The sequence below is a fragment of the Brucella intermedia LMG 3301 genome, from assembly GCF_000182645.1.
GTDB lineage: Bacteria > Pseudomonadota > Alphaproteobacteria > Rhizobiales > Rhizobiaceae > Brucella > Brucella intermedia.
Genome location: NZ_ACQA01000002.1, coordinates 1,462,036 through 1,519,706, shown reverse-complemented (window position 1 = coordinate 1,519,706; position 57,671 = coordinate 1,462,036). Strand labels below are relative to the sequence as shown.

Genomic DNA, 57,671 nt, shown 5'->3' with positions numbered 1-57,671 from the left:
TTTGAATTCGACATGGACGTTATCGCCCACCCTGTGCTGCCGATCTCCTTCTGTCTGCCGCGCTGGATTGTCGATGATCAAAATCAGGCCGCGAGATGAGGTCACGGGACGCCGTCGCGGAAGCTGCCAAGCCCCGAACCCATGTGTTCGGCCTGTTTTTACTGGCGTCGGTGCTACTGCTGGGGCTGATTATCGCCGAACTCCTTGTCGGCAGTGGTAACGTCACGCTGTCCGACGTTTTGCAAGCGCCGTCGCGGCCCCAGTCGCTGGCGCAGATCATCATTGAAACCATCCGCCTGCCCCGGGCTCTTGCCGCTGTTCTTGTCGGGGCCGCCCTTGCAGCCACGGGCGTGATCATGCAGACGGTGCTGCGCAACCCCTTGGCCGCACCCGACATACTGGCTGTCACCAGCGGTGCCCAGCTGGCCCTCATTATTGCCAGTCTATTGCTTCCATTCGCATTTCCGGGCTTTCTCGCAACGATCCTCGGCGGAGCTATCGGCGGAGGTCTCTGTCTTCTGGTGGGAGGCGGATTGCGCGCGCAGCCGGTTCGGCTTGCGCTTGCAGGGGTGGCAATCTCCCTCGCCTTCTCGGCTCTTTCATCAGCGATTGTGCTTATGGCCGACGATCGGGCATCGGGCATTCTTTTGTGGTCTTCCGGTCTTCTGGAGCAATCCGGCTGGACCAGGGTTGCTTCGCTGGCGCCAGCAATACTAGCCGGAATATTGCTGCTTGCACTCCTGGGGCGACAATTCGATGTTATGGCGCTCGGTAACGACATGGCCTCGGGTCTCGGCCTTGGGAAAGCGCCGGCCATCATCGGTTTGCTGGCTACGGTCGTCCTTTCCGGCGCGGCGGTTTCCATCGCGGGACCGATTGGCTTCATTGGCCTCGCCGTCCCGAATTTCCTGCGGGCTGTTGGTTTTCACAAACACGGTCTTCTTCTGCCGGCAGCCGCGCTTTTGGGGGCTGTCGCACTTCTGGCTGCCGATGTTGCGGCACAGCTGTTGAGCAGCCATGGCACGATCATCCCCGCTGGAGTTTTCGTCGCCTGTTTCGCTGCCCCCGTCCTGATTCTGGTTCTTCGCAGGATCAAAGGGGAGACGCGTACGCGCGCAAACGTCGTTTCGCATAAGGTTTTGTTTCAGCGGAAAACAGTGCTCTATCCCGTTCTCGCCGGATTGATGGTGGCGGCTTTCCTGCTCGGCCTGCTCTTCGGTGACGGAGTGGCCGGTTGGCAAACCGATTGGAATACCGTCTACGCCCTGCGCATGCCGCGCGTGTTGATCGCCATGGGGGCGGGAGCATTGCTTGCATGCGCTGGCCTGCTGCTTCAACTCGTCACCCGCAATCCGCTTTCGGGTCCGGAAACCTTGGGCCTGTCGCAAGGGACTGCGCTTGCCGGTCTTGCCGGACTTTTGATCGGGGTCGTGCCCGGCAGCCCGTTATTCGCGCTTCTCGCCTTGCTCGGTGCAGGCCTGGTCGTCCTGTGCATTTCGCTTCTTTCGATCCGGATGTCGCCCGAGCGCACCGCGCTGACCGGCATTGCGGTCGCCGCCAGTCTCGCGGCGGTCAGCACAATCATCGTCATTGAAGCCAAATTGCAGGTCGCCGAGGCGCTTTCCTGGCTGGCGGGGTCCACGCACGGCCGCAACTGGCAGGATGTCACGGCACTTGCTCCCTGGCTCGTCCTCATCCCCTTGATGATGATACTCGCACGGTGGTTCGATATTCTGGCAATGGGGCGGGACGAAGCGGAATCCATTGGTCTCAACACAATGTCCGCCCGAATATGGACGATGCTTTTGGCCTCGCTCGCGGTGGCGGGTGCTGTGGCGACGGTTGGCGCAATAGGCTTCGTGGGATTGATCGCTCCGCATGCCGCGCGGTTGTGCAGCGGCGCCCGCTATCGCCAGCTCGTGCCTGTTACGGCGCTTATCGGAGCAATCCTCACCGCCTTCGCGGATATGTTTGGAAGAACCCTGATAGCGCCGCAGGAAATTCCCGCAGGGATTGTCACCGCCTTCATCGGAGCGCCGTTATTCATTCTGCTGATGCGCCGTGAATCGCGATAACCTCTGCTTGTATCCGGCCCGGAATGCCGGACCATCGCCCGCAAGAATGGTTTTGCGTAAGATAATGCTCATCGCGTTTGGGTCAGGCGGGGAGCGCGCTTTCCACGCGATCCAGCAGACGCAACATCGACCGTGTGGACCCGAAAGGCCAGATATCAGGACCTATTGCGTGCACCTGATTGCTCGCCACCATTGGCAGGACCGGCCAAAGGGCGCTTTCCGTCAGTTCCCGCGAAGGCTCATCGCCAAGAAGACAGAGATGCGTGTCAGCATCGAGCACGGCGAGATCTTCCAGCCCCAGCGTGGTGAAACCGAAGGACTGGCTGCCAAGATCGACAGCCGTGGAAAATCCGGCTTTTGACAGCGTCGTCATCGCGGCGGAATTGGATGTAAAGATGCGCAGACGGGCGACGCCCGGCAGTGGCTGCGCAATGACAATCCTGGTTTCCTGCGGCAAGCGCTTCGACCGCGCTGAGGAAAGACGCTCTTCAAAAGAGACCCATTCCTCACGTGCTTCCGGCTCTCGCCCCACCGCTTTGCCCGAAGCCACAAGCCCGGCTTTGATGTTGTCGTAGAAGTCGGACTTTTCGGAACCTTCGTCGAGCAGCAAGGTTGGCGAAATTTCGTTCAGGCGATCTGCAATGGCGCCATGGCGCAATGCGGATGTGACAATGAGATCGGGCTTGAGACGCATCAAGGCCTCAAGGCTTGGCTGCTGACGCCCGCCGACATCGACCGCACTGGAAAGCTTATCGTTCCCAATGTTCACCCACTGGCGATACCCAGCCAGATCGGCAGCCCCGACAGGAACAATGCCGAGCGAAAGGAGAGTTTCAGTTGCAGCCCATTCCAGCGTTACAACTTTCGAGGACTCTGCGCGGGCGACAGATGTAAGGGCAGCCAAGGCCGCCCCTACAAGAATATCACGCCGAGAAAAAACTGTTACCATCGAACGCTCGTCGTCGCGACGATGGAACGACCCTGACCATAATAGCACTGGCTGGTGGAATTGCAGCCGGCAACATATTTCTTGTCGCCGAGATTGAAAGCATTGACCTGCAAACGATAATTGCCGATGTCGTAACGCAGAAACGCGTCCACCAGTGTATAGGACGGCACATAGAAGGTGTTGAGCGTGTCGCCCGCCGTCTTTCCGATGCGACGCACACCGCCACCGACGACAAGGTTGCCTTCGATATTGCCCGGCAACGGCATGTCGTAGCTCAGGAACAAGGATTGCTGGTTCTTCGGCACGGTATAAGGCAATTTGCCGATCTGGTCAGGATTCTGGCTTTCGCTGACTTCGGGGTCCTGGAAGCTCAATGCAGCGGTGAGGTTCAGCCTGTCCCAGAGACGTGCAGTTCCTTCAAGCTCGATCCCGCGAACCCGCACTTCGTCCGTCTGGTAATAAACCCCGGAGATGCGGTTCACGACATTCTGCTGCTCAGCCTCGAAAGCCGAAAGTGTGACGGTGTAATCCTCTCCCTCCGGTGCATATTTCACGCCCACTTCCTTCAAGGTGCCGGTAGTAGGTTTGAGCGGCGTGTCGGCGAGTGTCAATGTCGGGAGGAACGAAGTCGAGTACAAGGCATATGGAACGAGGCCTGAATCGAACAGGTAAGCCACCCCCACGCGGCCTGTGAACTTGTCCGGATCCTGTTCGTAATCCGTGGTCTTCCCTGATGCGAGTGCGGTCTGTTCGGAACGGATGCTGACGAAATCCTTGCGGCCGCCCAGCGTGACACGCAATTTGCCGACTTCGATCTGGTCCTGAACATAAATGCCGGTCTGGTACTGCTTCTGCAAAAGCCGCGTTGTCGGCGACAGCTCCGCGAGAGGCTGGCCATAGGTCGGATTGAAAAGATCCTGCGTGGGGCCGCTTGCCGAGGCAGTATAATTGTCGAGACGTTGCCATTGCTGATCGAAGCCCACAAGAAGCGTATGAGCCACCAGTCCCGTATCGAAACGCGACTCCAGTTGCGTATCGAAGGCAATCGCATCCAGTTCGGGCTGGGCCAGATAGTTGGTGCGGGGAATCGTATGCCCGTCCCAGCCCTTTGTCGGGATGACGCCTGTGAACAGATTGCGATAATCCGTCTTCATATGCGAGTAGCGAAAATTCTGGCGCAGAGTGAACGTGTCGTTGAAACGGTGCTCGAAATCGTAGCCCGCATAACCGATCTCTTTCTTGTAGATCGCATTGCGCGGATCTCCATCGGAAAAGTCGCGTGAGATCGTCTGTCGGGTCGGGTTTGGCAACACGCTGCCATAGGCCGGGATTATGACGCCGGCCTGTCCCATATCATCCTTCAGATAGCCGCCGGAAACCACGAGACTGGTATCAGCATCCGGCCGCCAGGCGAAACTGGGGTTGATTGCAATACGATCATTCTTGCCCAGATCATAGGATGTGTTGCTATCGCGGAAAATTCCGTTCAGACGATAGGTGAAGCGCGGATCGTTGTTGATAGGCCCTGTAATATCGGCACCGAATTCCTTACGTTCAAAGCTTCCACCGCGCAGATAAATCTCGCGCGAAGCTTCGGCCTGCGGCTGCTTGCTGACCATATTGACGATGCCGCCCACATTGCTCTGACCGAACAGGGCGGAACTCGGGCCGCGCAGGATTTCCACGCTTTCCAAAGAATAAGGTTCGACGACGAAGCCGGAATAGCCGCCAGATTGGCTGGCAATCTGGGGAATGCGCAGGCCATCCAGATAAAGATCGGCCGGAAAGCCGCGCACCGTAAAATAGTCCGAACGAACATCGGCACCATAACGCTGTGCGTTCACATTGGCGCTATAGAGCATAGCTTCGCTGACCGACTGCACCGCGCGGTCGTTCATGTTGTCACGGGTCACAACCGAAATAGACTGGGGGACTTCCCGGATCGGCACGTCACTTTTGGTTGCGGCACGGCTATGCTCGGCAACATAACCTTCTACAGGAGCACGCGGACCTTTCCCATCCGACGTCTGTATCTCGATCGTGTCGAGCTTGAGGATTCCGGTCTCCTGCGCTGCGGATGGCGATGCGATTGCGATGGAAGCCGCACCACCCAAAATTACGGTTTCCAGCAGAGACTTGACGCTCGTCCGGCGTGGGTTCGTTGTGCCCTGTTTGCGCGCAGCACCACTCGTATTCAATTCGGCTCTCCTTGCCGCCCGGCCAGCCGACGGCACTTTCTCCCGCTAGCTGATCGTGGCTGCGGGTTATGCGATGATTTTGGCGTTGCGCAAACTCGAATTTCAGAATAATTCTAATTTGTGCTTATCAATGAACGCGTTACGCAGCTGAATATATTTCAGCAACCTTGATGGAGTCAGGCCAAACTCCGTTGCAATTGGGTCAAAATTCTGCAATTTCCGCTAAATATGACAATTTCAGTCAAATTGGGCCAAACGGAAATCTGCATGCGACCGAAACACGCCATCGACTATCAGAATTTACCGCGGCCTCTGGCGGTCATGCGGCGTGAATATAAAACCGGCATGAATTTTGGCTGGCACAGTCATCGGCGCGGTCAATTGCTCTACGGGAATACCGGTTACATGACGGCGCTGACCGAAGAGGGCGCGTTCATGCTTCCAAGCGGTTACGCGGTGTTATTGAGACCAGATCTGCCGCATGCGGTGGAAACGTTCGGCGAAACGGAAATGTATTCGGTCTATGTTGAAGAGAACATTTCACGCGACTTATGGGAGGAGACGCGGGTCCTCAAAGTTTCCGCCTTGCTCGACGCCAGCATACAGGCGCTTGCCAAGGAGCCCCTGCTCTATGACGAAAACGGACGTGGCAGGCATCTTTCCGCTCTCATCTTGGACGAAATCCGCTGCGCGGGCAGGCAGCCTTTGACGGTACCGCTTCCGACAGAAAAGCAGCTCCGAAAGCTGTGCAGGAATCTTCTTGGAAATCCGGGTCTGGACCTTACCATCGATGACTGGGCTGAAGAGGTGGGCATGAGCCGCCGGACGATGACGCGCAAGTTTCGCCAGGAAACTGGGATGAGCTTTATTGAATGGCGTCAGCGCCTGCGTGCTTCCCATGTCATGCGTCGTCAGGCTGAAGGTGTCCCATTGGCCATGGCGAGCGTGGAAGCGGGCTATCAAAGCGTTTCAACCCTGCGCAAAGTGATGAAAAGCCTCAATCTGGTATAATGAGTTTTAATGGCTTCTCGTAAAATCGCAGCGAAACGCTTCAGCTTGGCATTTTTCAGCGGGCAAGATCACACAATGTGGCAGTCACTGTGTCGTTCGCCTTCCCTGTTGGTCCTGATAGATCGAATTATGGCGCTCGATTGCGAGTACCATACTTCTTTACAGTCAAGACCATGTGCGACGCTCGTTACAATCTCAACACGAACCTCAATAAATCGACGCATCAAAGCCCAACTCAGACACAGTTGCAAAATTTCAGCATAATCAGACGACAAATCGAATTGCACGCTGAATATCGAAAAAGTCATTAGCTCTGAAAAGCAGTGTGCGGGGGGCCGGATGTTCGATCCCCGGATACCAACTGCCTCGATAGGCTTCGATTGGGTTTGTGTATTCCACAATGAGCTCGAACGTGTTTGCGAGTTTTGGAAGGCATTTGGACAGGTCGCGCGATAACGACCGCTCAACGCCGTCGCGAATTGCTTTAACGGCAGCCTGCGGTGACAAAGAGGAGGTTGCGGGGCCATGTCCTTCGCTGGTGGCGACCGTGCGAATACCAGACACGAATTCATGCGCTTCGCTACACATTCCCGAATCCCCCGAAAGAAACGTCGAAGGTACGCCATAGCGTGCCGCACAGAGGGCGTTCAGCGTGAATTCAGAAGCAACTTCGCCGTTGATCAGCATTCGCGAAACAGTGCCAGTCAACGTGTGAGCTAGCGGATTGGTATCGGTGCCAGCCTTGTTGTGATAACCGGTGTACAGCGCCGCACTGAAACTGCGGTCAATACCAAACATCATGGCGTCGGGGTGCCCGCTCCAGCCCCGGACGATGCGAACATAGTCGGGAAGTTTCGAGAGGATCAGATTACGCGCGGTAGAGTGTGCATCTTTTACCACGATCTCCTTCGCACCTGCTGCCCGTGCACCCTCGCAGGCGGCGACCAGTTCGTCTGTCATATATTCGCGAAACTCTTCGTAGTCAGCATGCCCTTTTCGCGCCTCGTCCCAGTTGGTGATACCAGCCGTACCTTCGATATCCGCGCTTATGAATATTTTCATGACTTCGCTCCTTATCCGCATACGTGCGCCCGAAGGTGCGTTAATATTCTGAGACTAACTTGGCTGGCCGCGAGCCCTCTTTCAGGCGGCCTTTCCGGCTTCCCGACGTTCCAGAAACATCGGTCCGACCCGTATACCGGTTCGCCCGGCCTCGTCAGTTGCGCCCAGCTCCAGTATTTCTTCTTCATAAAGCAACCCGCGCATGCGGTACCGGTTGCCATCGACAGGTTCGCAAGTATGCGTGCAGAAATACTCGATCAGGCATTTGAGTTGGCCGTGGCTATAAGTCAGGTATGTGATGTTAAAGTCTGGCCCGTATCTGCCCAGATGAGAGGCTATTTCCGTTGGAACTTGCTCTGTAGGAAGGCTATCGGCTTTCAGCCACTCCTGACCTTTCCAATCGAGTTTGCCGGGTTCGGGAAACGAGACATCCATATGAGGATAGTCTGCTCCACGACCGTAGATGCGACCGTCAATGACAAAATGGTTCTTGGACTTCGGACGAATTTGCAGAGGCACACCCTCTCCCATGAGATAGAGTTTGCCTGCCTTTTCCTTTACCTCGATAACTTCACCACTTTCAACCTGACGGTAAAGGCCTGGAAGGGTGGCAAACTGCTCGTCAGTTATAGCGGGCGGCACCTGGACGCCGTGCGGGCGCTTGCCCATACCATTTTCCGACAATGCAATACGCAAACCATCGCCAGCCAGGCGCGAGGCAATCTGATTGGCAAAATCCAGTGTGGCAAAGATAAGAACGCCAAATCCAGCACGGGGGAGCAAGGTCATCTGGGATGCATAACCATAAACCGCTCCGCCATGTCCAACTGAAGTCCAGCCATCCATGTCGCCAACACCAAAACACAGTCCATAGCCGTTCTGGGTTCGGTCGTGGCCGGTTGGTCGCCTTCCAATCGGCGTCCACATCTCCCGCAATGAAGCAGGGCTGATAACGGAATGACCATTGGGCGTAAAACCACCGCGCAGAAGACATCTCGCGTAGCTTGCCATGTCACGGTTAGTTGAGAAAATGTTTCCAGCAGGAGAACCACCGAGGCTGAAGACCGGCGCGGGACTATCCCCGTCTATAGTCCACATCTCAGCAGGCGCGAGACGTTCGCGAATACCCTCTGCCATACCCGAGGAGGTGTCATACATACCGAGAGGCTTGAGGATATTGTCAGTTATATAGTCTGCATAGCTCTTGCGTGTTACCTTCTCGATAACCAGTCCAACTACCGCAATTCCGGCGTTGGAATAATGCATGGTTCCGGCGCTGGGGTCCTGTTTGAGTGTTGAAGTTGCAAGCTCGGCCACTGTATCTGCAAGCGGAGGGCGATGGGCGTCAAGATAATGGCCGCTTTTGGGTTCCCGGACGATACCGGCGGTATGACTCATCAACTTGCGAAGGCTGATATGGGAGCCGAAAGGCCCACTTTCACGACCGACGAACGGATTGATAGGCTGAAAACCTGGAAGATATTCAGAAACATCCACGTCGAGGTCTAAAAGGCCCTTCTCGACCAATGCATAATCGCGACCGAAGTGAAGGTTTTGGTAATCGAACCGATACGGAAACATGTTCGAGCATTCATCTCGAAATGTCGTTCGGGATGCTGAATATGCCCTTCCGCCAGCAATCCGTCCCGATCAACAAGTGCATAGGAAATTGAAGGTATGGTCTTGTCTTCCACCTCATGGCGGATAAGGCTTTCGAAGAGTTCAATTGATTGATTTGAAAGCTTGGACACAACAATACTCCCGAGGTTCAGCTTGAGTGGCGAGGATCAAGAACATCTCGCAGCGCGTCGCCGACAAGGTTCCATGACAAAACAAAGAGAAAGATTGCAGCGCCGGGAAAGACCAGCGTGTACCAGTATTGGAAAGGGTTTCCCGGCTGACCCACGATCCAGTTTCGCGAATACGCGATGAATTGCCCCCAGTCTGCATAGCCTTCCTCAGTGCCGACACCAAGGAAACTGAGCGCTGAAGCCGAAAGTACCATTGAGCCCGTCGCCATGGTGGCCAGAACAAGGACGGGAAAAAAGGCGTTGGGCAGAATGTGCAACGCAATAAGACGAAGATCTCCGGCTCCATAGCTTCGGGCGGCATGGACATAATCCATCTCACGAATACGCAGGATTTCGCTGCGGATGACGCGGGCGTATCCCATCCAGCCAAAAGTTGTCAGCGCGATCGTAATCGGACCGATGCCCTTTCCAAGAAGGGCGGTCAGGACCATGGCTGCAATCAGGAATGGAACAGCCATGAATACGTCGACAATGCGCATCAGAATCTCATCGACTGCACCGCCGTAATAGGCGGCGACAGAACCGATCAATGTTCCGATCAACACGGAAATGGCGACCACACCGAGGCCGATCTTGAAGGCCGTACGGGTGCCCCATATGACTGCATAATAGATGTCATACTGACCTTCCGTGGTCCCGAAGATCGCTTCGGCGGAGGGCGGTTGCGGTGTCGCCAGAAAGCCGGCTCGCGGCGTGTCATAGACCGACATCTGGAATTCCTGCGGCGGCGCCAGTACCGGCGCGAATATTGCCACCAGCACAAAGGCCAGCAAAATCAGGACTCCAATGAGCGAGACAGGATTACGCAGCAGATATCGCAGCAATTTCATCGTGTCTTCACCCTTGGATCGAGTAACGGATAAATCAGGTCAACGATCAGGTTCATTAGTACAAGCACGATCGCGAAATAGAGGCTGAAGCCGAGAATTGCCGGAAAATCCAGATTGGCGGCAGACTTGGCGGCGAACTGACCAAGCCCGGCATAATCGAAGATGGTTTCCGTGATAACGACGCCGCCCATCATCGTCGCCAGCTCCATGCCAGCAATTGTGGTAACGGGTAGAAGCGCATTGCGGCGGGCATGGCGCAGTTCCACAACGCGTTTAGGCATACCCTTGGCTCGTGCAGTACGCACATAATCCTGACGGAGGGTCTCCAGCATCGAGGTTCGCATCACACGGGTCATGCTGGCGAGATTGACATAGGTCAACGTAATGACAGGGGCTGCAAGGTGACGAAGGGAATCCCAGAATATCTGAAGATTGCCATTGAGGATCGCATCAATGGTATTGGCGCCGGTATATCTGGTGAAATCCGGGGACATGACAGTCGCTTGCGCCCATTGGCTGAGCCTTCCCGGCGGAAACCAGTCAAGCGCGGAATAAAAAATCAGCAGCATCAACAGTCCAAAGACGTAGACAGGAAACGACCACCCCAGAATGGTGAATATACGGATAAGGTGATCCGGCCATTTGTTGAGATAAATGCCCGCACGCGAGCCCAGATAGATCGCAAGCAGAAAACTTGGAATGAAGGCCAGTAGAACCAGCTCCAGTGTTGCAGGCAAAAGAGACGTCAGCGCATGGGATACAGGTTGACGTGCAGTCTCGGACCAACCGAGATTGCCGGTCATGATATTACCGATCCATCTGCCGTATTGAACGTGGAAGGGATCGTTAAGCCCGTATTGTTCGATCATGCGCCGGATGCTCTCCTGTCCCCCTTTGAGAAAGTCAGGCGAAGGAGCGTAAGCCGCCAGCCGTTGTGTTGGCGATAGCGACATCTGCAGCGCGAAGAGCATCAATGACAAGGCAAAAAGGACGACGGGAAGCGTCAGCAACCGCCTCAAAGCGTAATTCAGCACACCAGAATCCGTTTCGCTTGGAGTTGGGGAAAAGAGCCGGGCGATCGTATCGCCCGGCACGTTTCAGCAAGGGCTCAGTCAGCCTTGGTCACCGGGTAAAAATCCCAGGCACCGTAGAGGATCATGTTATGTACGTAACCGTCGATATTACTCCGGGTAACGATGTAGCCGAAATCTTCCCAGAGGAACTGGGTGGTTGCGTAGTCGTGAGACATCGTCTGCAGTTTTGCATAGATTGGTTCGCGAACGGCAGGGTCAGAGGAAGCCCAAGCCTCGTCCAGCAAGGGTTTGAATTTTTCGGCCATCAGCCCCCGATAACCATCGCCGAGCATGCCGCCAACGAGACCTGTTGGTGAAAGATAGTAAGTTGCTGCACCGAGCGGACCACCTGGATCGGAATAGTCTGGGCCCCAGCCCATATAGGTCAGCGGAGACGCCGGCTTTTCGCGATTATTGAGCTTGTCCGAAATCGATGCCCAAGGCAGCGACTGGATCTTCATCTTGAACTTGGGATTGATGCGCTGCAAACCCTGCTGCAGTGCAGACAATGCGGCTGTACCCTGCGGCGTGCCTTCCTGTACATAGGCCGTGAAGGTAAAGCCTGTTTCCCAGAGCTTGCCGCCGAAAGCCTTCTTGAAATGTTCTGCGGCCTTCTTCGGATCGTAGCTATAGATAGGAGAATCGTCACGATAGCCCATGATGCCGCGCACGGTCGGGCCACGCGACTGGACGGTCTTGTTCAGAAGAACCTGTTTGATAAGCGCATCATAGTTCTGTGCGTAGTTGAAACCTTTGCGCACATCAATGTCGGCGAAGAAATCCGGCGGAATACCGTTTCCGTCAAGCTTGCCGCTGCCGAGTGCGGGATTGTCCGCGTCATCCAAAGGCCACGCAAAATAAAGTCCGCGACTGAAAACCTTAGGCAGTCCGTCAACAACCTTGACACCCTCGGTCTTGCCGAGTTCATCAAGAAATTCAACGGGAGCCGTGACGAAATCGGCGTCCCCCGAAAGGAGTTGCAGGCGTCGTGTCGTCCATTCCGGCACCGTGCGCATGACCACGCGCTCGAGCTTTGCTGGTCCCATGAAGTAATTATCGAACCGCTTGAGCGTGATGCGGCGATCAGTACGATCCCATTCTTCGAGCATGAAAGGCCCGGTACCGTTTTCCTGGGCAAACAACGGGTCGTCGCCAAGCTCGGGACGATAATATTTTATCCACGTATCACCATTGCCATCCCACCCGCCGACCGAAGCAACCCATTCCTTGTCAACAATGGAAGCACCGAAAGGGAGAGCCAGAACACCGAGCGTAGCCGGGAAGGATTTCGGAAGTTTCAGGACGACATTGTCCCCTTCGACGGTAATTTGTGATGCAAGCTGGTCATAAACATTGCGGAGGGCTTGAGGATCGGCGTCTTTGATATCCTTGACATTTGCCTCGGTCTCGACCCACTTCGTGACATCCGGATATTTCCCGGCTGTTACCACCTCGGTGATGGCGTTCGACATCCATGATTGACCCATGAGAATAGCCCGCAACAGCGAGTATCGCACGTCTTCAGGTGTGATCTGGCCATATCCAGGTTCTATCTTCGCCTTCTGGTCACCCGCCAAACCGTCGTAGTTTTGCCAGGTTATCTTACCGTCGCTACCCTTAATCCCTACTTTGTGAGCGTGGACGTCCTTGCGGATGGGAAACGTATAGCTGATCGATCCGTCACTGCCCTGTTTTATAAGTCCGTTTTCCAGCGTCGGCACCTCGCTGGAAAGGGCGGGCACAAATTCCGAAATCTGTGAACCGTTATAATTGAGAAGGCGACTATAGACGTTCAGCACGCCGTAGGAACTGGGCGTATTTGCAATATAGGCCGGATCGAAGGACTGAATATCGTCAGTCCAAAGAAAGACAAATGTTCCTGGATTCTTGGTCTGCGCGACAGCAGGCGCCACCGCCAGGCCAAGGCCACAGGAAAGGGCCAGAGCCAAAGCACGTTTCATGGATATGTTCCCCTATTTGGTCTTGCAGTCTTCTTTTGAATTTAAGCTAGGAGCACACTTGCATCGGTGTCCAATGCGTAGTTAGAATGAATTATGCAAATAACGCATGAGGTCGTTATGGAGCTAGCTTGGCTCGAGGACTTCCTGGAAATTGTTGCGACGCGGAATTTCTCCACGGCTGCTGCATCGCGAAATATTTCGCAGCCAGCGTTCAGTCGGCGCATCAGGTCGCTGGAGTCATGGGTCGGCGCAGATCTTCTTGATCGAAGTACCTATCCGGTGCATTTGACAAGTGCTGGTAACATGTTCGTACCGCGCTGTCAGGAACTCGTTAGAGACATGTACCGTCTTCGCACCGATTGCCACAATGTTGCGGGCGCCAATTCGCAGCTTCTTACATTCGCCGCCCTGCACACACTGGCGATCTACTTCTTCCCGAACTGGATCAGCGGTTCCGGATTTCCGAGTTCCCCTGTTCGCTGCAGTATGCACACGGGTGATTTTCTCGAATGTATTGAACACCTGTCTTCTGGAAAATGTAACTTCGCGATTACTTATGACCACCCTGATGGGCCACCCGTTCTCGAAGCGGGGCCGTTCGAATCTTTGCAGATTGGAAAAGATCGTCTCATCCTCGTCTCGGGAACTGATGCAGCAGGCAAACCTCTTTACGATCTGGACACGGTTGAGGGCGAAAGAATTCCTTACCTTTCCTATTCATGGAATGACGGCTATCTGGGAAAGCTCATTTCTCTCATCCAGTCACGCTGGCGACGTCCGCTCAACCTCAGCACCGTGTATCAATCCTCGCTTGCGGAGGGCCTCAAACAAATGGCTATCGCCGGTCAAGGGATCGCGTGGTTGCCCCAGATATGTGTGCAGAAATCGATCAGCCAGAACGAATTGACTCAAATCGGCGGCCAGCAAATGTCCTTGGAGATAGAAATTCGAATCTTCCGGCGCGCTGGCGCGAAAGACCGGGATGCAGAGGCATTCTGGAAATATCTCGCAGAAAACCAGAGCCGCGCGCGCAGCCTAATCGATCCCGCACTTAAGCTGCGCTGAGAGTGTCCATGCGAAAACAGAGAGGGTAATGCAAAGTTTGCATAACCTTTTTCAGAAGCACTCTCGGCCGGATTTTTTGATTGAATAGGCATGGTTGGTCTCTTCCCGCCAGCTGTTTGTCCCCGCGGCAAGCCATTTGTTACGAAGACGGTATGTTGACACGAGCTTTGGACAAAGCATTAGATGTTCCCAAAAAGCGGGCCAATCGCAAGGGGAACCAGTTTGACCAGGATATCGACAAGTAGTTTAGCCCTTCCCGACAACATCATCCTGTCCGTTGAAAATCTCGAAGTGTGTTTCGCCCCGAACGCTGCAAAGCCCGTGCGCGCCGTGCGCAAAGTATCGTTTCAGATCGGGCATGGAGAAACCCTCGCGCTGGTGGGAGAATCCGGCTCGGGGAAATCCGTGACGGCGATGACGGTAATGCGCCTGACTGAATTTGATGGTGCGAGGATTACTGATGGCCAAATCCTGATGCGGCTGAAGGACGGTTCGATTGCAGATCTGGTAAAACTTTCCGAAAGGCGTGTCGAGGGGCTGCGCGGCTTTGAACTCTCAATCGTCTTTCAGGATCCTATGTCTAGCCTGAACCCCGTCTTCACCGTCGGGGATCAGATTGCGGAAGCCGTTATCAGGCACCAGAAAAAAACGCCAAATGATGCAAGGCAGATAGCGCTAAATGTTCTAAAACTTGTCCGTGTGCCCGATGCCGAGCGGCGGCTGGACCAATATCCGCATCAACTTTCTGGCGGTATGCGCCAACGGGTGATGATCGCGATGGCTCTGGCATGTCGGCCGTCGTTGATGATCCTCGACGAGCCCACGACGGCGCTGGACGTTACTATCCAGGCTCAAATACTGGATCTGGTGCGAGCGCTGCAACGGGAAATCGGTATGGCAGTTCTGTTCATCACCCACGACATGGGCGTTGTTGCAGAAATCGCGGATCGCGTGTGTGTGATGCTCAAGGGGGAGATAGTTGAGACCGGACCTGTCGACGAGATATTCAACAATCCGCGGCATCGGTATACACAAGCATTGATCTCGGCTGTCCCGCGGCTTGGCAGCATGGCAGATAAGGACGGACCTGAAAAATTTCCTCTCCTTGTTTACGAGCCAGATCTGGTTCTGACGGAGGTGGCGCAATGAATGATGCTGCCATGCAAAATATTGCTAAAGCTCCTCTTGTTGAAGTTCGTAACCTCATTACACGCTTTGAGCTCAAGGGCGGCCTTTTGGGACGTACTACCGGCCGTGTCCATGCGGTCGAGAGTGTTTCCTTTGATATCTTCCCCGGCGAAACCTTGGCGCTGGTGGGCGAATCCGGTTGCGGCAAGTCCACGGTGGCACGGAGCATCATGCAACTGGACAAACCGCAGTCCGGTTCGATCCGGTATGATGGAACCGAACTCATCGGCGCATCCAAAGCGGCGCTCACACGATTTCGTCGCGAAGCACAGATGGTATTTCAGGATCCGTTCTCATCGCTCAACCCGCGCATGACTATAGAACAGGCCTTGATTGATCCCATGCGTGTCCATCGGGCAGGACGAACAAAACAACTGCGGGAACGGGCTGTTGATCTGCTCGCCAGGGTCAACCTCCCGGCTGACCACCTTGACCGCTACCCGCACGCCTTTTCCGGTGGTCAGCGCCAGCGTATCTGTATTGCTCGCGCACTGGCGCTCAATCCGCGCCTGATCATCGCGGACGAAGCTGTTGCTTCACTTGACGTGACAATTCAGGCGCAAGTCATCAATCTGCTGATGGACCTTCAACGGGATATCGGTATCGCAATCTTGTTTATCAGCCATGATATGGCTGTCGTCGAACGCATCGCACATCGGGTTGCAGTCATGTATCTGGGCGAGATCGTGGAAATCGGAGATCGCCGCTCGGTCTTTAACAATCCTCAGCACCCGTATACCAAGAAGCTGCTTTCGACCGTTCCTGTTGCCGACCCCGCACGGCGTCCAATCGGCCGCGAACCTATGTCGGATGAAATTCCGAGTGCCGTAAGGGCGCCGGATTTTGTGCCAATTCATCTACCAATGAACCAGATCAGTCCAACGCATTACGTGCGCCAATCTTAAGTGCAAGCTTGGCGGCGCTGCTACCCTCAGCCTGCCAAGCGGGCTGTACTCCGCCGGCTGTTTCATAAGGTTGCCAATCAACGCAATGTAAGACTTGCAGCGCCAGCCGATATCAGGCGCGACTTCCACAGTGGGAACGCCGATCGTCATGCTTCATATTGAACCCTTATTGAGCGCGAAGAGTTTTTCCTCAGGGATTGAACTCCCTCATTCCTGCTCGAACGGCTCGCGGATACTCTGTAATTTAACGGGGTCCGCTGAGCCTGAGAACAGAATGCTTAAGGCTAACCATCCACTGCTGTTTCTAACATATCTTTCTTGGAGATAGGCCGTCTCTTAGTTAGTAGATTCATATCAGGTTTGAATAACACCATACCCATTTGGGATTTTACATTTGTACCCACCTACCGCATGCTTTTCACTAAAAATGGGGAAATGAGAGTTGCGACCAGTGATTAGCGATACCTGGCTACGTAAACCGGAGCACAGGGCAGCTGTATTCAACGCCATGTGCTCTCAAGGAGATGCAAGGGTTGCTTCAATTTGTGGCCATCGATCTATCTTCGGTCGGCGACGTCGCGCCTTCAATTGCAAATGAAGTAAATTCGACGCAGGAGAATTAAATAAACTCAAATATTATTGGATATTATGATTATTTTTTCCAATATATTTAAGTCTACATTGGAAATGAACCACAAAGCCTGAAAAACAAAACACAACCGAATATTCGGGTTGAATGTATAAAAGGGGATAGAATGCTTACAAGAGCTAGATTGCTAGTGGCCACCGGATTGGTCAATTTGACTTTGATGTCACCAGCACTCGCTGATCAGATACTACGTTTGGCGAATTCTGACGATCCTCGGACCATAGACGTCCAGATGACGACGAATGACTATACAATTCCGCTGAATGTATATGACCGGCTGGTGGAAGCAGAAACGGTAGCTCCCGGGCAGTCGGAAATCGTTCCATCGCTTGCTGAAAGCTGGGAAGTCTCTGAAGACGGGAAAACCTACACTTTGCATTTGCGCAAAGGCGTTATGTTCCATAATGGCGAGGAACTGACAGCCGACGATGTCGTGTTCACCTATGACCGCATGCTGAATCCTGCAACCAAAGCGTTGAACACCGATATCCTGGACTTCGTCGAAGGGGCGAAAGAACGGCTTGATGGCTCAGCGCAGTCCGTCTCAGGTTTGCAGGCTGTTGATAAATATACAGTCAAGATTGTTCTGGTCCAACCTTATTCGGCTTTCATTGCACTGCTCGCCAGTCCACAGGCATCAATCTATAATCGCAAATTTACCGAGCCACTCGGTGACAAATATGGTCTGTCGCCTGAGACTGTTAACGGTACCGGCCCGTTCATTTTGAAAGAGTATAATCTGAACGACAGCCAGATGATGGAAGCCAATGAGAATTATTTCAAAGGCCGTTCCAAGTTGGATGGCGTTCTCATCCGTGTTGTTCCCGACGCGGAAACCATGCGTATGTTGTTCGAATCTGGCGAGATAGACGTTTTCGATACGGACTCAGCTATCACGCAAGTTCCATATTTTATGAAGAACGAAAAATGGAAGGACCAGATTCGAAAGGGTCCGATTGCCGGCTTGGATTATTACCACATCAACCAGAAGATTAAGCCCTTTGACGATGTGCGGGTGAGAAAAGCTTTCCAGATGGGTATTAACCGTCAGGAAATACTAGACAAGATGTTCTATGGTGAAGGACAGCTCGAGAATGGTGTTCTTCCAAGCGGTCTCACCTGTTACAAGCCGGCCACGCCGATTGAATATAACCCCAAAAAGGCCAAGGAACTGCTGGCCGAAGCAGGTTATCCAGACGGGGTGGACATTGCCTTTTCTCAAGTGAGCAGCTGGTCGTCAAAGTGGGTTGACCTGAATCAGCTCGTTCAGGCGCAGTTGAAAGAAGCCGGTTTTAACACTGAAATCAAAGTCGTTGATGAATCGGCATATTTCGCCATGCGCAAAGGCGGCACCATCAACAATTATTCCCAGGTCTGGTCTGCCGATTTCAATGATCCGGATAACTTCTTCTACACCTTCTTTAGCAAGACCGGCACTTCGGTGCGTGGTTTCAATAACGAAGATCAAGAAGTTTTCGACGGCATCGAAAAAGCCCGGAGCATGACCAACCCCGACGAGCGCTGCGAACTGTATGCAAAGCTCGCCGAGCGTATTGTCCAGACGGATGCTGCGTGGGTTCCAATGTATAGTCTCAACCATCTGTTTGTCGTACAGCCGCGGGTGAAGAATTTTGTGGTCCCATGGAACGGATGGACAAGCATGAGCTACTATAAGATGGAAGTTGAAGACTAATCATACTGGCCGAGGAGTCATGCCTACTCCTCGGTCATACTTCCATTCTTACAGCTCCATCCCAGCATGAATTGATGAGCCAGCTCCAGCTCGTCAATTCATGTCAGCCGAAGATAATGCTCGTGCGGCGTTATCTTAGCCATACAGATGAAAGCCTCCACGCAATGCTGACCTTTCTGATTAAGCGTATTGCGGTCTCCATTCCCGTCTTGATCGGCGTGACCGTACTGCTCTTCATCATGATGAATATCATTCCAGGCGATCCAATCGCCTTGCTGATGAAAGAGCATGCCAGCGCTGAAGTTATAGAGCGCGTGCGAGCTCAGATGCATCTTGATGATCCACTGATCACTCGTTACTTCCGGTTTCTGTTCGCTGCGGTTCAAGGCGACCTGGGTGTTTCCATAAAGCTCAATCGCGATGTCACGACCCTGATCCTTCAAGCGTTTCCCAACACGCTTTATCTGGCGGCCTGTGCGGCCCTCGTATCATGGATGATTGGCATTCCGGTCGGCATCCTGTCAGCCGTAAAGCGCGATTCAGCGCTCGATCATTTTTTCATGGGTTTCTCGCTGCTGGGCGTTTCGATGCCGGTTTTCTGGTCCGCGCTCCTGTTGCAGTATATTTTTGCCATGCAGTTGAAATGGCTTCCGGTATCGGGCTTCTACGGCTTCAAATATGTCATTCTGCCAGCTATTGTGCTGGGCTGGAGTTCGGCAGGCGTTATCGCGCGTTTGACGCGGTCAAGCCTGCTGGAAGTCATGCGAAACGACTATGTGAGAACAGCGCGCGCAAAGGGCCTGCGCGAGATTTTCGTCATCCTTCGCCATGCCGTTAAAAATGCTCTTATTCCCGTTGTGACAATCATGGCAATCCAAGTTGCCGGACTGTTGTCTGGCGCAGTCATTACGGAAGCGATTTTCGGCATTCCGGGTATTGGCCGCATATCAGTTAACGCAATTCAGGCGCGCGATATGCCTCTACTTCAGGGGTCGGTTCTGTTTGCCACTGTACTGGTACTGATCGGCAATCTGGTTGCTGACATACTTTATTCCGTTCTTGACCCCCGTATTCGCCATCAGATGAAGGGAGGGGCGAAATGACCGAACTCGCTCAGGCAAACGACGCCTATGTCGAAGAAACGGAGAGCGCCAGCTTTCTGCGCGACACAGTTCGAATATTTCGTCGCAATCGAATGGCAATGACGGGCTTGATTATTATCGTCGTTCTGGTGCTGACGGCAGTATTTGCACCTTATATAAGTCCTCATGATCCATATCGCGTCGATATGAACGAGCAATTCCTGTCGCCATCGCTCACACACTGGCTCGGCACTGATAATTTTGGACGGGACGTTTTAACACGCATACTTTACGGTGCGCGCATTTCGCTTGTGGTCGGCATCGTTCCGAGCTTCATATCGTTGATAATCGGCGCCATCATGGGCATCGTCAGCGGCTATTATGGCGGACGGATCGATTTTACGATCATGCGCCTTGCCGACATGATGATCGCCTTTCCGTCGCTATTGCTGGCAATGGTGGTGATGTACACACTTGGCGCGAATTTGTTCAACATCTTCATAGCTCTCAGCCTGGTCGGCTGGGCAAGTGTAGCCCGAGTTGTACGTTCCCAGACGCTGGCATTGAAAGAAAAGGAGTTTATCGAGGCCGCTCGCGCCAACGGATCGAAGAAGACAACGATCATGTTCCGGCATCTGTTTCCCAATGTAGTGCCTACGCTGATCGTTCTGTTCTCGCTCAGCATTCCTGAAGCGATCATGTGGGAATCGAGTCTCAGTTTCCTTGGCGTTGGTGTGCAGCCCCCTGAAGCAAGTTGGGGCCTGCTCGTTGCCAAGGGAAAGGAATATCTCTTTGCTGCTCCTCTCGTTGCCATCATGCCCGGCGTGGCAATTTTGATCACGGTGCTGGCATTCAACTTCATCGGCGATGGGATGCGTGACGCTCTCGATCCTTACATGAAAGATTAAGGCGGCTGATATGACCGATCAAAGGCCTCTGTTGAGAGTGCGCAACCTGCGCACTGAATTCAAGTCACATCGCGGAACAGTCCGCATCCTCGACAATGTATCTTTTGATGTCGGGCAGGGCCGGATTGTCGGTTTGGTGGGAGAGTCCGGCTCCGGCAAAAGCATGACGGCTTTGTCCCTGATGGGGCTGGTTCCATCACCCCCCGCGACCGTTAGCGCTGACAGTATCATGCTGGATGGCGTGGAATTGACAACCCTCACCAAAGATCAACTCCGCTCGAAACGAGGCCGCGACATGTCGATGGTCTTCCAAGAGCCGATGACTTCGTTCAACCCGGTCATAACCATGGCGCAGCAAGTGGGTGAACCGCTGCAGATTCATGGCAATTTTTCTAAACGCGACGTTCGCGACAAAGTCCGGCAAATGTTTGAGATGGTTGGCATTCCCGAAGCGAAAGCCCGCCTGGACGCCTACCCGCATGAATTATCGGGCGGCCTACGCCAGCGGGCAATGATAGCCATGGGATTGATCTGTGAACCCAAATTGCTGATTGCTGATGAGCCGACAACAGCGTTGGACGTCACGACGCAGGCGCAGATACTGCGTCTCATCATGGAACTGCGCGACCGCGTCGGCACTGCCATCATCATGATCACTCATGATCTGGGCATCATCGCCGAAATGTGTGACGAAGTGAATGTGATGTATGCGGGTCAGATCATCGAGCAGGCCAATGTATACGATGTTTTCGATCGTGCATCTCATCCTTACACCCGTGGCCTGCTGGCCTCGATACCGAAGGCCAACGAGAAGCCGGACGGTACGCGTCTGAAGAGCATCAACGGTATGGTGCCCAATCTGGCCAGACTTCCTGGTGGCTGCCGTTTCAATCCCCGTTGCAGTGATGCCATGTCCGTTTGCAGCTTTAAGGCGCCTGATCTGAACCTATTGGAGAATGGGCACAAAGCACGCTGCTGGCTGCATGACAAAGCAGGAGCCTCTCTATGAACAAGGTTCTCATTTCCACCGAAAAACTGAGCAAGCACTTCCGGCTCGGCAAGGGATTGTTTTCGTTTGACGAGAAAGTGGTTCGCGCAGTCGATGACGTTTCGCTGGAAATCTATGAGCGGGAGACCTTCGCACTGGTCGGAGAATCCGGTTGCGGCAAGTCTACTCTTGGACGCGTCATCTTGCGGCTTCTGGAGCGCAGTAGCGGTACGGTAAGCTTTAAAGGCCAGGATATTTATGCGCTTGACGAAGCACGAATGCGCGAACTGCGCAAACAGATCCAGATTGTGTTTCAGGACCCTTACGCATCATTGAACCCGCGAATGCGGGTGAGGGATATTCTGGCCGAGCCGTTGCGCGCGCACAATTTCGGTACCAGCCAGCAAATTGAGACGCGTTGTAAAGAGCTCCTCAATATGGTCGGTCTGCGTCCGCATCTGATCAATCACTATCCGCACCAGTTCAGCGGGGGGCAGCGCCAACGCATCGGTATTGCACGTGCGCTCGCCAACAATCCGGAATTCATTGTCTGCGATGAAGCTGTTTCTGCCTTGGATGTCTCGATCCAGGCCCAGGTTCTTAATCTCCTTCGAGACTTGCAAGAACAACTACAGCTTACATACTTATTTATTACGCATGACCTGAGTGTCGTACGACAATTCGCCGACCGTGTCGGTGTCATGTTTCTTGGGCGTCTGGTTGAAGTGGGTACGACGGAAGAAATCTTCAACAATCCGCAGCACCCTTATACGCAGTTCCTGATTTCCGCCGTGCCCCGTGCTGATCCGCACCAGCGCAACAGGGCCCGCCCGCTTTTGAAGGGTGAAATACCCAGCCCGATGAACCTGCCCAAGGGCTGCCGTTTCAACACTCGATGCCCCTGCGCACGGGATATTTGCCGAACCGACGAACCAGTACTTTCCGGGGATGTCGGTCTGCATCATGCCGCTTGCCATTTTCCAGGCGTCAAGCTTAGCGAAGTGCCCGCGGAAGCTTGACGAGCTTCAAGACTGGAAAGATTTTGCACTGCGCCGCAGCTTCACTGGCCATTTAAAAACATGATCGAGCTTCGATCGGCTTTGAACGGATTGGATACCTATGACCCGCATCTCCGATGATACTCTCGTTGATCGCCTGCTAACGTTTTTGCGCGAACAAAGCGGGCCGCTTAGTATTCCCGGCATAGGACTGTCCATCGTTCGCCAGGGAAAGGTTCTCTATACGGGCGGCATCGGCGTTCTGGAGGCGGGCACCGAGCGCAACGTCACGGCGGATAGCCTGTTTGCCGTTGCATCCTGTTCAAAGGCTTTTACGACCACTTTATGCGCGGTCCTGTCGGAACAAGGAAAGCTGGACTGGGATCGGCCGATCCAGGAGATATGGCCGAAATTTGCATTTGGTCCCCAGGTTATTTCCGAACAGGTAACGTTGCGGGACCTGTGTTCCAATCGGACGGGCATAGGCCAGGCAACCGCTGTAGAGTACGGCTCCATCCTGTCTTTTGAAGAAGTGGTCAACGGCGCTGGGGGTGTTCCAATGATCGCCCCTTTTCGCGATCGATATTCCTATTCAAATCTCCATTTCACCGTCGCTGCCGAAGTATGTAACCGGGTGAGCGACAAGACATTTGCCGATGCGTCAGCGGCATATATATTCGAGCCCCTTGGAATGACCACGGCATCCGCTGATCGGCCCGATCTGGAAACCGATCCGCGTTTCGCTCGACCGCATGTGCGAAATGGCGATGCAATGCTACCTGTCGCCTTGGAAAAGCTTTCCAACCTCATCGGAGCGGGGTCGGTTTCACAAAGCCCCAATGACGCCGCCCAGTGGTTGTTGTTCAATCTGAACGCTCATCCAAATGGCGCCGCGGTTCTGCCAGCGGCCAGGCTTGCAGAACTAAAGCGCATTCATTCCCGAACCACCCCGGAGAACACTTTCCTTGGCTACGGCCTCGGTTGGCGCATAGGCAGCGGTAACGATTTAACTGTTGTGGATCATACCGGCGCTATTGGCGGTGTACTTTCTCTCACTCGTCTGGTGCCCGATAGCGGGTTCGGAATCTTCATTTCCATCAATGCAAGCGGCACAGAGATTGAAGATTTCCGCAATGCAGCTGCCGATCTTGCCGTGGCGCTCGATCGTGGTGAGGCAGAAGCGGTTGCGACAATTTATGGGCAAGCGGTTTCTTCCTTGGCGGGAAGGCAATCACAATATCGCAAATCCATTTGGCGCAATATGAAGCCGGCTCCAGTTGATGCTTCCATTGCCGGCGTTTTTGAAGGCGGACCGATGGGTGCTTTGCGGATCGAAGCCCGCAACGGCTGTTTGACGACTTCGCTTGAGCTCTTGCCGGACTACCAATATTGCCTCATGGAAGCCGATACTGCCGGTACATATCCCTTGCGTTCGCTGAAGGCTCCGGAACGCTGGTGGGGCAAAGACGATAAGGTAGCTCAGCTTGTGCTGTCTCAAGACGGCGATACGATAACTTGGCAAAATATGTGGTTCGGTGAATGCAAATTTCACCGCAAGAGCATTTCCGCGATTCCGATTTAACCGGAACTGATCGATTTTCATAACACCGAGAACTGGTTCATTTCAGGTGTTATGGATTAATCCTTACGGTGTTGAGATTATGGACGATGGTTCGGGACAAAGACGCCGGTCGGGCCGGATTTTACGATACGGTAGTTCAGATGGATCGGCCGTATTAAATCCCGCACTCTTTATCACAATAATTCGCTCGGCTATCGACTGGAAGTCTGCCCTGAAGTGTACCGAGCTTTTAAGGGTGATGATTCCTACCCTTTTTGGATCTATGCCGAGATGAAAGAATATGGCCTGTGTTCCTGCCTGCGACCGCCTGCTGCCCACGATTACAGAAACACCGGTACCGGAAATTCGGAGCAAAGCCGTCAAACCAATGTCAATTGCGCTCCCCGCATAGAATTCACCAGTTCCATTGAATTTTCCGTTTCCCAGAGCAAGGACCTCGAACTCTGCTTTGAGTGGCGTAATGCCATCCGGCCCTGAACGCCCGCCAATTTCCGTCTTGAACCGGGCACCAGTCCCCTGCCGGTGTGCAATCTCTGCGGCTTGGGGATCGAAAACAAAAGCGACGATTGCATCTCCTGCCCTCTGCTCCAAGAGTTGGCGGATCAGGCCGGTGCTGTCACCCGTACCACCGGCGCCGGGATTGTCTTGTGTATCGACGAGAATTACCGGCCTTGTCGTTGAACGCGCCACTTCCAGCGCCAGACTGACACCTTCTCCTTCATTGAATACGCGGTCTCTGGCGTAGTCTGTTTCTGCCTTCAGGATGCAATCGGCAAGCGACTGCATATGCCGGTCGAGATCGGGGGCTTCTTCCCTGCCGTATCCAACTATCGCCGGACCGCAATCCAAGGTATCGGAGGGCGGAAACCCAGGCGCAAAACTGAGATGCAAACGATGCTCGCGCTCGATTTGCTCCAGCCGGGTATAAATCGAGGATGTCGGCTCAGCCAATGTACATTGAGATGGAATGGGAATGAGGTAGGGCGTTTGAACCAGCGCCTTGGCAAAACGCGTGCCACTTCTGCACATGTTGAATAAAACCTGTGCTGTCCGCCGTCCTGTTTCTCTCATGTCGACGTGAGGATAAGTGCGGTAGGCGGACATGAAATCACTGTGGCCTACCATTTCCGGGCTGATATTGGCGTGAAGGTCGAGACTACAGGCGATAGGGGCTTCAGGCCCGACAGCCTCGCGGATACGACGCAAGAAGTCGCCTTCTCCATCTCCTATGTCTTCGACGACCATCGCTCCATGGAGATCCAGTAATAGTCCGTCGAAAGGCCCTTTCGATGCAATCGCATCAAGAAAAAGGGCGACCACTTGCTCATATGCCAGCCGCTCGACGGTTCCACCCGGCTCGGCCTGACACCAGACAAGCGGGTGGAATTCGACGTTCTGTGAAATTGCCTCGTCTATCATGCCCGCAATAGGCAGATTGCGTCCCCTCGTGACTTCGGGGATAGCGGCTCCCAATGTCAGTGGAGGCCACCCTCCGGGCGTGTTGAACTCGGCCCAACCTGTTGTACCGGGTGCGAAAGTATTGGTCTCGTGCTGAAAGCCACCTATTCCAATTTTCATCTTAGATACAGGTCTCCTATACGATGCAAGCCGGGTGTAGACTATATCTTCATGAACAAAACTTGGAAAATATCGTTTGATGATAGTTTCATTCAAGCAGGATATGTTTTCCGCTGTTGTTCAATTCGACCGTGGAGCGCACAGATTTCGCGCGATAAGGGCGTCAACAGTTGAATTCATCGTGTTAACGATGGTCTCGATGAAACGCTCTCCTAGCTGGCTTCTACGCAAAGGGTCCGGTTGCCATATATTCAGGTAATAAGGGATGGGTTGGGCGAGCGGCCGGAGAACAACCCCCGCGCTTTCGAAAGCCAGCGCACTTAGTGGATTAATAATCGAGACCCCAATTCCGGCGGCAACCATTGTGCCGATCGAGGTTGCCGTCGTTGTTTCTACGACCAGATTACGCGCAATGCCTGCTGCATCGAACTGCGCGTCGATCTGGCGGCGATAGGAATCTTCTTCGGAATAATAGATGAGATCATGACGATCGAAATGAGCCATCTCAAGCACGTCGTGTTGTGCCAGGGTGTGATTGCGCGGCATGATGCACAGCAAATCCCCTGCGTAGAGATTGATAATGGAGTTCGTGTTGCCTGCGACGTTACCTTCGACGACTCCAAGATCGAAAAACTTGCTGAGGAGATCACGTGTTAATGCGGTTTCCTCCAGCGAATGAATTTTGAGAGAAGCATCGGGATAGATGCTGCGAAAGTTGTGAACCACCTGTGGCATAAGCGCGTGGGCGAATGCTGGCAGACACGCCACAGTCACGCGTTGGAGCCTTTCGCCGCGGATGGCACGTGCTGTCCGGGCAATCTCGGCGAGGCTGACAAATGAGCGTTGCACAATCACATTGAGCGCTACCGCCTGTGGCGTCATCTCAAGACGACGTTTTTCGCGTTGAAAAAGCGTAAAACCAAGGTCAGCTTCGAGCGCTTTCAACTCACGGCTGATTGTTGGCTGGGACGAGTTCAATTGCTTGGCAGTTTCGGTCACATTGAGAGTCTGCATCAATGACTGAAATATTTCCAACTGCCGGTGCGTCAGTTGCATGGTCCCCCTCCACGACGATTTTCACAACATATCATAAATGACTATTATCATGATTAATAGGAATTTGACGGCATGTCATGCTCTGTTAGCCTTACCGAAAAATGGGGACACTGGACGGTCGCAAAACAACCTGTCGGTGGTCAAGAAGACGACGGATCGTTCCTCCAATAAATGGAAAGAGTGAAGTAGATACAATGACGTCGTTCCGGCTCGCTATTCCACGGTCAGACGAAGGCAAACAATACTTCATCAAATGCAACGGGCTTGGCAACGACTTCGTCGTCATTGACGGTCGCAGTACCCCATTTCGGAAATCTTCCGACTATATCCAGTGGGTCTGCAACCGCCACGTCGGTATCGGCGGCGATCAGCTACTGGTTTTCGAAGCGCCTGAATCACCTGAGGCTTCCGTTCGGCTTCGCATCTACAATATTGATGGACAAGAAGCGGAAACATGTCTGAACGCTACCCGTTGCGCAGCCTGGTTGATTATGGAAGAGACAGAGCGAGACGAAGCTGTCATCGAGACACTCGGTGGGCCGATCCGGGCGAAACGGGCCGGCGATCACAAGGTTAGCCTCAGTATTGGTAACGCCAAATGGGACTGGCCCGAAATTCCTCTGGCGGGTTCCCTCGAATCTGCGGGTGCCCAATTGGAGAGCGGACCGCTGGTTAGCCCAATCGCAATCAATATTGGCAATCCCCACCTCGTTTATTTTGTTCAAAACCTGGGTGGGCTCGACATTGCCGCGCTTGCCGATCCCGTTCAAAAAAGTGGCTATCTTCCCGAGCAGGCAAATATCGGCGTGGCCGAAGTTACCGGCCCAGATTCGATCCGGCTCGTCGTCTATGAACGTCCAGGCATCCTCACGCAAGCCTGCGGCAGCGGCGCGTGTGCCGCTGTCCTCGCCGCAAGACGGGCCGGTCTCATATCGAGCGACAAGGTTACAGTCTATGCGCCCGGTGGTCAGCTTGAAGTCGAAGTTTTTGATGGCGAGACTTTCATGCTGACGGGCCCGGTAGACGTAACCTTCGACGGGTACATCGCATCCAACCTCCATCGGTGAAGGCGAGCGAAAAGCGCTGTCTCACTCGGTCACTCTCACCGACCGTATCTGATATTCCATCTGAAAGTGATAAAATGAAGAGTGAATTCCCTCAAGACACGTTGTGCGAGCTGGCTGCCCAATATGCGACGCCGTTATGGATCTATAATGCTGATGTAATTCGTCGGCAGATTGATCGTCTTGCCCCTTTCGATATTGTCAGATTTGCGCAGAAGGCATGTTCCAACGTCAATATTCTGTCGCTCATGCGCGAGGCTGGCGTGCACGTTGATGCGGTATCTCACGGTGAAATAAAACGAGCGCAACAGGCGGGATTTTCAGCAGCCGCTACAGCCACCGGCGCCGCGGGCATCGTTTTCACTGCCGATCTTTTTGACCGTGATACCCTCGATTATGTTGTGCGGGAGAAGATTGAAGTCAATGCAGGCTCTTTGGACATGCTGCACCAATTGGGCGAAAGATCACCTGGTCATCGTGTGTGGCTGCGTATCAATCCAGGCTTCGGGCACGGTCACAGCAAGAAGACCAACACCGGCGGAGAAAACAGCAAACACGGCATCTGGCATGGACAACTTGCCCAAGCGATTACCTTGTTAGAGCGTTACCGTCTCCATCTGGTAGGCTTCCACCTTCATATCGGTTCAGGCGTCGACTATCGCCACCTTGAGCGCGTCTGCCAAGCCATGACCGATATAATTTCATCGGTGGACCACGATTTTGAGGCGATATCTGCTGGTGGGGGTCTTTCTGTGCCCTACAAGAATGGGGACCAGGACATCGACGTCGCACACTATTTCAATCTTTGGGACCAGACCCGCCGGCAGGCAGAGAAAAAACTAGGCCATTCGGTGCGTCTTGAGATTGAGCCCGGTCGTTTTCTGGTAGCACAGTCGGCGGTTCTCGTGGCGGAGGTGCGTGCCACCAAACAGATGGGCGACAATCATTTCACTCTGGTCGATGCGGGCTTCAACGACCTGATGCGTCCGGCTCTCTACGGCAGTTATCACCATATTTCAGTTTTGTCGGCTAATAGTAGGGCCCGGAAGACTGAAGCTTCGCGCCCGACTGTCATTGCCGGGCCCCTGTGTGAATCAGGAGATGTTTTTACACAACAACAAGATGGCACCGTGGAAATGAGAGAATTGCCACCGGCTCATGTCGGTGACTATCTGGTGTTTCACGACGCAGGAGCTTACGGAGCATCGATGTCCTCCAATTACAATAGCCGCCCACAGGCGGCCGAATATCTGTTGGATGGCCCAGCATCCCGTTTGATCCGGACAAGACAGAAAATAACCGAGCTCTATCAGAGAGAATGTCCTAACTTGGCATCCCCGACTACCGCGAAGGCAATATAAAGTTTGCGCGGCTTTAATCCCGATAACAACATGATGGTGCTGAAATTGAACAATCAACGTAAAAGCGGGAATCCCAAGCCCGCCATTGCAGTAATAATGGGAGAAAACACCAGTGCCGGTGGAGATCGGTACGACATTTCGAAACATTATTTTGCAGCCATACACCGGGCTGGCGGCGTTCCATACGGCATACCCTACCTCTCAGATATAGTGGATCGGGTTACCCAGGAATTCGACGGCTTCTTAAGCATCGGTGCTCGAATAAAATTTCCCGATTCCTGGTACGTGGAAGGGGATCGGTCTGCTTTCCCATTTTCTGATCGTCTTGAAGTGGAAGTCGCCCTGATGAAGGGATTTCTTGCCAGGGATAAGCCTGTACTGGGCATCTGTAATGGGATGCAGATGCTGGGTTGTCTGAACGGCTGTCGGATGGTTTCGGACGTCCACGCGAGCCTGCCGAATGCAATCAATCACGATCAAGCTGATCTTCTGCATGAAGTTGCTGTTTCGGCGGGAACAAAAATGGCTGGAATATTGCAGGTGGACAAATTTAACGTGAATACGTTCCATCGCGAAGCACTTGTTGATATTTCCAAGGAGGTAACTGTCACCGCTCGCGGATCCGACGGCGTAATCGAAGCGATTGAAATTCCCTCACAATCATTTGCGATGGGAGTACAGTGGCATCCTGAATTATTTGGTACTGCCGAGCATCCCGGCAGCCGGCTATTTGACGCCTTCGTAAACGCCGCTGCGCAGCATTCTTGAAACAGGTTGGCTATGATAAGGCAGTCATCCGCAAACTGGATGATTTCTCTTGTCTTCAGAGAAGATCAGGCCTTTCCGGATGGGCTGAAGGGCTGTTGGCGACAGGAACAGTTGACGCACTCAACCATTGATCGCTTCGATACCTGATCTTCTGGCTCCAACTGTCAGCAAGCACCGCATGAGATGCGAGGCTCCCTCGCCTGTCGACCCTCCGCAAGGTTGTGCCTTCCATCCTCGTTGTCCATTGCCATTCTTTTGCCGCTCTGGCGATATTCCCGTTTTCACCAACTCGCCGGCAGTTCCTTCCACCGAGCCCGTTGTCACTTGTTAAAACAAGGCTAAGATCATGAGTCAGAATCCATTTTTGGTCGGAACGCTTGAACAGCCTACAATTGTCGTTCGTACCGGCCAAGACCAGCAGAACCCGCATATCGGCCTGCTTACTATTGGCGAGTGGACTGTCAAATGCGCGGTAGGCCGCAATGGGTTGGTGGAGCCGCACCTGAAGCGCGAAGGTGATGGAAAAACACCCCGCGGTCGCTATCCTTTGCGTTATGGCTTTTACGATCCTGCGGTTTTTGGTGATGAACCACGCAGTTTCGATTTCCCCTTTTTGCCCAAGCCCGAAAACTACCGCTGGGTGGAAGATCCAGACAGTCCCTTTTACAACCAGCTGGTTTTTGAAACTGATGAAACCCAAGCCTCCCGTCGGGGTGAGCGGCTCTTCGATCTGATTATCCCTGTCGGATGGAATGATGCCCTGCCCGATGCACGCGGCGGTTCTGCAATTTTCATACATGCGGCCCGCCCCGATTTCAGCGGTACATCTGGCTGTGTCGTCGTTGCCCACGAACATCTGACGGAACTGGCGCGCCGGGTGCGCCCCGGAATGGTTATCGATATCGCATCGGTCGACGGGGCGCAAATGACCCTCGAACCCCGGGTGACAACCCCGCCCACCGCTATAGAGACAGTTACATTCCATGGCCTGAAGCCCGGTCCGCGCCTTATTGTGACCGGTTCTGTCCATGGTAACGAACCATGCGGCCCCCACGCCATCACACGCCTGATCCACGAGTTCCGCACCGGACAAAGGGGCCTGGAATGCGGCACGGTGACCTTTGTGCCGGTTGTGAATGGACTTGCCTTTCGTAACGATACCCGCTTCGGCGATCGCAATTTCAACCGCAATCTTTCCGAAGCCGCTATCCCCCAGGATAACGAAGACCGCGTGGCCAATGTCATCTGTCCGTTGCTGCGCGCCCACGACGTGCTGATCGATCTTCATTCCTTCAGTTCAGAAGGTCCACCGCTTGCTCTCATGGGGCCACGCAACAACAACGGAACGCTCGAACCTTTCGCGCATCAGGAGGCGGAAGAAAAGCTCGCCAAGGCGCTTGGCCTTCCAATCATTATCCATGGTTGGCTTCCAGCGCACGAAAAGGCACTTGAGCAGAAACGTGAAGCGGGCGTCACCGAAGGACTGTCGTCCCTGCATGCCATCGGCACCACTGAATATATGCGGTTTGCGGGGGGCTACGGCGTGACTGTCGAATGCGGTCAGCATCTCGATCCCAACGGACCACAAGTCGGTTATGATTGTGTCGTCAACGGAATGGCGTCGCTCGGCCTGATCTCCGCACAGCCAGCCATGGTGCACCCGTCATCGGTGCTTGAAATCAGCGATGCTATTCTGGCCGATCACGAAGATGATCACTTGCTGAAGCAGTTTGCGGCTGGCGAAAAAGTTGAAAAAGGGGAAGTCATCGGGAAACGCGCCGACGGCAGCGACATTGTGATGCCATATTCAGGAGCAGTGCTTTTTGCCGGAACAACGGCACCCGTGCATACAGAACTGTGCTTTTTGTGCAAACCGAGTGATCGCCTGCATGCTTGAACGTCTGCGCAGCCAATAAATAGCAGAATCCAATTGTTGCCGACGCTGTAAAGCCAGCGTCGGCAAGTGGTGCATTGTTTATTCCGCGATGTCGACCTTCTCGAAGCGGTGCGACCCGAGTGGCTCCATAACGTAATTCTTCACGTTCTTGGACATCGGCAATACGACCGTTGAATGCGCAAGTGGAACCCATGGGGCTTGATAGATGGCGATTGCCTGTGCCTCCTGATAGAGCCTGGTTCGCTCATCCTTGTTAGAGCTCACTCTCGCCTTCTGCAGAATATCTTCCAGCGGCTTGTAGCACCAATTGGCGTTGTTGCTTCCACCGACGCCGGAGCAACTGAAAAAATAGCTGAGCAGATTGTCAGGGTCACCATTATCGCTGGTGCCTCCGAGCACCACCGCCCCGTCACGATCCTTGTCACGAGCCTTCTTGAGATATTCACCCCATTCGTAGGAGACGATCTCCACACCGACGCCGATCTTGGCGAGATCCGCCTGCATAAGCTCAGCCGCACGCCGCGCATTTGGCATATAAGGCCGGCTGACCGGCATCGCCCAGATTTTCATCTTGAGGTCTTTGACGCCCGCATCGTCGAGGAGCTTCTTTGCTCCATCAGGGTCGTAGCTATACCCCTTTATATCACCATTATAGCCCCACATACTGGGTGGCAGGACGCTTTGAGCAACCTGTCCCATGCCCTGATAGACAGCTTCCACAATTGCCTTTCTGTCAATGGCCATGTTCAGGGCGCGGCGTACTTCCACCTTGTCGAATGGAGCGTCCAGCGTGTTCATGGCGAGATAAGCCACGTTCAGTCCCGGCTGTTCCATAACAGTAAGGTTTGGATCGGCTTTCAGCCGTGCGACATCCGCCGGCGCGGGATAGGCTGCGATATGGCACTCACCTGCCTGAAGCTTCTGCATACGGGTGGCGGGGTCCGTCGTGATCACGAAGATCAGGTTGTCAACTTTGGGCGCACCGCCCCAATAGTCTGCATTGGCAGCAAAACGGATTGCTGCATTGGTCTGATAATCCACAAAACGAAACGGACCAGTGCCCACCGGCTTGCGGTCGAGATCCTCGCGCTGCCCGGCCTTCGCCAATTGCTCGGCATATTCTGCCGACATGATCGAGCCGAAGTTAAGGGCGAGCTTCGCCAGAAGGGATGCATCCGGCTGGTTGAGAACGAACTTGACGGTATGGTCATCGACTTTGACCACTTTCTTTATAATCACCGGCATGTCCATGGCGTTGAACATTTCCCAACCTGCGCCGACGAAATAATTGTTCCACGGGTGCTGCTTTTCGAGCTGGCGATTATAGGTGAACAGAACGTCGTCCGCGTTGAATTCACGGGTTGGCGTGAAGCTGTCGGTCGAATGGAACTTCACCCCCTGCCGCAACTTCAACGTATATTCGAGATTGTCGTCAGAGATGGTCCAGCTTTCTGCGAGGCCGGGAACGACGTTGGTCGTGCCGCTTTCGAACTCAGTCAGCCGGTCGTAGATCGTTTCGGCAGAAGCGTCCCATGTGCTGTTTGTCGTGTAGAGCGCGGCATCGAAGCCTTCCGGTGCGCCCTCGGAACAATAGACCAGCGTCTTTGCCATTGCCGGGGCTAGCGCTACGCTGGACAATGCTGCCGCCGCCAACAGTGACAGCAGAGTTTTGCGTGTTGTTTTCGACTTCATTTTCATTTTTGTTCCCACAATCGTGTTTTCTTTTCGAGTTGCCGTTTGCCCAGCAAGTTAGTCGGCTCGCCCTTCTGTTGTCGCGAGGCCGCGTCCAGGTGTCCAAACGGAATCCGGTTTGGTCCAGAGCACATCATTACGGATCAGTTTCACGAGTTCCCTTGCATGAAGATCGAGGAAACGCTCTCCCTTTTCGGCCGTGGCGCTGCGCGGATCTCCCCATGTTCCGGTAACCGGCGCACGCTCGGCAAAGGAATAGAAGCGCGAAACGTCTGCCGGTACGTCGACAGGATGCTGCTGATTGCCGAATGCCTGTCCGAACTTGTCCGTCCTCACGGCATCACCGACAATGGCAAGCATGACGGAAGCTTCCCCCTCACAGGCATGATGGGGTCCATTATCTACCTCGAAGATTTTTCGTGCTTCGTCGCCTGCCAGCATCCACGGTGTGGTGGCCACGATTGGCATCGCAAATTCAACAGCCAGTTCGCGGACAGCGACCGAAAGCGGATCGATATTGCCGCCATGTCCATTGACAATCAGGAGACGTGAAAACCCAAGTGTTTTCAATGATCTGGCTATGCATCGGATGACACGGCTGAAAGTATCGTAATCAAGCGTGATAGTGCCGCCAAACGGCAGGTGGTGTTCGCTCATGCCAAGCCATTGGCCGGGGAGGACAGCGACGGGAATCTCCTCAGCTACGAGACGCGCGGCGCGGATGGCGGCTGCCGAAGCGCTCGTCGTGTCAGTAATGACCGGCAGATGAGGGCCGTGCTGCTCAAGCGATCCCACAGGCAGAATAGCAAGGGCACCCGGCTTGCCTGCAATCTCGCGCAGGTCCGGTGCGGTCATACGTGCCCATTCAACTTCTTTCGTCATGTTCAGTCCTCTTTCCTTAATTCCAGATAAAGCCAAAGCGCAGGCGTCACCGCATCAGGTCTGATGGCCTCGGGCCTCGGTCGACAAGGTTCGTGTTCTTCCGTCCGGTTGTCGCAGGGCGACCTGGTCGAATTGGGCGATAACTGCACAGGAATGATTGGGAAATATGCGAACACGACTGCCGACAGGGGGCGGGGTGTCACTGAAACGAACGAACCCATGTTCTTCAGAAAGGCGTTCAATTTCCCACATCTCTGACGTGTCACCCCACACACTGACGGCCAGCCCAAAGCCGCCGCCACCAGAGCCGTGTGCACCAAGGTCGGATGAAAGGGATTTGGAACCTGCATCGATAATGAAATGATGGTCGTTGTGGGCAACAACGGTGGCAATGATGGAAAGCGCGATGTTATCACCCGATGCTATGCCAAGGCGAAGCGCGGTCCGGTCAAGGAAGGCGTAGTTTCCCGGCCGTATCTCCGTTATCCCGGACGGAATAGGCGCGCCGAGGCAAGTCGGTGTCGACCCCACGGATATTGCGGGGACTTCGACGCCCACCTCCTTCAACTGTTCTGCGAGGTGGAGGAGGGCCTGCGCTTCCGCATTGGCAATATTTGCCAGTTCTTCGGCGGACTTGCTGCCATAGGCATGGCCTGCATGGGAAAAAAGGCCTGCGAATGCAAGATAAGGGTGTTGTGCTATCTTTTGAGCCAGCACAACGGCGGCGGGGTCCTGCGGCTTGACGCCGACGCGCCCGAGACCGACATCGACTTTCAGAAAAACGCCAAGCTTTACATCATGTGCTTCTGCGGCAGCCCCAATCGCCTGAATGCCGATCTCGTGAGCGGCGATAAACATAAGCTCGGTATCTCGAATCTGCGCACTGCGTATCAGGCGACCGATCGAATCCGGTCTCACGATGGGATAAGCGAGGGTTACGGAGGGAATGCCGCCCTCGACAAAGACCAGCGCTTCATCCGGCTTGGAAGCAGTGACGCCAATTGCGCCAAGCTGAAGCTGGCGGTTGGCAATCATGAGGCTCTTGTGGGTCTTGATGTGAGGCCGCAGCCGCACCCCGGCTTTGTCCGCCTTTTGCTGCATCTCCTTCAGGTTGCGTATCAGCCGGTCTTCGTCGATTTCCACGTAAGGTGTCTGAATGTCGACGGGATAAGGACGGTTGAATGTTTCAATTGCCACTGCTGGTTCAGTCAAAGTTATCTCCGGCAATCTGACTGCAAGCCCCGTGCCTGCCAGTTTGTTCCACTGTACCCGAAAGTCATGGAACCAGATTTGCACAGCCCGGAGAGGCAATCAAATTATTTTCTTATAAGAAAATAATTTCCCTAAGATGCCGATGAGATTCAAGCCTTATCGAAGACGTCAATCCGCTTTGAATTTGATGGTTTGCGTATTGACCAGCGTAGAAACCAGTTCCGTTTCCGGCGTTGAACAGACACACAGGATCTGGGCGGGCTCTTCGCTCACGCTTAGATAACCGTGTCCAGTCATCGCATCAAAATAGGCGGAATCGCCTTTCTTGAGACGAAGAGGTGCATAAATTTCTGAGTGGAGTTCCAGTTCACCCTCAAGCACATAGATGAATTCCTCGCCCTTGTGCCGGATGAGCGGCCCAAATTCCTCAAGTGTTCGAGCGTGCGCCACAGCGAGGATCGGGACCATCGCCTTCTTGTAGATCTCCGTGCAAATATAGAGATAGTCGTAGTTCTGCGTGATGATCGAACGGCCGTCGCCGGACTTTGTGAATGTACGCCGGCCCATCACATTTGAAAGTTCATCCGGGGTGGCCACAGCGCCAAAAAGCTCTGCAATATCGACACCAATGCCCTGAGCAAGCTGGATAAGCCGGTCATATGTAAGCTGCATCTGGTTGTTCTCAACCTTCGAAAGGGTCGATACTGCAAGCCCGGTCATCGCGCTTACTTCAGCCAGGGTCCAATGGTTGCGGCTTCGGATGTCTCTCAGGATGTCGCCGAGGCTGGATTTCGCATCATTCATCCGAAGTTTTCCATTCGCTTGATCTCAAATTCGAGTGGCATCCCGATCAACTCTGTTTTCAAGAGGTATATCGCGTCACTGACATGAGCGCGTAATTTACATCTCGCCGTAAAGCAACATGATGCCCTACTGAGCCAGCGGATCCGCAACTCTCGGCCAGTATGGTTTTTCCAGTTTTGTGAAAGGCAAATCTTCGAAACGTGGTTGTAGCGCACCGGGAGCGCCAACATAGAGTATCTCGCCCGCAATAGGTTCGAAACCAGCCCGGAAATGGTTGCTCGATTTCACCACGACAATCTTCTTTTTCGAGGGATCAAGTCCGAGCCCTGTCATGCATTCGGGGTGAAATGTCTGCGTGCGGATGGTATTCAACACGATATCGATACTCCCCGCGCTGACCCAGACGGCCTCGCCGATGCCCAGCGGCGTGGGGCCAAACCGTTGCGTAATGTCCGAAGCAATCCGCCGGACCGTGACCGTGAGATCCAGCGGCGCACCCGACACTTCGCCGACCTTGCCCCCAATCCTCAACGCGAGAGAGGCGCCTTCTCCCGCTTCCCGGCACATCCGCACGGCGATCGGGTCCCAGTAAAGACAAGAGGCGACGTCTTCAATTCCGCGTTCAATAATGCGCCGCAGAATAAAAGTGGAATCGCCCGGGGCGCCCCCGCCAGCATTGTCTGAAACATCGGCCAAGACAACGGGACCATTTTTCGCTTCCAATGCACGGTCCAGCGCCTCATCGACGGACAAGTATGCGCCACGCATTTGCTCCCGTGCACTGTATATCTCTCGACCGAAGCTTTCGGCGATGTGAGCAGCCTTCTGCCGATCCTGGTCGGTGACAACGAGCATCTTCGCGCCCACATCCGCAACGTCACCCCATGGAAAACCATGGCCGAAGGAGACAGCCAGTACGCCGTCGTTCCCTTCCATCGCCTTCATCCGGTCCACAACTCCGCGCAACGGTTGCCGGTGCGGATGAAAGATGCTGATGAGGCGGCAGTCATAGACCGCCATGACAGGTTCGATTTCACCCGTGAGCGTTCGTTCCAGTATCGCAAAGAGCTGACGGGCTACGATCTCAATATCGGTGTGTGGATATTCCTTGTAAGTTACGATCATCGTTGCATTGTCGATCATGCGCTCAGTAATATGACAATGCAGATCCAGCTCGACAGCTATCGGAACATGAGCGCCCACAAGGCCACGTATATGGGAGATGAGGTCTCCTTCGACGTCATCATAACCGTCCGCAACGCAGGCACCATGAAGCGCAAGCATGACTGCGTCCACCGGCATTGCCGCCTGAAGATCATCAAGAATTGTTTTGCGGAAATGTTCGTAAACGGCGCGGGTGGTTCTGCCGCCAGGCTCGGCCACTGCGCAAAGACTTTCGACGACACTCCAACCTTTCCTTTCTGCGGCATCCCGCCAGACAGACAATTGCGATGAGCAGCAATTGAGTGGCTTCGAAGTGGCATCTCCATAAGCAATCAGGTTTTCAGTGAAAGCTTGGAAACCTGTCTGCATTGGCGAAAAAGTGTTCGTTTCGGTATCCAGACCGGCGATGAAGATTTTCATTATCGTCTCTTATTGTGCGTTCAAATTTTCCGATAATAAACATCGTCATTTCGCCCGGTCAACACAGCATGACCATCCTGGACATCCGTTGCAACAATTCATCCGGCTTGAAGCGCGCCCCAACTCTGGGCGCAGCTATGCCGCGAGCACCGAGAAATGCCAAGGACATCGACGGTAGCGCGAAGCGTCTTTCCTGCCGAAATGGAAAAGAATTCAGTCGCGTCGTAATAGAGAAATATTGCTCGCGAGCGCAGGGAACGTGGGCTTAAGCTAGGCGGCTCAGGCGAACGCATAGTGTCCCACAATGGCGATCATGGGCCTTCAGATTGTCTGACCGCATTCAGATACTGACTTGGGACGGAGCAAGGGCATCACGATAGCATCGGCCAGCTTGGCCTGATGATCTCTGCCAAGCTTCAGCGAGTGTAAGAACAGGATTGATCATAGTCAGCGTCAAGACCGCCAAAATGCTTTACAATCGGTCCTTCTGTCCTTGGGGAGACTTTGGAGATGCGGTTTTCAGGGAAAGATCGATCGAAGACAATCCTTCTGGTCTTTGCCGTCTGCGGACTTGTGCTCGGGCTGGGCTTTTACTTTTCGGGTTACTCCTACGGTGCACGGCTGATCTGGGCTATCGCCACCCTGCCTGTACTGGCGACTTTGCTCGCCGAAATTCTCAGGAGTTTATGGCGAGGGGAGTTCGGGCTGGATATCGTCGCGGCGATGTCCATGTCGGCCGCTCTGGCATTTGGGGAAATGCTGGCGGCCTCGATTGTCGCGCTCATGTATACCGGCGGAGCTTTCCTTGAGAGCTTTGCCGAAGGGCGGGCACGCCGTGAGATGCATGCCTTGCTGTCCCGCGCGCCCCGAACCACAATGCGTTATATTGATGATCGTCTCGAGGATGTTGCCGTTGACACGGTTCGTCCGGGCGACCGGCTCCTGATCCGTCAGGGAGATGTTATCCCCGTCGACGGGCGTATCGCTTCCAACAGGGCCTTCGTAAACACCTCGGCACTGACGGGAGAAGCACTTCCGATCTCGCTAGCCCAGGGGGCCGATGTGCTGAGCGGATCGGTCAATGCCGGCGATGCCTTCGATATCGTTGCCAGACACGAAGCGAAGGACAGCACCTATGCGGGCATCGTGCGCCTCGTGGAAGAGGCACAGGCTTCCAAAGCCCCGATGTCGAGACTGGCGGATCAGTGGTCTATCGGTTTTCTGATCGTAACCATCGTAATCGCCTTCGCAGCGTGGTGGTTCACGGGCGATCCGATAAGGTCGGTCGCCGTTCTCGTCGTTGCCACCCCATGCCCGCTCATTCTGGCGGTGCCCGTCGCGCTTGTTGCCGGGCTATCGCGTTCCGCTCATTTCGGGGTGCTGGTGAAGGGTGCTGGTCCGCTGGAGAATATGGCTCGCATCGTTACGCTGGTGCTGGACAAGACCGGAACGCTGACTGATGGCCGTCCGCAAATCACCTCGATCCACCTTGAGCCGGGATTCGGTGAAGACGAGATATTGCGGCTCGCTGCTTCCCTTGACCAGGTGTCGAAACACCCGATGGCACAGGCGCTTGTACTGGCCGCTCAGGAACGCGGTATAGATCTTGTATTGCCGACCGACGTTAGCGAACTGGCGGGGGACGGCGTGGCTGGCCGGGTCGATGGCAGAAGTGTCATCGTCGGCGGGCACAGCTTCGTTGCAAGACAAGCCGGCGCAAAGCTGGTCGAAATTCCCGGCACTGAAGCGGGAGCAGCGCTGGTGGCAGTCGCAATAGACGGCGCTGTTGCGGGCTATATAGTCATGGCCGACCCTTTGCGCGGCGATGTGGCCTCTACGCTAAAAGGTTTACGCAAGGATGGTGTGAGGCGCATTGTGCTGGCGACGGGCGATCGCGCTGCGGTGGCCAGACGCGTCACCAAGGGTTTGGGGCTCGATGCCATCTACTGCGAACTTTCACCCGATCAAAAGGTGCTGACCGTTCTCAGCGAGCGCAAGTATGGCCCCGTGATGATGGTCGGCGACGGCGTGAACGACGCACCTGCGCTCGCCGCGGCGGATGTCGGCGTTGCGATGGGTGCAAGGGGAGCGGCTGCCTCTGCCGAAGCCGCCGACATCGTTCTTCTCGTCGACAGAATAGGCAGGCTGCGGACCGGCATAGAGATCGCGAAGCGATCAAGGCGCATCGCCGTCGAAAGCGTTGTGGCAGGCATCGGCCTTTCAGTGATCGCCATGATTGCAGCAGCGTTCGGCTATCTGTCACCCGTTCAGGGTGCGTTGCTACAGGAGGTGATCGATGTCGCTGTCATTCTCAATGCGCTTCGAGCACTGAAAATCTCGCCAGCCATCGGCTGAAGAGCGTTGGAAACCGGATCGATGCGAAACGAAGTTCGATATTCTTTCCATACATGCCCTCGGTTCCGGCCGCGAATAATTCCACAAGAGGAAGCATCAGGCCGATACGGCCTGATGCATGTGGTTTCAACAATGATAAGGAAGCTTCACTCGAAATCTGCCGGCAGCACATCAGCCGGAATGTTCTGATAACTGACGGGGCGCAGAAAGCGGCGGATGGACATGGTTCCAACGCTGGTTGCGCCGAAATTCGTGCTGGCCGGATAAGGCCCGCCATGCACCATCGAATCGACCACTTCCACACCGGTCGGGAAACCGTTGGCCAGAACGCGTCCGGCCTTGCGTTCCAGAACCGGCAGAAGCTTGCGGGCTGAAGCGGCATCGTCCTTGTCCATATGCAAGGTTGCCGTCAGCTGGCCTTCAAAACCCTTGGCCAGATGCACCATGTCGTCGACCGACTTGACGCGGACCACAACGCCGAGCGGGCCGAACACTTCCTCGCCGATGGTGTGATCGCCGAGGAAGGCGTCCCCCGTCGTCTCATAGAGATTGGGCGAGGCTTCGCGGCCCTTGCTTTCCGTCGTCAGCACAGGCTTGACGGAGTTGCGGCTGTCGAAATGCGCTTTGCCATCCTGATAAGCCTTGGCAATGCCATCGGTCAGCATGACCTGCGGCGCGACCTTTTCCAAAGCGCTGCGGGTGGATTGCACAAAGCTGTCGGCGTCCGATCCGTCGATAACCACGGCGATGCCCGGATTGGTGCAGAACTGACCGGCACCCATGGTCAAGGACGCGGCCCAGCCTTCGCCCAGCGACGGCGCGCGGGTCTTCATGGCTTCCGGCAGCAGGAACATCGGATTGACCGAGCCAAGCTCGCCGAAGAAAGGAATCGGTTCCGGGCGCTGTGCGCAAAGATTGAACAGAGCGCGGCCACCGCCAAGCGAGCCGGTAAAGCCGACAGCCTTGATCAGCGGATGCGTGACCAGCGCTTCACCGACCTTGCGGTCACCACCCTGAATGAGACTGAACACGCCCTTGGGCATGCCGGTCTTGATGAGGGCGGCATGAATGGCCTCGGCGACGATCTCGCCGGTCCCGGGATGGGCGGAGTGGCCTTTCACGACGACCGGGCAGCCTGCGGCAAGGGCGGCTGCCGTGTCACCGCCGGCGGTAGAGAAAGCGAGGGGAAAATTGGATGCGCCGAAAACGGCAACCGGGCCAATCGGACGCTGCATCAGCCGGATTTCCGGGCGTGGCGCTGGCTTTCGGTCCGGCAGGGCCTCGTCAACGCGGCGATCCAGATAGTCACCCTTGCGGATATGGGTGGCAAAAAGGCGGAGCTGGCCGGTGGTGCGCCCACGCTCGCCTTCAAGTCGGCCCGCCGGCAGGCCGGTTTCCTGCGTGCCGATTTCCGTGATGGCGGCAGCGCGCGCTTCGATTTCGTCGGCGATGGCCTCAAGGAACTGAGCGCGCTCTTCGCGGCTTGTGTAACCATAAGTCCAGAAAGCATCTTCCGCCGCTTCGCAGGCGCGCGCCACAAGAGCAGGCGTGCCGACCGCAAATTCATGCGATGAACCCGTCGCAGGTGTCGAGGCGAATGTCGCCTCCCCCGCCACCCATTCACCGGCGATCAGATGGCATCCGTGCGGCTTGAAAATCATTGTCATTTCCATTTCTGATGAGTTAATGAAACCATAATATGTATTTGAAGATGGCGGTCAATACGTCATACGACTTTCATATGCAGTCTTGTTCTGCATAATCAGAATTGCTACACGATTGAAGCACAACCAAGGAAAGTTTGCGGTGACGAACAAAGACAAGGACACATCCCGTTCAACTGGAAATCTTGTCGCCAAAGTGAGTGAACAGCTGCGGCGATCCATACAGTCGGGCGAAATAACGCCCGGGACGAAGTTGCCGAGCGAAGCACGGCTTACTGAATCCTTTGGCGTCAGTCGCACGGTCATTCGCGAAGCAATCGCAGCCTTGCGGGCCGACCGGCTGGTGGAAGCAAGGCAAGGTGCGGGTGTCTTTGTGCTCGAGCCGCAGCCGCCTGAAACAGTTCCCTTCCAAAACCTTGACTATGAGCGCGTTTCTTCCGTCATAGAACTCCTGGAACTACGCACCGGAGTGGAAGTCGAGGCTGCGGGACTTGCCGCCTTGCGTCGTTCGCCGCAACAGGAAGAAGCCATCATCAATTGTCACAGGCAGGTTCTGGCCTGCCTCGAATCCGGTCAATCCACGAGCGAGGCAGATTTTGCCCTGCATCTTGCCATTGCAGATGCCGCCAACAATCCGCGCTTCCGCGAGTTTCTGGCAATGATCGGCAGTGGCGTCATTCCCCGTGCAGCACTTCAGTCGGGTGCAGACACCAGTCCCGGTGATTATATCGCCCATTTGCATAGGGAACACGCGCAGATCATAGAGGCCATATTCAACGGTGACGAGAACGGTGCGCGTGATGCCATGCGCCGGCATTTGAAGGGCAGCCAGACCCGCTATCGGGCCATTCTGCAGAGAGCGCCATAACTTATAATATAAGTTGTTGACACTTATCATCTGAATCGGGTAGGTCCTATGTGTAGTTTTCCAGAAGGGATCGACACATGGAACCGCAACTAATCAAACAGAAACTGGGCGCTGGCCTGCTCTCGTTTCCGGTCACGCATTTTGATGTGGAAGGGAATTTTGCGCCTGAAAGCTATAAGGCGCATGTCGAATGGCTTTCGGGTTTCGACGCGCCCGTGCTGTTCGCAGCAGGAGGTACGGGTGAGTTTTTCTCCTTGCGACCCGACGAAATTCCGGCAATCGTCTCAGCCGCCAAAGAGGCTGCGGGCGGCAGCAATACGGCCATCGTTTCTGGTTGCGGCTATGGCACCGAGGTAGCCATCGAGATTGCGAAATCAGCAGAAAAAGCCGGTGCCGACGGAATCCTGCTTCTGCCCCATTATCTGATCGATGCCCCGCAGGAAGGGCTCTATGAGCATGTCAAGCGCGTCTGTCAGTCAATCGGTATCGGCGTCATGGTCTATAACCGTGACAATTCGGTTCTTCAGGCTGACACGCTGGCCCGCCTTTGCGATGCCTGCCCTAACCTCGTCGGTTTCAAGGATGGCGTCGGCGACATCGGTCTGGTTCGCCAGATTACCGCAAAGATGGGCGACCGGCTGACCTATCTCGGCGGCATGCCAACGGCGGAACTCTTCGCCGAAGCTTATCTTGGCGCGGGCTTCACCACGTATTCCTCGGCGGTTTTCAACTTTGTTCCGGGCCTGGCGGTGGAATTCTACAAGGCATTGCGAGCAGGCGAACGCGCAAGCTGCGAGCGCATCCTCAATGAGTTCTTCTACCCGTTTATGGCGATCCGCAGCCGTCGTAAGGGCTATGCTGTTGCCGCAGTCAAAGCCGGCGTTCGCCTGCAGGGCTTTGCTGCCGGTCCGGTTCGTGCCCCTCTTTCCGATCTGACCAGGGAAGAAGAAGGCATGCTTGAAGCTCTGATCGGCAATCATGCCCGCAAGCAGGCCGCCTGAAACCTTGACTTGAAGACAGAAGCCGCAGCTCTTGGCTGCGGCTTTTTTGATGCCTCACATCAGGGAAGCGACCATTTCCCTGAGACGCGTGCAGGCTTTGACCAGTTCTTCTTCCGAAGCCGCAATCGACAGGCGGATGAAGCCCGGGGCTCCAAAGGCAATACCGGGCACACTGGAAACGCCAAATTCCTCAAGCAGATATTTCGCTACGTCCGTATCGGTTTGAAGAACATTGCCCGCACCGGTTTTGCGGCCGAAAAGCTTTTCGACGCCGATGAAAGCATAAAAGGCGCCGTCGGGCTTGAGGAAATCGATATCCGTAATTTGCGCCAGATGGCCGGCCACCAGATCGGCGCGGCGGCTGAAGATTTCTGCGGCCTGCGCAACAAAGGCCTGATCACCGTCAAGGGCTGCCTGTGCCGCCGCCTGCGCGATAGAGCATACGGAGGTCACGCTTTGCGATTGCATCTTGTTGATCGCGGCAACAAGTGCTTTGGGTCCTGCGGCATAGCCGACGCGCCAGCCCGTCATGGCATAGGTTTTGGAGACACCGTTGACAATGAGAGTGCGTTCGCGAAGCTGCGGACATGCGGTCCCGAAAGAGATGAAAGGCACCTCGCTTAACAGGACATGCTCATAGATTTCATCGGAGAGAATGAGAATGCGCTCGTGCTTTTCGAGAATATGGGCCAGTTGCGCATATTCATCTTCGCTATAAATGGCGCCTGTCGGATTGGATGGGGAATTGAGCATCAGCCAGCGGGATTTGGGCGTGATTGCCGCTGCAAGCCGGCTCGCGGTCAGTTTGAAACCAGTTTCCGGTCCGCAAGGCACGAAGACCGGCTTGCCGCCATGCAACGCGACAATATCAGCATAGGATACCCAGCATGGCGTGGGGATGATCACTTCATCCCCTTCTTCCAGCGTTGCCAGAAACGTGTCGAACAATATCTGCTTGGCACCGTTGGCCACGGTCAGTTCATCGATGCTGAATTCAAGCTGGTTGTCGCGACTGAACTTGACAATGATGGCCTTGCGAAGCGATTCCGTGCCAGCGGCCGCACCATAACGCACGCCGCCGGCTTTCACCGCCGCATGGGCGGCATCCAGAACGTGGGTGGGCGGTTCAAAATCAGGTTCCCCTAGAGAAAGATCCACAATGTCCCGGCCCTCGGCGCGCAGTTTCCTGGCGGCCATGGAGACGGCCATGCTGGGAGACGCCTTGATGCCCGATGATCGGCGATTTTCATACTGCATGGGAATACTCTTTTATTGGTCAGATGAAAGAAGCCGCCCTCATGGGGCGGCTTCCGATGACGTTCAGGACTATCCATTCACCACATAATCAAAATCCCGGTCGCGTTTGACGGCTTCCGCATCACGCTTGTCGTGGGAGCCATAACCGCCACCTCCGGGCAGTTGAAGGATGAGCGTGCGACCGGCAGGTACATGCTGGCGTCCCTTGGCGTTCAACACCGTGCCATCGTCGAGAAGGACCGCCCCGGCGGCTCCGTTCTCTCCCCCTTCGCGGCCGCGCGGTGGGTGCTTGATGCGGTCGAACATTGCGTTGAAGTAAATCTCGTGTCCTTCGGTTGGAGCGATTTCCACCACCTGACCAAGGCCACCGCGGAACTGACCGGCACCACCCGAACCATCGCGCAGTTCCTTGCGCCAGAAAATGACCGGCCCGACATGCTCGGTTGCTTCAATCGACATCGAATGCACGCCGCTTGGAAAGGCCGTGGCGTTCAACCCGTCCAGATGCGACCGCGCGCCGGTGCCCCCGCTGTTGAACAACAGCACTTCCGCACGGTGGCCTCCGTCCCTCGGCGCATCCTTGCCGGTGAGCGGGCGTGCGCTGACATGCAGGTTCCAAAGCGCGCCGGAACCTTCGGCGGGCACTTTTCCCGGCAGCATCTTGTGGACGGCACCGAGCACTGCATCGGGCACCAGATGGCCCAACACGTGGCGCACTGAAACGGGAGCCGGACGCTGCGCATTCAGGATGCAGTCTTTCGGCGCAGTCACCTTGAACGGCAGCAATGAGGCATGGTTGTTGGGAATTTCCGGGGCGAGCGAGCATTTCAGGCCATAGCAGGCATAGGCGGCAGAATAGATCAACGGACAGTTGATGCCCTTGGGGCTCGGTGCCGATGTACCGGCGAAATCCGCAAGGATATGATCGGCATGCACGTCTATCCGCACGGCAATGTCGATTGGATCGCCGTAACCGTCCACGCGCATCACGTTGGAGTAGGTGCCGTGCGGCAGGCTGGCCAGGCGTTCAAGCGTCGCATCATAGCTGCGCTTGAAGATGAAATCGGCCAGGCCTTCCAGATCATCGAGCTGGAATTCATCCATCATGTCCATCAGGCGGCGATGACCGATTTCATTGCAGGCTGCGAGCGAATAGACGTCGCCGACGACCTGATGGCTTTCGCGCACATTGTTTCGCAGTATATTGACGAGGTCCTTGTTGACCACACCGCGCTCGGCAAATTTCATGATCGGCACGAAAATGCCTTCTTCATAAACTTCGTTCGCATCCGGGCCGAAGCCGCGTCCGCCAACATCGACCACATGGGCCGTACAGGCAAAGAAGCCAGTCAACTCACCCTTGCGGAAGCTCGGCGACACGACCGTGAAGTCATGCAGGTGGCCCGTGCCTTTCCATGGGTCGTTGGTGATATAGACATCGCCCTCGTAGATGTTTTCGCGACCTATGTCGTTGATGAAGTGGCCGACCGCTTCCGCCATGGCATTGACGTGGCCGGGCGTACCGGTCACAGCCTGCGCGATCATGAGGCCTGCGCGGTTGAAGACACCTGCAGAAAGGTCGCCGGATTCACGCACGCTGGTGCTGAAGGCGGTACGGATCAGAGTGACGGCCTGTTCCTCGACAACGGAAATCAGGCGGTTCCACATGATCTGCATATGAACATCGGAAATGGGTTTCTTTGTCATGTGAGACGGCTCCTTGGAGCATTTCCAGCAAAAGCGTGAAACGGTTTTGCGTTGGATAATGCGATAAAACAAATAGTTAGAGCGGTTCCGGGGATTCTGTCAGAACAGGAACCGCTCTAGGCAGCCTTGGCGCGTAGCAGCAGGCATCCATCGGCCTGCATGATCGCTTCGCGGCTGGAGGTCACAACGGTCGAGGTTTCGCGTTCCGTGATGATGGCGGGACCGGCAATCCACTCGCCCGGCTTCATGGCTTCGCGCTCGACGATCGAAGCTTCCAGGAAGCGTTCTTCGAGAACGTCGAACACCTGACGCGTGGCGGATATGGCGGCCTGCTCCTGTTTCTGGACCGGCTTTGCGGGGGTCGGGGCAGCGGCGTCTGCGCTTGCGCGCAAGGACCAGCTGACGATCTCGACATCGAGATCATCGATCACGCGGCCGAAGAACCGCTCGTAGCATTCGTCAAAAAGCGTGCGGAACAGCACCGCGTCCGCATCGCTGTAATCGCGGACTTCAATCGTAACCGGCACTTCCCAGCCTTGTCCGGCATAGCGCATGTAAGCGGTGCATTCGAGCGTCGGGTCTGCGTCAGGCGCGCCTGATCGAACGAAGGAGGTTGCTTCCTCCACCAGTTCCTTGATGACCGCATTGATGGCTTTGCCTTCAAAGCGGCTCAGGCGGCTGTATGCACTGCGTACCGATTCAAAGCCGAAGGGCGCACGCAGGAAACCGATGGCCGAACCAACACCGGCTCCGGGGGGAATGAGAAGATCGGTCACGCCGAGTTTTTCACACAGGCGCGCTGCGTGAACTGGAGCGGCACCGCCGAAGGCGATCATGGTGAATTCCGACAGTTCCTTGCCGTTTTCAACCGCATGCATGCGTGCGGCATTGCTCATGTTTTCATCTACCACTTCGCTCAGACCATAGGCGGAAGTGGCAATGTCGGAACCAAGCTTGGAGCCGATATCGGCATCCATGGCTTTTTCCGACGCAGAGCGTGAGAGTTGCATCGTGCCGCCCGCAAATGTATCGGGGTCGAGGCGGCCCAGAATGACATCGGCGTCGGTAACGGTTGGATGGGTGCCGCCGCGATCATAGCAGGCAGGGCCGGGTTCCGATCCCGCGCTGTGCGGTCCGACGCGGATCTGGCGCATGGAATCGACGGTTGCAATCGAGCCGCCGCCCGCACCGATCTCCACCATTTCGATCACTGGAATGGAGATCGGCATGCCGCTTCCCTTCTTGAAGCGATAGGTACGCGCCACTTCAAAGGTTTTGGAGGTTTTGGGCATCTGCTGCTCGATGAGGCAGATTTTTGCGGTCGTGCCGCCCATATCATAGGAGACGACCTGATCGAGCTTGTGATTGGCGGCAATGTGGGCCGCGAAGATCGCGCCACCGGCGGGGCCGGATTCGAGCAGGCGAACAGGAAATTCGATGGCGCTTTCAATGCTGATGATACCGCCGCCCGAATGAATCATGAAGACAGGCGCAACAAGGCCCTCTTCGCGAAGACGTCCGACAAGCCGGTTGAGGTAAGATGCCATCAGCGGCTTGACGTAGGCATTGGCGCAGACAGTGTTGAAACGCTGGAATTCGCGCATCTGCGGCGAGACTTCGGAGGAAATCGATACGGAAAGACCGGGCTTTCTGGCGAGAAGACGCTCGCGGAAACGGCGCTCATGCTCACCATTGAGATAGGAATGGATGAAACCGACGGCCACACTTTCGTAGCCTTCCGCGATGATGCGGTCGCAAAGCGCATCGACTTCCTTTTCATCGAGCGGCTTCAAAACCTCGCCACGGGCGCCGATGCGTTCGTTAACAACCAGCCGGTCGTTACGCGCAACAAGCGGCGCGGGCAGCACGATATCGAGATCATATTGCTCGAAACGGCTTTCCGTGCGCATTTCAATCACATCGCGAAAGCCCCTGGTTGTCACGAGTGCGGTTTTCGCACCGCGTCGCTCAATCAGTGCATTGGTGGCAAGCGTCGTTCCGTGAATGACAGTGTCGATCTGATCAAGCTTCACTCCAGCATTTTCAGCCACTTCCCGAATGCCTTTGATGATGGCATTTTCGGGAAATGCATAATCCGTCAGCACCTTGGTTGAATGGAGGGTGGAACCCACTTCCATTGCCACGTCGGTGAAGGTTCCGCCGATATCGACACCCACCCTGATCAGTTTGCCATCTATCGTCATTTTCTGCTTAACTCCCAGAAAGATATCCCGGAAAGGGACGAGTACGTTGCGTGCTGTCACGGCTTGGTTCAGGCACGTGTTTACCGGTTCCCGCAAAAGGCCTTGCGGGTTCATGTCATTGGATACTGGAGACTTTGGATGTTCCGGTGCGTTTCACCCGCACCGGGGAACCTTATGTGCTGGCGTTATTGCTTGCCGATGAAATCCACCCCTTCAAGCGTGGTTGGCAGCTTCGGACGGTCGACGCCGATCCACTTCTTATAAAGCGTATCCAGCGAACCATCTGCATTGTGGCGCGTCACGAAATCATTGAGAAAATCGAGCATGGCCTGATCGCCCTTGCGCACTGCCATGGCCTGGATATTGTCCGCTGCCTTGTATTTGCGAACATATTTGTCACCATTACCTGTGCTCTCGATCACAAGGCCGTAGGTGAGACTTCCGAGGATCGCATCAACCTGGCCCGACAGAAGCGCCTGCACGGTGGCGGCGTCGTCGTCAAAGCCCTTGATTTTTGTTCCCGCAGGGGCTGCCTTCTTGAGGATCGGCTCGAAAGCGCTGCCGCGATTGACGCCGATCGTGTATTTGGCGAGATCCTCGTTGCTGTTGATTTCGGCGTCCTTCTTCCCCCAGACCGTGATGTCATTGGCCGAATAGGGAAGCACGAACTGGATAACCTTTGCGCGCTCGGGCGTGATCGTCATCGAGGGCACCAGAAAATCGACCATGCCGTTGGTCAGCAGCGGAATGCGGTTCTGTCCTGTCACGCGCTCGAACTTGACCTCCACTCCCAGTTCCTCGGCAATAAGATTGGCCACATCGATGTCAAAGCCACCATTCTTGCCGTTCTCATCGATGAAGCCCCATGGAAACTGATCCATCTGCACGCCGATGACGGCCACGCCCTTGGCCTTGATTTCCTCCGGGCTTGCCGCTTCAGCCGCACCAATGGACAAGGCCGATGCGACGAGGCTGGTTGCAAGGCTGAGTGCGATCGCGGAACTCTTGAAAACTGCGTTGATCATGTTCTTACCTCTGGTTTGTTTTATCGTTGACTAGCGTGTGGCGTTCAGCCGCTTTTCGATCCGGGCGCTGTAGTAAGTGAGTGGCACACAGATGATGAAATAGATGAGCCCCACGGTGCCGTAGACCTTCATCGGCTCAAAAGTGATGTTGGCCATCAACTGTCCTGAACGGGTGAGTTCAGTCAGTCCGAGCAGTGCTGCCAGCGCCGTTCCCTTGATCAGATTGACCAGAAAGCCGATCGTCGCCGGAAGGCCAATGCGAAAGGCTTGCGGCAGCACGACATCCTTCATGCGATGGAAATAACCGATACCGAGCGCACGGGCAGCCTCGTCCTGTCCGGTGGAAACAGCCTGGATGCTGCCGCGCCAGATCTCTCCCAGAAAAGCACTGGCATGCAGCGACAGGCCAATGATCAGCGCCACCCAGATGTCGACGCGGATACCCAGGATGGGCAGGCCGAAATAAACGAAGAACAGCTGGATCAGCAGCGGTGTACCCTGGAAAATCTGGATATAGGTCGCCATCAGATAGCGCAGCCATCTTTTCGCGGATGTGCGTCCCAGTGCTACGACCAGCCCGCCCATCCCCCCGAAAGTGAAGGCAAGGAGGGAGAGAATGACGGTCCATTTAGCGCCGTCGAGAATGAAGAGAAATTCGGAGAAACCAAAACTGCGGATCATCTTGGGACCTCACTTCGACGGGTAGGAAAAATAGGTCCTGCCGATGATTTGCAGAACGATCGAGAAGAATTGCGACAAGGCCAGGTAGATGACGCCGAGCACGAAATAGATTTCAAAGCTGCGGAAGGTTTCCGAATCTATCATCTGTCCGACATAGGTCAGTTCTTCCGCGGAGATCGACGCGACAAGGCTTGAATTGAGCATCATGAGGATGAACTGGCTGCAAAGCGCGGGATATACAGCGCGTATGGCCGGGCGGAAGATGATGAACCGGTAGATGTCGAAGGTATGAAGCCCGAGCGCCTTGCCAGCTTCGATTTGGCCCGCCTTGATCGATTCCACGCCGCCGCGCACGATTTCTGCCGCATATGCCGCGCAATTGAGCGTCATGGCGAGAATGGCCGCCTGTTCAGCGGAAAGGGTCACGCCCAGCGAAGGCATGCCGAAGAAGATGAAGAATAATTGCACCAGAAACGGTGTGTTGCGGATCAGTTCGATATAGCCGAAGGCCGTGAGCGAAATCACCCGCACCGAACTCATCCGCATCAGCATGAAGACGATGCCCAGCGCGAGGCCGAGGACCATGGAAATGGATGAAATCTTCAGCGTCTGGATCGCACCGTTGAGGAGCGCGGGCCAGGCTGCCAGGACCGGTCCCATGTCGAATGTGTATTGCATCAAATTATTCTCCCGCTCGCGGCCGGTTCCCCTTTGTTTTTTAGTGGTTCAGAATCTGGCCTAGAAACGCCTTGGCGCGCTCGTGTCTCGGATTGCCGAAGAATTCGGCTGGCGGCGCGCTTTCGATGATCTCGCCGCGATCCATGAAGATGACGCGATGAGCGACCGCGCGGGCAAAGCCCATCTCATGGGTCACACAGATCATGGTGATACCGTCGTCAGCGAGACTGATCATTGTGTCCAGCACTTCCTTGACCATTTCAGGATCGAGCGCGGAAGTCGGCTCATCGAACAGCATGATCTTCGGACCCATGCAGAGTGCCCGCGCAATGGCGACGCGTTGCTGCTGACCGCCGGAGAGTTGCGCCGGGTATTTTTCGGCCTGCTCGGCGATATGAACGCGCTTCAGGAAATGCATCGCCTTTTCCCGGGCTTCGGGAAGCGAGTTCTTGTGCACGCGGCGCGGCGCCAGCATGCAATTTTCCAGCACTGTCATGTGCGGAAACAAGTTGAACTGCTGGAATACCATGCCGACATCGCGGCGAATATGATCGACATTGGCGCCAGTATGTCCCAGACGGGTGCCATTTACATCGATGATACCGTCCTGGATTTCTTCCAGATAATTGATGCAGCGGATCAGTGTCGACTTGCCCGATCCGGATGGACCGCACAGCACGATATGCTCACCGCGGTCGACCTCCAAATTGATATCCTTGAGAACATGGAGCTGGCCATACCATTTGTTGACCCCATTCATCGTGATGGCTTTGTCAGACATCTCATTCTCGCTTCGTCTATATTTGCAAAAGGAAGTTGGCGCTCAAGGCTGGACTTCAAAGATGGCGTCCACCTCGACGGCAAAACCGCGCGGCAGGGAACCTGCGCCAAGGGCTGTGCGGGCATGATGCCCCTTCTCCCCAAGCACCGCGATCAGAAGATCGGAAGCACCATCGATCACTGCCGGATGATCCTTGAAATCAGGCACGGCGTTCACAAAGCCCCGCAGTTGCAGACAGGCGGAAATGCGATCGAGATCGCCATCGAGGGCGGCCGCCGCCCGCGCCAGCAGATTGAGCGCACAGACGCGCGCTGCCTGGTAAGCCTCCTCGACATTCATGGTGCTGCCAACCAATCCCAGATAGCAGTCAACGCCATCGACACGCGGCACCTGACCAGAGATATACAACGTATGACCACTCAGCCTGTATGGTACATAGGCGCCACTCGGCGCCCCCACTTCAGGCAGGATAAGACCCAGTTCCTTCAGTCTGGCTGAAACCAGTCCCATTCTGTTTCCCCTTATTCTCGCCGGAACGCACATATGACCGGCGGGCGCATACGTCCGTTCAAGACCATTTGAGAGCACGTGTTCTATCACCCGGTCCATGAGGCTGGAGGATTGGGCCCTCGCACTTGGTGCCAACGCGCCGTTCCGACCGACAACCTCAGAGTTTCGTCAAGTGATATTATGACTTGGCCCTTTGTTATGATGATAGGTTTGCTAAAATATTATCACTTGTCAAGATGGATATTTTTGGGAACGACATGATGCGAAGCCAGCGGCGAGATCGCCATTTAACATAATACTTCCAATAATCTAACAGCACTCGACCGTGCCATACGCATATTATCCGTCAAAAAAATCATGGTGAAAATTTGCGCCCCATGACCCTCATCGCCGAAAATTAGTAATACCATTCTGCGAAAGAGAGGTTACACCCAGGGGCACAATTCTGCATATTAACCCGATAAGATAATATCTCTATATGAGTGATATTATCTTGTAATTCTGTTCAGGCCATCGTATCAATGACAGACAACCTGATCGGCCAACTGGAACTGACGGACATTGAAGACGCTTACCGCACGGACGATTGATAATCTTAGGGCCTTCATTCGCGATGGGGATTTTAAAACCGGGGACAAGCTGCCTACGCTGGTGGAGCTTGGCGAGACGCTTGGCGTCAGCCGCACGGTCATCCGTGAAGCCATTGCAGAACTTCGCTCTGATGGCCTGCTGGAAGTGAAGCACGGCGTCGGAGTTTTCATCCGCGATTTCGAAAGGCTGCGTTTTTCAGGCGACGATGTTTCGCCGCTTGAACCTTTGGCAAGGTTGTCGCTGCCCTTCATGGATCTGCTGGAATTGCGCATGGCCTTTGAGGTTCATGCTGCGGGATTGGCCGCGCAGCGGCGCTCCTGGGCGCAGGAGGCCAATATGTGGGAAGCGCTCAAAAAATTCGAGGCGTCCGTGGACGATGAGGCCGCGCTCGATGAGTTGGATTACATCTTTCACCGTTCGATTGCCGAGGCGACCAACAATCAGGCCTTTATCGAGTTTTTCAGCGTCATGAGCCTGAAGATCCTCCCCCAGCCAGCATTTTCTAGCGATCTCAATCCTTCGTTGATTACACCCGACTATATCCGCAATAGCGTGACTGAACATCGTGCAATCTGCGAAGCTATCAGTGCCGGGAATGCGGAGGCCGCTCGCGAGGCGATGCAGGCGCACCTCGCCCGCAGCCACCAGCGCTATCGCGGTTTCAACGGCAGCATAGGCTCCCCTCTCAGCAATGTGACAGAGCTTTGAACCGCCGCAATCTATGCTGCATTTCCTCTATCCGATCATGCGCTCGTTGCATGAAGCCGAACTCCATTGGACACGGCCAGAGGCTTCTACCGCCAAGTTAATGTCCTTGGCGGTAGAAACAGTGCTGAATAAACTTAGAACTTTACGCTAAGCCGGGCCTTGCCCGCGTTTTGATTGAAGCTCGCACCATACTGACCTGTATATTCAAGACCCAGCGTCGTCTGATTGCCGAGATCAATATCAAAGCCAGCCTTGATAATCGCGGTTTCCTTCGCAATTGGCGCACCGGCCACGTCAAATACCGTTCCGGTATCGAATGAGGCTGCTGTCGTCGGAACGGTATCGCCATAGGCGTGCTGCCAGCCAGCCGTACCGCTAAGCCTTGCATTCATGCTGCCGAATACGACTGGGGCAGAAGCCCGAAGACCAATTGTGGTAAACGTGGTTGTCGTCGTTTCTTTTCCAATCCGGAGCGCGGAATTCCCGCCATGTTCATCGAACCGCCCGGTTTGCAGGCGTACCACCGCAACATTTGCAAATGGCTCAATCGCCGTTCCGTTCACATCAAAACGATGCGAGAGTTCGCCGAATGCCTGAAAGGTGTCTGCGCTGTAATCGGCATCAAGACTTTCTGAAAAGCCCGGGAAAGCGACAAGGCGATCAGTTTCGATCTTGTGCCAGCTATAGGCAAGACCTCCCTTGAGCGTGGTCGCGCTCCACTGGGTGCCGCCGTAGATTCCCAGATGATAGTTGTCACTGTGGCCAGACGAGTTGCGATCATTCACATCGAAACTGGTGCGGCTATAGCCCGCGAGAGCGCCCAGCCTCCAATTCTCGACGATTTCCGCGTCATAGCCTGCAACAAAGCCGCCGGTTGATTGCTTCAGCTTGCCAGCATTTCCATCCGCCCCGGTTTCACTCCATTGGCCAAGTGCCTGCCCCCAGATTGCGGCGCGCGGTGCCGAAACCTGCGATGAAACCATGTCTGTTGCGACGGATGATGAGGCAGCACTCTGCCCACTACCGCCAAACGCCGCGTCAACGCGTTCCATGACGGCATTGCGAATGATCGAGCTGTCATTGATGATCGCAGTTCGCGTCGAAGCATGGATTTCCCCCGAAAGCGCGTCGAATGCGCGACGCGCATCCTCTTCACTGTCCTGCATGACAACCGTATCGTAGACCGCATTACCAGCACCAAGACCCTCGACGGCCACGGCCACCGATTTCTGATTGCCTGTCTTTGCCGTAGCAGCGAAGTCGACGTCGTTGCGTGCGATGTTGAGGTAGACTGCGTTGGGATCATAGGCCAGGCCAAGATCGACGAAAGGCATGTTCTGGCTCAAATCGCCAAACGTACCCAGAATGCCGCCTTCAGCACTTAAAATGGTGTAGCTCTTGCCGGGCATATAGGTGCCGGCGGCTTTTTCTATATAGACCTTCGCGCCACCAAGCGTCGCCGTTCCGCTCACATCGATGCGGTCGCTTTTACCGGAAGCATCAATTTCCGCAACGTAAGTGGCTCCCGCATCAAAGGCCAGATTGCCATCGACCTTCAGCGTGCCGATAGAATTGCCCGGTGCGATGATACTGCCAGCGCCGGCATAAAGGCCTCCAACTGAGCCTGCGCCAGCCAGATATGCGCCGTTTTCAACGCTGGCTGTCCCGACAAGGAATGCACCTGAATGGGATGCATCGCCAATGACCAGCCCACCTTCTTTCACAGTCGTGCCGCCTGTATAGGTGTTGGCACCATTCAGGACCAGAACACCAGTGCCGGACTTCGTGAGACTGCCAGTACCATCAATATTGCCGTCGAAACGGGTATTGGCGGACTGGTCTACGGTCAGAGCTGCCGAGCCAAGGCTCAATGTCCCGCCCTCGCCCATCAGCGACGACATGCTCACACTGAAACTGTTGAGATCGAGCTTGCCACCATTCACCGAGAAGGCCGTATTGTCGACGAACGCCCCGTCCACGCCAGCCTGAAGCACTCCGCCTTCCACCAAGGTTCCGCCCGTATAGCTGTTTGCCTGGCCCAGAACGAGCGTACCGGCTCCGCGCTTGAGCAGCGCGCCCTCCCCGGTGGCTTGCTGCAGCAGCGTCACGCGGTTGTCTGCCTCCGCGATGTCGATCCATCCAAGTCCCTCAAGGGACACGATACGATCCAGCGTTTTCATGTCGCTGCCCGTTATACGCAGACCGCCATCAATGAGACGCAGGCGAGCATCGGCATTGCCAAGAGCCGCATCTTCGCTGACGAGGATCGTCCCGCCGTCGGTGACAGCCGTTTCGCCGATAAAGGAATGATCGTCGATGCAATAGTCCTTGATGGCCTGCTGGAAGCGCCCATCCGTGCTGTCGCAGTTCAGCAATGTCTTCTTTTCGTCAAGCGTCAGATCGGTCAGAATCGGTTTGCCATTGGCATCCGAAATCTGGCCCAGATAGAGATCTCTGCGTTGATTGTTTCGGGTTAGAACAAATTCCTTGTTCTTTTCCGCGAAGCCGTAAGCATTGGCGCCCCAAACGAGACGCGTCTTGCTGGTTTCATTTTCCGAGTAAGTCTGGAGCTGCGGGCCAACCCATCGAAAATCATGCGCAACGGGTTCATGGTCGGAGATTGCTTCCGGCTGGCGGCCCGGCCGGGTGACTTTTACGTCCTTGATCACTCCCGTGTAGGGATCATTGGGATCATCCACAATCTCATACCATTTTCCGAATGGCCGCGAGACGAGGAAATGATCAATCTTGGCACGATCCCAGCTCGCCCAGGTATTGGTTGCGTCCTCGCCTGCCGACGGCCATGTGGTGCTGCCATCGTTGAGATCATGCGGCTTGAAGTCTTCGCGGACCGCATCCGTCTGGAGCAGCATGTACTGCTTCTTGAGCACATTCATCGTAACCGGCGTGTTGTTGGCTACCGCATAGGTTTCGTCTTGCAGCCCGACATTCTTCCCGGCCTTGTAGGCGGCGGAAAGAGCGTCGCCCCATTGCTTCCACGACAGGGTGTCGATGTCCTGTCCGACATATGCTTCCTGAATGACCGAACGCATCGTCTGCTGATCGGCGTTGAGAACATATTGCCGCGTCAGATCGCGATAAAAGGTGTTGCCGTCAGATTGCTGCATCAGTCTGATCTGCGCATCGATGTGATGAAGGCCGCGCTCGGAAACATCCCCCGCATTGAAGTCGCCCATGACCATGATCGGCTGGATGGCTCCTTTTGCCCACGTGTTGAGGGCTTTGGCTTCATTCACGCGACCGGTCGATCCATCTGCATAATCGAGATGAACCGTACCGACGAGTGTCTGCGGACGGGAGCCCTGGGCGTCCAGCTGAGTATAGCTGACATAGCGACCTTGCGTATTTCCGCCCAGATTGATCGTGCCGAATTTGCCCGGCAAACGGGAGATGATACCGACATCGCCGACCTGCACATTACCGTAAGTGCCGCGACCCGCGGTTTGAAGGAAATCCGGTATGCGCGTGACATAAGTACTACCGTTGACTTCCTGCATCCCGAGCACGTCGAAATTGGCGGCTGCCATAAAGTCCGCTGTCAATTCCGGGTTCTGTTTGAACTTGTTCCAGATATTGAGCGTCATGACGCGAATGTCATAGCTATCGGCTGCGCGCGCCGGAGCGGCAGCAATTCCTGCGACTGCGACACCGCATAAAAGCTGCGCAGTCAGAGCCAAAAGTTTTCCGTTGCGTT

Annotated in this window: 42 protein-coding genes and 2 pseudogenes (2 of these 44 only partly in view); 20 read left to right on the top strand and 24 right to left on the bottom strand. The window is 55.0% G+C overall.

The annotated features are described in order from the left end of the window. Nucleotides 1–99, top strand: partial view of an ABC transporter ATP-binding protein gene (locus OINT_RS19575; RefSeq protein WP_006470742.1) — the end only. 720 nt of this gene lie to the left of the window's left edge; only the last 99 of its 819 coding nucleotides appear in the window; the start codon falls outside the window, past its left edge; the stop codon is at nucleotides 97–99. Continuing rightward, nucleotides 96–2,075: an iron ABC transporter permease gene (locus tag OINT_RS19570; RefSeq protein ID WP_006469642.1), complete on the top strand. Its 1,980-nt coding sequence runs from the start codon at nucleotides 96–98 to the stop codon at nucleotides 2,073–2,075. The genes OINT_RS19575 and OINT_RS19570 overlap by 4 nt, the downstream gene beginning before the upstream one ends. An 82-nt stretch (nucleotides 2,076–2,157) precedes the next feature. Here the strand turns inward: OINT_RS19570 and OINT_RS19565 are convergent, their stop codons facing one another. Next, nucleotides 2,158–3,024: an iron-siderophore ABC transporter substrate-binding protein gene (locus OINT_RS19565; RefSeq protein ID WP_050791032.1), complete on the bottom strand. Its 867-nt coding sequence runs from the start codon at nucleotides 3,022–3,024 to the stop codon at nucleotides 2,158–2,160. Continuing rightward, on the bottom strand, nucleotides 3,018–5,222 hold the full coding sequence (locus OINT_RS19560; protein ID WP_006470744.1) for a TonB-dependent siderophore receptor: 2,205 nt from the start codon (nucleotides 5,220–5,222) through the stop codon (nucleotides 3,018–3,020). The genes OINT_RS19565 and OINT_RS19560 overlap by 7 nt, the downstream gene beginning before the upstream one ends. A 228-nt stretch (nucleotides 5,223–5,450) precedes the next feature. Between OINT_RS19560 and OINT_RS19555 the strand changes: the two genes are divergently transcribed. Then, nucleotides 5,451–6,233, top strand: coding sequence for an AraC family transcriptional regulator (locus OINT_RS19555; RefSeq protein WP_006469639.1), 783 nt, complete (start codon nucleotides 5,451–5,453; stop codon nucleotides 6,231–6,233). A gap of 264 nt (nucleotides 6,234–6,497) precedes the next feature. Here the strand turns inward: OINT_RS19555 and OINT_RS19550 are convergent, their stop codons facing one another. The 5 genes and pseudogenes from OINT_RS19550 to OINT_RS19530 form a co-directional block, all read right to left on the bottom strand. After that, nucleotides 6,498–7,295: a M55 family metallopeptidase gene (locus OINT_RS19550; protein WP_006470748.1), complete on the bottom strand. Its 798-nt coding sequence runs from the start codon at nucleotides 7,293–7,295 to the stop codon at nucleotides 6,498–6,500. A gap of 81 nt (nucleotides 7,296–7,376) precedes the next feature. Next, nucleotides 7,377–8,989 (bottom strand): annotated as a pseudogene (locus OINT_RS19545) (serine hydrolase domain-containing protein). A gap of 74 nt (nucleotides 8,990–9,063) precedes the next feature. Continuing rightward, a complete protein-coding gene (locus OINT_RS19540) occupies nucleotides 9,064–9,936 on the bottom strand; it encodes an ABC transporter permease (RefSeq protein ID WP_006469636.1) in 873 nt (290 codons plus the stop codon). Beyond that, nucleotides 9,933–10,805 carry an ABC transporter permease gene (locus OINT_RS19535; protein WP_006470751.1) on the bottom strand — a complete coding sequence of 291 codons (873 nt, stop codon included), beginning with the start codon at nucleotides 10,803–10,805 and terminating at the stop codon, nucleotides 9,933–9,935. The genes OINT_RS19540 and OINT_RS19535 overlap by 4 nt, the downstream gene beginning before the upstream one ends. 239 nt (nucleotides 10,806–11,044) lie before the next feature. Then, entirely contained in the window at nucleotides 11,045–12,970 is a 1,926-nt protein-coding gene (locus tag OINT_RS19530) for an ABC transporter substrate-binding protein (protein WP_006469634.1), read from the bottom strand. Between the two features lie 117 nt (nucleotides 12,971–13,087). Here OINT_RS19530 and OINT_RS19525 point away from each other — a divergent pair, with 117 nt between their 5' ends. The 8 genes and pseudogenes from OINT_RS19525 to OINT_RS19490 all read left to right on the top strand — a co-directional run bounded on the left by OINT_RS19525 (nucleotide 13,088) and on the right by OINT_RS19490 (nucleotide 24,028). After that, a complete protein-coding gene (locus OINT_RS19525) occupies nucleotides 13,088–14,035 on the top strand; it encodes a LysR substrate-binding domain-containing protein (RefSeq protein WP_006470752.1) in 948 nt (315 codons plus the stop codon). 183 nt (nucleotides 14,036–14,218) lie between these two features. Beyond that, nucleotides 14,219–16,128 (top strand): annotated as a pseudogene (locus OINT_RS24460) (ABC transporter ATP-binding protein). Nucleotides 16,129–17,009: 881 nt separating this feature from the next. Continuing rightward, nucleotides 17,010–18,470 carry an ABC transporter substrate-binding protein gene (locus OINT_RS19515; protein WP_006470753.1) on the top strand — a complete coding sequence of 487 codons (1,461 nt, stop codon included), beginning with the start codon at nucleotides 17,010–17,012 and terminating at the stop codon, nucleotides 18,468–18,470. Nucleotides 18,471–18,544: 74 nt separating this feature from the next. Continuing rightward, entirely contained in the window at nucleotides 18,545–19,573 is a 1,029-nt protein-coding gene (locus OINT_RS19510) for an ABC transporter permease (protein WP_235691686.1), read from the top strand. Further along, complete coding sequence (locus OINT_RS19505; protein WP_006469628.1) at nucleotides 19,570–20,460, top strand: ABC transporter permease; 891 nt, start codon at nucleotides 19,570–19,572, stop codon at nucleotides 20,458–20,460. The genes OINT_RS19510 and OINT_RS19505 overlap by 4 nt, the downstream gene beginning before the upstream one ends. A gap of 10 nt (nucleotides 20,461–20,470) precedes the next feature. Continuing rightward, nucleotides 20,471–21,469, top strand: a complete 999-nt coding sequence (locus OINT_RS19500; RefSeq protein ID WP_006469627.1) for an ABC transporter ATP-binding protein — start codon at nucleotides 20,471–20,473, stop codon at nucleotides 21,467–21,469. Then, entirely contained in the window at nucleotides 21,466–22,467 is a 1,002-nt protein-coding gene (locus tag OINT_RS19495; RefSeq protein WP_006470757.1) for an ABC transporter ATP-binding protein, read from the top strand. The genes OINT_RS19500 and OINT_RS19495 overlap by 4 nt, the downstream gene beginning before the upstream one ends. A gap of 100 nt (nucleotides 22,468–22,567) precedes the next feature. Continuing rightward, complete coding sequence (locus OINT_RS19490) at nucleotides 22,568–24,028, top strand: serine hydrolase domain-containing protein (RefSeq protein WP_006469625.1); 1,461 nt, start codon at nucleotides 22,568–22,570, stop codon at nucleotides 24,026–24,028. A 63-nt stretch (nucleotides 24,029–24,091) separates the two neighbouring features. On the opposite strand, the gene OINT_RS19485 is transcribed toward OINT_RS19490, so the two are convergent. After that, nucleotides 24,092–25,702 (bottom strand): M81 family metallopeptidase, encoded by a 1,611-nt coding sequence (locus tag OINT_RS19485; protein ID WP_006469624.1) that lies wholly within the window; start codon nucleotides 25,700–25,702, stop codon nucleotides 24,092–24,094. Nucleotides 25,703–25,726: 24 nt separating this feature from the next. Beyond that, nucleotides 25,727–26,662 carry a LysR substrate-binding domain-containing protein gene (locus OINT_RS19480; protein ID WP_006469623.1) on the bottom strand — a complete coding sequence of 312 codons (936 nt, stop codon included), beginning with the start codon at nucleotides 26,660–26,662 and terminating at the stop codon, nucleotides 25,727–25,729. 194 nt (nucleotides 26,663–26,856) lie between these two features. Between OINT_RS19480 and dapF the strand changes: the two genes are divergently transcribed. The 5 genes from dapF to OINT_RS22560 all read left to right on the top strand — a co-directional run bounded on the left by dapF (nucleotide 26,857) and on the right by OINT_RS22560 (nucleotide 31,752). Then, nucleotides 26,857–27,729, top strand: coding sequence for a diaminopimelate epimerase (dapF, locus tag OINT_RS19475; protein WP_006470759.1), 873 nt, complete (start codon nucleotides 26,857–26,859; stop codon nucleotides 27,727–27,729). A gap of 74 nt (nucleotides 27,730–27,803) precedes the next feature. Next, complete coding sequence (gene lysA / locus OINT_RS19470; RefSeq protein ID WP_006470760.1) at nucleotides 27,804–29,087, top strand: diaminopimelate decarboxylase; 1,284 nt, start codon at nucleotides 27,804–27,806, stop codon at nucleotides 29,085–29,087. A 30-nt stretch (nucleotides 29,088–29,117) separates the two neighbouring features. After that, nucleotides 29,118–29,855, top strand: a complete 738-nt coding sequence (locus tag OINT_RS19465; RefSeq protein WP_235691685.1) for a gamma-glutamyl-gamma-aminobutyrate hydrolase family protein — start codon at nucleotides 29,118–29,120, stop codon at nucleotides 29,853–29,855. Nucleotides 29,856–29,982: 127 nt separating this feature from the next. Continuing rightward, entirely contained in the window at nucleotides 29,983–30,186 is a 204-nt protein-coding gene (locus tag OINT_RS24455; protein ID WP_075041748.1) for a hypothetical protein, read from the top strand. A gap of 15 nt (nucleotides 30,187–30,201) precedes the next feature. Continuing rightward, entirely contained in the window at nucleotides 30,202–31,752 is a 1,551-nt protein-coding gene (locus OINT_RS22560; protein WP_006469618.1) for a L,D-transpeptidase family protein, read from the top strand. Nucleotides 31,753–31,830: 78 nt separating this feature from the next. Here OINT_RS22560 and OINT_RS19455 read toward each other — a convergent pair whose 3' ends face one another. The 5 genes from OINT_RS19455 to OINT_RS19435 form a co-directional block, all read right to left on the bottom strand. Then, complete coding sequence (locus OINT_RS19455) at nucleotides 31,831–33,444, bottom strand: ABC transporter substrate-binding protein (RefSeq protein WP_006470761.1); 1,614 nt, start codon at nucleotides 33,442–33,444, stop codon at nucleotides 31,831–31,833. Between the two features lie 57 nt (nucleotides 33,445–33,501). After that, nucleotides 33,502–34,326: a creatininase family protein gene (locus tag OINT_RS19450; RefSeq protein WP_006470762.1), complete on the bottom strand. Its 825-nt coding sequence runs from the start codon at nucleotides 34,324–34,326 to the stop codon at nucleotides 33,502–33,504. Nucleotides 34,327–34,380: 54 nt separating this feature from the next. Then, entirely contained in the window at nucleotides 34,381–35,538 is a 1,158-nt protein-coding gene (locus OINT_RS19445) for an alanine racemase (protein WP_039853400.1), read from the bottom strand. A gap of 168 nt (nucleotides 35,539–35,706) precedes the next feature. Beyond that, nucleotides 35,707–36,342 carry a helix-turn-helix domain-containing protein gene (locus OINT_RS19440; protein ID WP_006469614.1) on the bottom strand — a complete coding sequence of 212 codons (636 nt, stop codon included), beginning with the start codon at nucleotides 36,340–36,342 and terminating at the stop codon, nucleotides 35,707–35,709. A 126-nt stretch (nucleotides 36,343–36,468) separates the two neighbouring features. After that, nucleotides 36,469–37,926, bottom strand: coding sequence for a M81 family metallopeptidase (locus OINT_RS19435; protein ID WP_006469613.1), 1,458 nt, complete (start codon nucleotides 37,924–37,926; stop codon nucleotides 36,469–36,471). A 510-nt stretch (nucleotides 37,927–38,436) separates the two neighbouring features. On the opposite strand from OINT_RS19435, the gene OINT_RS19430 reads away from it, so the two are divergent. Continuing rightward, complete coding sequence (locus OINT_RS19430) at nucleotides 38,437–40,281, top strand: heavy metal translocating P-type ATPase (RefSeq protein WP_006470764.1); 1,845 nt, start codon at nucleotides 38,437–38,439, stop codon at nucleotides 40,279–40,281. A 146-nt stretch (nucleotides 40,282–40,427) separates the two neighbouring features. Here the strand turns inward: OINT_RS19430 and OINT_RS19425 are convergent, their stop codons facing one another. Further along, the gene (locus tag OINT_RS19425; RefSeq protein WP_006470765.1) at nucleotides 40,428–41,942 is read right to left on the bottom strand and encodes an aldehyde dehydrogenase (NADP(+)); all 1,515 of its coding nucleotides are present in this window, start codon (nucleotides 41,940–41,942) and stop codon (nucleotides 40,428–40,430) included. A gap of 145 nt (nucleotides 41,943–42,087) precedes the next feature. Here OINT_RS19425 and OINT_RS19420 point away from each other — a divergent pair, with 145 nt between their 5' ends. Together OINT_RS19420 and kdgD are read left to right on the top strand one after the other, a co-directional pair. Next, a complete protein-coding gene (locus OINT_RS19420; protein ID WP_006470766.1) occupies nucleotides 42,088–42,813 on the top strand; it encodes a FadR/GntR family transcriptional regulator in 726 nt (241 codons plus the stop codon). 77 nt (nucleotides 42,814–42,890) lie between these two features. Continuing rightward, a complete protein-coding gene (kdgD, locus tag OINT_RS19415) occupies nucleotides 42,891–43,814 on the top strand; it encodes a 5-dehydro-4-deoxyglucarate dehydratase (RefSeq protein ID WP_006469608.1) in 924 nt (307 codons plus the stop codon). A 54-nt stretch (nucleotides 43,815–43,868) separates the two neighbouring features. Here kdgD and OINT_RS19410 read toward each other — a convergent pair whose 3' ends face one another. From OINT_RS19410 to OINT_RS19375, 8 genes are all read right to left on the bottom strand, one after another. Then, nucleotides 43,869–45,071: a pyridoxal phosphate-dependent aminotransferase gene (locus OINT_RS19410; RefSeq protein ID WP_006469607.1), complete on the bottom strand. Its 1,203-nt coding sequence runs from the start codon at nucleotides 45,069–45,071 to the stop codon at nucleotides 43,869–43,871. A 69-nt stretch (nucleotides 45,072–45,140) separates the two neighbouring features. Beyond that, nucleotides 45,141–46,778, bottom strand: coding sequence for a hydantoinase B/oxoprolinase family protein (locus OINT_RS19405; protein WP_006470767.1), 1,638 nt, complete (start codon nucleotides 46,776–46,778; stop codon nucleotides 45,141–45,143). A 116-nt stretch (nucleotides 46,779–46,894) separates the two neighbouring features. Then, entirely contained in the window at nucleotides 46,895–48,982 is a 2,088-nt protein-coding gene (locus OINT_RS19400) for a hydantoinase/oxoprolinase family protein (protein ID WP_006470768.1), read from the bottom strand. A 185-nt stretch (nucleotides 48,983–49,167) separates the two neighbouring features. Further along, entirely contained in the window at nucleotides 49,168–50,007 is an 840-nt protein-coding gene (locus OINT_RS19395; RefSeq protein ID WP_006470769.1) for a transporter substrate-binding domain-containing protein, read from the bottom strand. A 30-nt stretch (nucleotides 50,008–50,037) separates the two neighbouring features. Next, nucleotides 50,038–50,688, bottom strand: coding sequence for an amino acid ABC transporter permease (locus OINT_RS19390; protein WP_006469605.1), 651 nt, complete (start codon nucleotides 50,686–50,688; stop codon nucleotides 50,038–50,040). Between the two features lie 9 nt (nucleotides 50,689–50,697). Beyond that, on the bottom strand, nucleotides 50,698–51,366 hold the full coding sequence (locus tag OINT_RS19385) for an amino acid ABC transporter permease (protein ID WP_006470770.1): 669 nt from the start codon (nucleotides 51,364–51,366) through the stop codon (nucleotides 50,698–50,700). Nucleotides 51,367–51,406: 40 nt separating this feature from the next. Continuing rightward, on the bottom strand, nucleotides 51,407–52,147 hold the full coding sequence (locus OINT_RS19380) for an amino acid ABC transporter ATP-binding protein (protein WP_006469603.1): 741 nt from the start codon (nucleotides 52,145–52,147) through the stop codon (nucleotides 51,407–51,409). 42 nt (nucleotides 52,148–52,189) lie between these two features. Further along, the gene (locus OINT_RS19375) at nucleotides 52,190–52,657 is read right to left on the bottom strand and encodes a RidA family protein (protein ID WP_039853397.1); all 468 of its coding nucleotides are present in this window, start codon (nucleotides 52,655–52,657) and stop codon (nucleotides 52,190–52,192) included. 561 nt (nucleotides 52,658–53,218) lie between these two features. On the opposite strand from OINT_RS19375, the gene OINT_RS19370 reads away from it, so the two are divergent. Beyond that, a complete protein-coding gene (locus tag OINT_RS19370; RefSeq protein WP_006469600.1) occupies nucleotides 53,219–53,956 on the top strand; it encodes a FadR/GntR family transcriptional regulator in 738 nt (245 codons plus the stop codon). 134 nt (nucleotides 53,957–54,090) lie between these two features. Here the strand turns inward: OINT_RS19370 and OINT_RS19365 are convergent, their stop codons facing one another. Then, nucleotides 54,091–57,671: the 3' portion of an autotransporter domain-containing protein gene (locus tag OINT_RS19365; protein WP_006469599.1), read on the bottom strand. It continues 19 nt past the right edge of the window; 3,581 of the gene's 3,600 nt are visible here — the last part of the coding sequence; its start codon lies beyond the right edge, outside the window; its stop codon occupies nucleotides 54,091–54,093.

Excerpts from the sequence above, each read along its gene's own strand:
- OINT_RS19410 (WP_006469607.1), bottom strand. The coding sequence starts at position 45,071 with ATGCAGTATGAAAATCGCCGATCATCGGGCATCAAGGCGTCTCCCAGC.
- OINT_RS19380 (WP_006469603.1), bottom strand. The coding sequence starts at position 52,147 with ATGTCTGACAAAGCCATCACGATGAATGGGGTCAACAAATGGTATGGC.
- OINT_RS19430 (WP_006470764.1), top strand. The coding sequence starts at position 38,437 with ATGCGGTTTTCAGGGAAAGATCGATCGAAGACAATCCTTCTGGTCTTT.
- OINT_RS19570 (WP_006469642.1), top strand. The coding sequence starts at position 96 with ATGAGGTCACGGGACGCCGTCGCGGAAGCTGCCAAGCCCCGAACCCAT.
- OINT_RS19435 (WP_006469613.1), bottom strand. The coding sequence starts at position 37,926 with ATGAAAATCTTCATCGCCGGTCTGGATACCGAAACGAACACTTTTTCG.
- dapF (WP_006470759.1), top strand. The coding sequence starts at position 26,857 with ATGACGTCGTTCCGGCTCGCTATTCCACGGTCAGACGAAGGCAAACAA.
- OINT_RS19440 (WP_006469614.1), bottom strand. The coding sequence starts at position 36,342 with ATGAATGATGCGAAATCCAGCCTCGGCGACATCCTGAGAGACATCCGA.
- OINT_RS19450 (WP_006470762.1), bottom strand. The coding sequence starts at position 34,326 with ATGACGAAAGAAGTTGAATGGGCACGTATGACCGCACCGGACCTGCGC.
- OINT_RS19405 (WP_006470767.1), bottom strand. The coding sequence starts at position 46,778 with ATGACAAAGAAACCCATTTCCGATGTTCATATGCAGATCATGTGGAAC.
- OINT_RS19530 (WP_006469634.1), bottom strand. The coding sequence starts at position 12,970 with ATGAAACGTGCTTTGGCTCTGGCCCTTTCCTGTGGCCTTGGCCTGGCG.
- lysA (WP_006470760.1), top strand. The coding sequence starts at position 27,804 with ATGAAGAGTGAATTCCCTCAAGACACGTTGTGCGAGCTGGCTGCCCAA.
- OINT_RS19390 (WP_006469605.1), bottom strand. The coding sequence starts at position 50,688 with ATGATCCGCAGTTTTGGTTTCTCCGAATTTCTCTTCATTCTCGACGGC.
- OINT_RS19490 (WP_006469625.1), top strand. The coding sequence starts at position 22,568 with ATGACCCGCATCTCCGATGATACTCTCGTTGATCGCCTGCTAACGTTT.
- OINT_RS19540 (WP_006469636.1), bottom strand. The coding sequence starts at position 9,936 with ATGAAATTGCTGCGATATCTGCTGCGTAATCCTGTCTCGCTCATTGGA.
- OINT_RS19565 (WP_050791032.1), bottom strand. The coding sequence starts at position 3,024 with ATGGTAACAGTTTTTTCTCGGCGTGATATTCTTGTAGGGGCGGCCTTG.
- OINT_RS19465 (WP_235691685.1), top strand. The coding sequence starts at position 29,118 with ATGATGGTGCTGAAATTGAACAATCAACGTAAAAGCGGGAATCCCAAG.
- OINT_RS19480 (WP_006469623.1), bottom strand. The coding sequence starts at position 26,662 with ATGCAACTGACGCACCGGCAGTTGGAAATATTTCAGTCATTGATGCAG.
- OINT_RS22560 (WP_006469618.1), top strand. The coding sequence starts at position 30,202 with ATGAGTCAGAATCCATTTTTGGTCGGAACGCTTGAACAGCCTACAATT.
- OINT_RS19525 (WP_006470752.1), top strand. The coding sequence starts at position 13,088 with ATGGAGCTAGCTTGGCTCGAGGACTTCCTGGAAATTGTTGCGACGCGG.
- OINT_RS19515 (WP_006470753.1), top strand. The coding sequence starts at position 17,010 with ATGACGACGAATGACTATACAATTCCGCTGAATGTATATGACCGGCTG.
- OINT_RS19550 (WP_006470748.1), bottom strand. The coding sequence starts at position 7,295 with ATGAAAATATTCATAAGCGCGGATATCGAAGGTACGGCTGGTATCACC.
- OINT_RS19505 (WP_006469628.1), top strand. The coding sequence starts at position 19,570 with ATGACCGAACTCGCTCAGGCAAACGACGCCTATGTCGAAGAAACGGAG.
- OINT_RS19500 (WP_006469627.1), top strand. The coding sequence starts at position 20,471 with ATGACCGATCAAAGGCCTCTGTTGAGAGTGCGCAACCTGCGCACTGAA.
- OINT_RS19455 (WP_006470761.1), bottom strand. The coding sequence starts at position 33,444 with ATGAAGTCGAAAACAACACGCAAAACTCTGCTGTCACTGTTGGCGGCG.
- OINT_RS19495 (WP_006470757.1), top strand. The coding sequence starts at position 21,466 with ATGAACAAGGTTCTCATTTCCACCGAAAAACTGAGCAAGCACTTCCGG.
- OINT_RS19510 (WP_235691686.1), top strand. The coding sequence starts at position 18,545 with ATGAGCCAGCTCCAGCTCGTCAATTCATGTCAGCCGAAGATAATGCTC.
- OINT_RS19400 (WP_006470768.1), bottom strand. The coding sequence starts at position 48,982 with ATGACGATAGATGGCAAACTGATCAGGGTGGGTGTCGATATCGGCGGA.
- OINT_RS19425 (WP_006470765.1), bottom strand. The coding sequence starts at position 41,942 with ATGATTTTCAAGCCGCACGGATGCCATCTGATCGCCGGTGAATGGGTG.
- OINT_RS19375 (WP_039853397.1), bottom strand. The coding sequence starts at position 52,657 with ATGGGACTGGTTTCAGCCAGACTGAAGGAACTGGGTCTTATCCTGCCT.
- OINT_RS19395 (WP_006470769.1), bottom strand. The coding sequence starts at position 50,007 with ATGATCAACGCAGTTTTCAAGAGTTCCGCGATCGCACTCAGCCTTGCA.
- OINT_RS19385 (WP_006470770.1), bottom strand. The coding sequence starts at position 51,366 with ATGCAATACACATTCGACATGGGACCGGTCCTGGCAGCCTGGCCCGCG.
- OINT_RS19555 (WP_006469639.1), top strand. The coding sequence starts at position 5,451 with ATGACAATTTCAGTCAAATTGGGCCAAACGGAAATCTGCATGCGACCG.
- OINT_RS19535 (WP_006470751.1), bottom strand. The coding sequence starts at position 10,805 with ATGATCGAACAATACGGGCTTAACGATCCCTTCCACGTTCAATACGGC.
- kdgD (WP_006469608.1), top strand. The coding sequence starts at position 42,891 with ATGGAACCGCAACTAATCAAACAGAAACTGGGCGCTGGCCTGCTCTCG.